The sequence below is a fragment of the Snodgrassella sp. B3837 genome (assembly GCF_026535955.1).
GTDB classification, from domain to species: domain Bacteria; phylum Pseudomonadota; class Gammaproteobacteria; order Burkholderiales; family Neisseriaceae; genus Snodgrassella; species Snodgrassella alvi_E.
Genome location: NZ_JAFNPI010000019.1, coordinates 64393 through 121625, shown reverse-complemented (window position 1 = coordinate 121625; position 57233 = coordinate 64393). Strand labels below are relative to the sequence as shown.

Annotated in this window: 56 protein-coding genes and 1 riboswitch (2 of these 57 only partly in view); of the genes, 29 read left to right on the top strand and 27 right to left on the bottom strand. The window is 45.1% G+C overall.

What is annotated here, in order from left to right; all coding sequences use genetic code 11:
- From J3U67_RS07480 to J3U67_RS07470, 3 genes are all read right to left on the bottom strand, one after another.
- Window positions 1-125 carry the 5' portion of a 7-carboxy-7-deazaguanine synthase QueE gene (locus J3U67_RS07480; protein WP_267404584.1) on the bottom strand. Its footprint begins 490 nt before the window's first position, so the window shows 125 of its 615 coding nt (coding positions 1-125); it begins with the start codon at window positions 123-125; its stop codon lies off the left edge, out of view.
- A 2-nt stretch (window positions 126-127) separates the two neighbouring features.
- Window positions 128-550: a 6-carboxytetrahydropterin synthase QueD gene (queD, locus tag J3U67_RS07475; RefSeq protein WP_267391279.1), complete on the bottom strand. Its 423-nt coding sequence runs from the start codon at window positions 548-550 to the stop codon at window positions 128-130.
- Window positions 551-636: 86 nt separating this feature from the next.
- Window positions 637-682, bottom strand: a riboswitch (PreQ1 riboswitch).
- Between the two features lie 115 nt (window positions 683-797).
- The gene (locus J3U67_RS07470; protein ID WP_267391278.1) at window positions 798-2462 is read right to left on the bottom strand and encodes an ABC1 kinase family protein; all 1665 of its coding nucleotides are present in this window, start codon (window positions 2460-2462) and stop codon (window positions 798-800) included.
- A gap of 94 nt (window positions 2463-2556) precedes the next feature.
- On the opposite strand from J3U67_RS07470, the gene J3U67_RS07465 reads away from it, so the two are divergent.
- Together J3U67_RS07465 and J3U67_RS07460 are read left to right on the top strand one after the other, a co-directional pair.
- Window positions 2557-3075, top strand: coding sequence for a C40 family peptidase (locus J3U67_RS07465; RefSeq protein ID WP_367577800.1), 519 nt, complete (start codon window positions 2557-2559; stop codon window positions 3073-3075).
- A complete protein-coding gene (locus tag J3U67_RS07460; protein WP_100139765.1) occupies window positions 3075-3293 on the top strand; it encodes a hypothetical protein in 219 nt (72 codons plus the stop codon). The genes J3U67_RS07465 and J3U67_RS07460 overlap by 1 nt, the downstream gene beginning before the upstream one ends.
- Before the next feature lie 260 nt (window positions 3294-3553).
- On the opposite strand, the gene J3U67_RS07455 is transcribed toward J3U67_RS07460, so the two are convergent.
- The 3 genes from J3U67_RS07455 to J3U67_RS07445 form a co-directional block, all read right to left on the bottom strand.
- Entirely contained in the window at window positions 3554-4078 is a 525-nt protein-coding gene (locus J3U67_RS07455; protein ID WP_267391277.1) for a hypothetical protein, read from the bottom strand.
- A gap of 143 nt (window positions 4079-4221) precedes the next feature.
- The gene (locus J3U67_RS07450; RefSeq protein ID WP_267391276.1) at window positions 4222-4848 is read right to left on the bottom strand and encodes a BON domain-containing protein; all 627 of its coding nucleotides are present in this window, start codon (window positions 4846-4848) and stop codon (window positions 4222-4224) included.
- Between the two features lie 31 nt (window positions 4849-4879).
- A complete protein-coding gene (locus tag J3U67_RS07445; RefSeq protein WP_267391275.1) occupies window positions 4880-5467 on the bottom strand; it encodes a D-sedoheptulose-7-phosphate isomerase in 588 nt (195 codons plus the stop codon).
- A gap of 239 nt (window positions 5468-5706) precedes the next feature.
- Here J3U67_RS07445 and rsmI point away from each other — a divergent pair, with 239 nt between their 5' ends.
- Both rsmI and J3U67_RS07435 read left to right on the top strand, forming a co-directional pair.
- Window positions 5707-6591: a 16S rRNA (cytidine(1402)-2'-O)-methyltransferase gene (gene rsmI, locus J3U67_RS07440; RefSeq protein WP_267391274.1), complete on the top strand. Its 885-nt coding sequence runs from the start codon at window positions 5707-5709 to the stop codon at window positions 6589-6591.
- A 144-nt stretch (window positions 6592-6735) separates the two neighbouring features.
- On the top strand, window positions 6736-7665 hold the full coding sequence (locus tag J3U67_RS07435) for a peptidoglycan DD-metalloendopeptidase family protein (protein ID WP_100139770.1): 930 nt from the start codon (window positions 6736-6738) through the stop codon (window positions 7663-7665).
- 329 nt (window positions 7666-7994) lie between these two features.
- Here J3U67_RS07435 and J3U67_RS07430 read toward each other — a convergent pair whose 3' ends face one another.
- Window positions 7995-8552 (bottom strand): cysteine hydrolase family protein, encoded by a 558-nt coding sequence (locus J3U67_RS07430; protein ID WP_267404581.1) that lies wholly within the window; start codon window positions 8550-8552, stop codon window positions 7995-7997.
- 105 nt (window positions 8553-8657) lie between these two features.
- Between J3U67_RS07430 and J3U67_RS07425 the strand changes: the two genes are divergently transcribed.
- Window positions 8658-9050, top strand: a complete 393-nt coding sequence (locus J3U67_RS07425) for an Lrp/AsnC family transcriptional regulator (protein ID WP_180295864.1) — start codon at window positions 8658-8660, stop codon at window positions 9048-9050.
- A gap of 9 nt (window positions 9051-9059) precedes the next feature.
- Here the strand turns inward: J3U67_RS07425 and J3U67_RS07420 are convergent, their stop codons facing one another.
- On the bottom strand, window positions 9060-9635 hold the full coding sequence (locus tag J3U67_RS07420; RefSeq protein ID WP_267391271.1) for a hypothetical protein: 576 nt from the start codon (window positions 9633-9635) through the stop codon (window positions 9060-9062).
- A 199-nt stretch (window positions 9636-9834) separates the two neighbouring features.
- On the bottom strand, window positions 9835-10470 hold the full coding sequence (locus tag J3U67_RS07415; protein ID WP_267391270.1) for a flavin prenyltransferase UbiX: 636 nt from the start codon (window positions 10468-10470) through the stop codon (window positions 9835-9837).
- Window positions 10471-10708: 238 nt separating this feature from the next.
- On the opposite strand from J3U67_RS07415, the gene J3U67_RS07410 reads away from it, so the two are divergent.
- On the top strand, window positions 10709-11206 hold the full coding sequence (locus J3U67_RS07410) for a hypothetical protein (protein WP_267391269.1): 498 nt from the start codon (window positions 10709-10711) through the stop codon (window positions 11204-11206).
- An 87-nt stretch (window positions 11207-11293) separates the two neighbouring features.
- On the opposite strand, the gene J3U67_RS07405 is transcribed toward J3U67_RS07410, so the two are convergent.
- Both J3U67_RS07405 and J3U67_RS07400 read right to left on the bottom strand, forming a co-directional pair.
- Entirely contained in the window at window positions 11294-12457 is a 1164-nt protein-coding gene (locus J3U67_RS07405) for a polyamine ABC transporter substrate-binding protein (RefSeq protein ID WP_267391268.1), read from the bottom strand.
- Window positions 12458-12512: 55 nt separating this feature from the next.
- Complete coding sequence (locus J3U67_RS07400; RefSeq protein ID WP_100152267.1) at window positions 12513-12782, bottom strand: hypothetical protein; 270 nt, start codon at window positions 12780-12782, stop codon at window positions 12513-12515.
- Between J3U67_RS07400 and alaS the strand changes: the two genes are divergently transcribed.
- On the top strand, window positions 12781-15408 hold the full coding sequence (alaS, locus tag J3U67_RS07395) for an alanine--tRNA ligase (RefSeq protein ID WP_267391267.1): 2628 nt from the start codon (window positions 12781-12783) through the stop codon (window positions 15406-15408). The genes J3U67_RS07400 and alaS overlap by 2 nt on opposite strands.
- An 86-nt stretch (window positions 15409-15494) precedes the next feature.
- Window positions 15495-16112, top strand: coding sequence for an MlaC/ttg2D family ABC transporter substrate-binding protein (locus tag J3U67_RS07390; RefSeq protein ID WP_100139778.1), 618 nt, complete (start codon window positions 15495-15497; stop codon window positions 16110-16112).
- Window positions 16113-16169: 57 nt separating this feature from the next.
- On the opposite strand, the gene J3U67_RS07385 is transcribed toward J3U67_RS07390, so the two are convergent.
- The 5 genes from J3U67_RS07385 to miaA all read right to left on the bottom strand — a co-directional run bounded on the left by J3U67_RS07385 (window position 16170) and on the right by miaA (window position 21596).
- The gene (locus J3U67_RS07385; protein WP_100139779.1) at window positions 16170-16421 is read right to left on the bottom strand and encodes a GlsB/YeaQ/YmgE family stress response membrane protein; all 252 of its coding nucleotides are present in this window, start codon (window positions 16419-16421) and stop codon (window positions 16170-16172) included.
- A 292-nt stretch (window positions 16422-16713) separates the two neighbouring features.
- Complete coding sequence (locus tag J3U67_RS07380; RefSeq protein WP_100139780.1) at window positions 16714-16920, bottom strand: hypothetical protein; 207 nt, start codon at window positions 16918-16920, stop codon at window positions 16714-16716.
- Window positions 16921-17200: 280 nt separating this feature from the next.
- Complete coding sequence (gene glyA / locus J3U67_RS07375) at window positions 17201-18451, bottom strand: serine hydroxymethyltransferase (RefSeq protein ID WP_267404578.1); 1251 nt, start codon at window positions 18449-18451, stop codon at window positions 17201-17203.
- Window positions 18452-18779: 328 nt separating this feature from the next.
- The gene (locus J3U67_RS07370; protein ID WP_267391265.1) at window positions 18780-20297 is read right to left on the bottom strand and encodes an acetyl-CoA hydrolase/transferase family protein; all 1518 of its coding nucleotides are present in this window, start codon (window positions 20295-20297) and stop codon (window positions 18780-18782) included.
- Window positions 20298-20651: 354 nt separating this feature from the next.
- Window positions 20652-21596 (bottom strand): tRNA (adenosine(37)-N6)-dimethylallyltransferase MiaA, encoded by a 945-nt coding sequence (miaA, locus tag J3U67_RS07365; RefSeq protein ID WP_267391264.1) that lies wholly within the window; start codon window positions 21594-21596, stop codon window positions 20652-20654.
- A 495-nt stretch (window positions 21597-22091) separates the two neighbouring features.
- Here miaA and J3U67_RS07360 point away from each other — a divergent pair, with 495 nt between their 5' ends.
- The 5 genes from J3U67_RS07360 (at window position 22092) to J3U67_RS07340 (ending at window position 27575) form a co-directional block, all read left to right on the top strand.
- Entirely contained in the window at window positions 22092-22982 is an 891-nt protein-coding gene (locus tag J3U67_RS07360) for an NAD(+) kinase (RefSeq protein WP_267391263.1), read from the top strand.
- Window positions 22983-23222: 240 nt separating this feature from the next.
- Window positions 23223-24884, top strand: a complete 1662-nt coding sequence (recN, locus tag J3U67_RS07355) for a DNA repair protein RecN (protein WP_267391262.1) — start codon at window positions 23223-23225, stop codon at window positions 24882-24884.
- A gap of 810 nt (window positions 24885-25694) precedes the next feature.
- A complete protein-coding gene (locus J3U67_RS07350; RefSeq protein ID WP_370388612.1) occupies window positions 25695-25934 on the top strand; it encodes a sulfurtransferase TusA family protein in 240 nt (79 codons plus the stop codon).
- 138 nt (window positions 25935-26072) lie between these two features.
- Window positions 26073-27107, top strand: coding sequence for a dihydroorotase (gene pyrC, locus J3U67_RS07345; RefSeq protein WP_267404574.1), 1035 nt, complete (start codon window positions 26073-26075; stop codon window positions 27105-27107).
- Between the two features lie 6 nt (window positions 27108-27113).
- The gene (locus J3U67_RS07340; protein ID WP_267404573.1) at window positions 27114-27575 is read left to right on the top strand and encodes an acyl-CoA thioesterase; all 462 of its coding nucleotides are present in this window, start codon (window positions 27114-27116) and stop codon (window positions 27573-27575) included.
- A 26-nt stretch (window positions 27576-27601) separates the two neighbouring features.
- On the opposite strand, the gene J3U67_RS07335 is transcribed toward J3U67_RS07340, so the two are convergent.
- Window positions 27602-27823, bottom strand: coding sequence for a YdcH family protein (locus tag J3U67_RS07335; RefSeq protein ID WP_100139789.1), 222 nt, complete (start codon window positions 27821-27823; stop codon window positions 27602-27604).
- A 144-nt stretch (window positions 27824-27967) separates the two neighbouring features.
- Here J3U67_RS07335 and J3U67_RS07330 point away from each other — a divergent pair, with 144 nt between their 5' ends.
- Window positions 27968-28558: a LemA family protein gene (locus J3U67_RS07330; RefSeq protein WP_180295865.1), complete on the top strand. Its 591-nt coding sequence runs from the start codon at window positions 27968-27970 to the stop codon at window positions 28556-28558.
- Window positions 28559-29393: 835 nt separating this feature from the next.
- Here J3U67_RS07330 and J3U67_RS07325 read toward each other — a convergent pair.
- Window positions 29394-29987 (bottom strand): glutathione S-transferase family protein, encoded by a 594-nt coding sequence (locus tag J3U67_RS07325; protein ID WP_267404571.1) that lies wholly within the window; start codon window positions 29985-29987, stop codon window positions 29394-29396.
- Window positions 29988-30587: 600 nt separating this feature from the next.
- Between J3U67_RS07325 and J3U67_RS07320 the strand changes: the two genes are divergently transcribed.
- The 3 genes from J3U67_RS07320 (at window position 30588) to J3U67_RS07310 (ending at window position 33471) form a co-directional block, all read left to right on the top strand.
- The gene (locus J3U67_RS07320) at window positions 30588-31457 is read left to right on the top strand and encodes a TPM domain-containing protein (protein ID WP_267404569.1); all 870 of its coding nucleotides are present in this window, start codon (window positions 30588-30590) and stop codon (window positions 31455-31457) included.
- A 123-nt stretch (window positions 31458-31580) separates the two neighbouring features.
- On the top strand, window positions 31581-32510 hold the full coding sequence (locus J3U67_RS09175) for a DnaJ domain-containing protein (protein ID WP_323811359.1): 930 nt from the start codon (window positions 31581-31583) through the stop codon (window positions 32508-32510).
- Between the two features lie 460 nt (window positions 32511-32970).
- Complete coding sequence (locus J3U67_RS07310; RefSeq protein ID WP_267404567.1) at window positions 32971-33471, top strand: TPM domain-containing protein; 501 nt, start codon at window positions 32971-32973, stop codon at window positions 33469-33471.
- 437 nt (window positions 33472-33908) lie between these two features.
- On the opposite strand, the gene J3U67_RS07305 is transcribed toward J3U67_RS07310, so the two are convergent.
- From J3U67_RS07305 to modA, 4 genes are read right to left on the bottom strand one after another with little or no spacing between them, the layout of a single operon-like run.
- Window positions 33909-34739 carry a TOBE domain-containing protein gene (locus tag J3U67_RS07305; protein WP_267404564.1) on the bottom strand — a complete coding sequence of 277 codons (831 nt, stop codon included), beginning with the start codon at window positions 34737-34739 and terminating at the stop codon, window positions 33909-33911.
- Entirely contained in the window at window positions 34696-35385 is a 690-nt protein-coding gene (locus tag J3U67_RS07300) for an ATP-binding cassette domain-containing protein (RefSeq protein ID WP_267404562.1), read from the bottom strand. Before J3U67_RS07300 ends, J3U67_RS07305 begins: the two co-directional genes overlap by 44 nt.
- A 56-nt stretch (window positions 35386-35441) precedes the next feature.
- Entirely contained in the window at window positions 35442-36122 is a 681-nt protein-coding gene (modB, locus tag J3U67_RS07295) for a molybdate ABC transporter permease subunit (RefSeq protein WP_100152280.1), read from the bottom strand.
- Between the two features lie 51 nt (window positions 36123-36173).
- Window positions 36174-36941 (bottom strand): molybdate ABC transporter substrate-binding protein, encoded by a 768-nt coding sequence (gene modA, locus J3U67_RS07290; protein ID WP_267404559.1) that lies wholly within the window; start codon window positions 36939-36941, stop codon window positions 36174-36176.
- Between the two features lie 473 nt (window positions 36942-37414).
- Between modA and fdnG the strand changes: the two genes are divergently transcribed.
- The 7 genes from fdnG (at window position 37415) to J3U67_RS07255 (ending at window position 46357) form a co-directional block, all read left to right on the top strand.
- A complete protein-coding gene (gene fdnG, locus J3U67_RS07285; protein WP_267404557.1) occupies window positions 37415-40522 on the top strand; it encodes a formate dehydrogenase-N subunit alpha in 3108 nt (1035 codons plus the stop codon).
- 12 nt (window positions 40523-40534) lie between these two features.
- A complete protein-coding gene (gene fdxH / locus J3U67_RS07280) occupies window positions 40535-41449 on the top strand; it encodes a formate dehydrogenase subunit beta (RefSeq protein ID WP_100139798.1) in 915 nt (304 codons plus the stop codon).
- Complete coding sequence (locus J3U67_RS07275; protein ID WP_100139799.1) at window positions 41449-42111, top strand: formate dehydrogenase subunit gamma; 663 nt, start codon at window positions 41449-41451, stop codon at window positions 42109-42111. The genes fdxH and J3U67_RS07275 overlap by 1 nt, the downstream gene beginning before the upstream one ends.
- A 133-nt stretch (window positions 42112-42244) precedes the next feature.
- The gene (gene fdhD / locus J3U67_RS07270) at window positions 42245-43057 is read left to right on the top strand and encodes a formate dehydrogenase accessory sulfurtransferase FdhD (RefSeq protein ID WP_267391250.1); all 813 of its coding nucleotides are present in this window, start codon (window positions 42245-42247) and stop codon (window positions 43055-43057) included.
- Between the two features lie 89 nt (window positions 43058-43146).
- Window positions 43147-44472, top strand: coding sequence for a cation:dicarboxylate symporter family transporter (locus J3U67_RS07265; protein ID WP_100139801.1), 1326 nt, complete (start codon window positions 43147-43149; stop codon window positions 44470-44472).
- 253 nt (window positions 44473-44725) lie between these two features.
- Entirely contained in the window at window positions 44726-45655 is a 930-nt protein-coding gene (locus J3U67_RS07260; protein ID WP_267391249.1) for a formate dehydrogenase accessory protein FdhE, read from the top strand.
- Between the two features lie 141 nt (window positions 45656-45796).
- A complete protein-coding gene (locus J3U67_RS07255) occupies window positions 45797-46357 on the top strand; it encodes a hypothetical protein (RefSeq protein ID WP_267404555.1) in 561 nt (186 codons plus the stop codon).
- A 489-nt stretch (window positions 46358-46846) separates the two neighbouring features.
- Here J3U67_RS07255 and glp read toward each other — a convergent pair whose 3' ends face one another.
- Genes glp through J3U67_RS07235 form a run of 4 tightly spaced genes read right to left on the bottom strand, consistent with a single transcriptional unit; the run spans window position 46847 to window position 49347 of the window.
- Window positions 46847-48037 carry a gephyrin-like molybdotransferase Glp gene (gene glp, locus J3U67_RS07250; protein WP_267391247.1) on the bottom strand — a complete coding sequence of 397 codons (1191 nt, stop codon included), beginning with the start codon at window positions 48035-48037 and terminating at the stop codon, window positions 46847-46849.
- Window positions 48038-48060: 23 nt separating this feature from the next.
- Window positions 48061-48645: a molybdenum cofactor guanylyltransferase gene (gene mobA / locus J3U67_RS07245; protein ID WP_267404553.1), complete on the bottom strand. Its 585-nt coding sequence runs from the start codon at window positions 48643-48645 to the stop codon at window positions 48061-48063.
- A complete protein-coding gene (locus J3U67_RS07240) occupies window positions 48636-49097 on the bottom strand; it encodes a molybdenum cofactor biosynthesis protein MoaE (RefSeq protein ID WP_267391245.1) in 462 nt (153 codons plus the stop codon). The genes mobA and J3U67_RS07240 overlap by 10 nt, the downstream gene beginning before the upstream one ends.
- Before the next feature lies 1 nt (window position 49098).
- The gene (locus J3U67_RS07235) at window positions 49099-49347 is read right to left on the bottom strand and encodes a MoaD/ThiS family protein (protein ID WP_100152289.1); all 249 of its coding nucleotides are present in this window, start codon (window positions 49345-49347) and stop codon (window positions 49099-49101) included.
- A 185-nt stretch (window positions 49348-49532) separates the two neighbouring features.
- Between J3U67_RS07235 and moaA the strand changes: the two genes are divergently transcribed.
- Entirely contained in the window at window positions 49533-50507 is a 975-nt protein-coding gene (gene moaA, locus J3U67_RS07230; RefSeq protein ID WP_267404550.1) for a GTP 3',8-cyclase MoaA, read from the top strand.
- 56 nt (window positions 50508-50563) lie between these two features.
- On the opposite strand, the gene J3U67_RS07225 is transcribed toward moaA, so the two are convergent.
- Window positions 50564-52207 carry a lactate permease LctP family transporter gene (locus tag J3U67_RS07225; protein ID WP_267404548.1) on the bottom strand — a complete coding sequence of 548 codons (1644 nt, stop codon included), beginning with the start codon at window positions 52205-52207 and terminating at the stop codon, window positions 50564-50566.
- Between the two features lie 650 nt (window positions 52208-52857).
- Here J3U67_RS07225 and J3U67_RS07220 point away from each other — a divergent pair.
- The 4 genes from J3U67_RS07220 to J3U67_RS07205 form a co-directional block, all read left to right on the top strand.
- On the top strand, window positions 52858-54435 hold the full coding sequence (locus J3U67_RS07220) for an inorganic phosphate transporter (protein WP_267404546.1): 1578 nt from the start codon (window positions 52858-52860) through the stop codon (window positions 54433-54435).
- Between the two features lie 176 nt (window positions 54436-54611).
- Entirely contained in the window at window positions 54612-55748 is a 1137-nt protein-coding gene (locus tag J3U67_RS07215; RefSeq protein ID WP_267404544.1) for a polyamine ABC transporter substrate-binding protein, read from the top strand.
- Window positions 55749-56164: 416 nt separating this feature from the next.
- The gene (surE, locus tag J3U67_RS07210) at window positions 56165-56917 is read left to right on the top strand and encodes a 5'/3'-nucleotidase SurE (protein WP_267404542.1); all 753 of its coding nucleotides are present in this window, start codon (window positions 56165-56167) and stop codon (window positions 56915-56917) included.
- On the top strand, window positions 56911-57233 hold the 5' portion of the coding sequence (locus tag J3U67_RS07205) for a protein-L-isoaspartate(D-aspartate) O-methyltransferase (protein ID WP_323811382.1). It continues 355 nt past the right edge of the window; the window shows 323 of its 678 coding nt (coding positions 1-323); it begins with the start codon at window positions 56911-56913; the stop codon falls past the right edge of the window. Before surE ends, J3U67_RS07205 begins: the two co-directional genes overlap by 7 nt.

Below are 57233 nucleotides of genomic sequence, written 5' to 3'. Positions count from 1 at the left end.
TCGGTATCGCACCATGGGCATCTGAGATTGCAGGCTGCCAGACGGATGAAAATGGCGGGCATGCCAGTGTTGTAGCCTTCGCCTTGTAGTGATTTGAAAATTTCGACAATGTTGAATTGAGTCATGTCTAGTTTTGCTGATACTCGCAATAGGATGTGGGCGTTTCCCACAGGGTGATTTTGGATACGGGTAGTTTGTCGCAGAGCTGATTGAAGATGAAGCGGCTCATGCCTTCGGCAGTGGTGCGGCAGGGAAAGGCGAATACTTTGCGTTGCATCTGTTGTAGCAGGGCGGCTATTTTGCATTCGTTGCTATTGCTGGCGTCATACAGGTAGGCGTGATCAAGCTGGCTGATGATGCTTTGGTTGATGATGGTTTTAATGTCGGCAAAGTCCATTACCATTTCTTTGCTGGAGCCGTGTGGCCGGAGCTGGTCACTGATTTCGACTATCAGCCGGTAGGTGTGGCCATGGAGATTATGACATTTGCCTTTATGTCCATCTAGCATATGACAGGCATCGAATTGGAATTCTTTGGCGATTTTGTACATATTGCTTCTGCTTCAGCGGCTGTTTGAAAGACTAAAACCGTAATGAGCAGAAAATATGGCTGGATTCAGCTGAGACATGTGAATTGACGCTCCTAGTTTTTTTGCGTGGGATGGATTGCGAACCACGTGGTTATTCTGTTGTTAATAACACTATATGCAGATTGATGATGCTTTGCTTCTATATGAATATATATTTTAATGGAAACGGGTGGGGTTTAACAAGGGTAACTTTGGGGTGAGATGGGTGTCAGTGCCGGCCTGAGCGCCATATAGACCAGATGACCCACAGGCTGTTACTGAATGCGAGCAGATAGCCAATCAGGCCGAAAAAAGACAAGCCGAAGATTTTTGGACCGGCGTTGATGTTCATTACGATGGAAGAACCGATAATCAGTGCCGCGGTAACGATCCCCATGGTTAGCCGGTTGGCTACTTTGTCTAGCTGATTGTTGAATTTGTCGATATGCTGAATATTGATGCTGACGGGAAGTTGGCCATGCTGAATGCGCTTATTTAGTTGCAACAGGTTTTGAGGCAGGCTGTTTATGAGTTGTGAGAGTAGGTGCAGCTGCATTTTGCTGTGACGCCAGAATGTGCGGGTGTTGAAACGCTGGCGTAATACGTTGTGAATGGAGTTCTGGGCATGGCTAAGAAGTTCGAAATCACCGTCTATCTGTTTGATGACGCCATCAAGCGTAATTAAGCATTTGAATAAAATTACTAGGTCGGCCGGCAATGTGAGGCCGTGTTCGCGGATGATGTAGGTGATATCATTGATAATCTGGCTAATGCTGATATCGCCGCTGCTGAGCTGTTCATAGTTGAGCAGCATTTCGAATACGTCGCTGCCGAGCTGATTTTCGTTAAGTGGTTCGCCCTGTGCCCAGTTGGAGAGAATATATTGTAAAGCAAACTGGTCGCGTTCCAGCAGAGCTTGAATAAGGGAGATGATTTCCTGATGGCGCTGCTGGCTTAGGCGGCCGATAAGGCCAAAGTCTATTAGGGTGATACGGCCATCGTTTCGCACTAAGATGTTACCGGGGTGGGGGTCTGCATGAAACAGGCCGTGCTGTAATATCATGTCGAGTAAAATATCAACCAGTGCTGCAGCAAGCTTGCGTCGCTGTTCTTTGCTCCAGCTGCTGAGAGCAAGATTTTTAAGTAAAGTATCGTCAATATATTCTTGTACCAGTATTTGACGGTTAGAATACGCCGCATAAGTTTGCGGTATATGGATTTGCTGTTGGTGGTTGTAAAGACGGGCAAAATGTTGCATATTGCGACGTTCAGCAGTGAGATCTGTTTCTTTTTCAAGTGAGCGGGCAAAGTATTGCACCATTTGTACCGGATAGTAGCGTCTGGATTCAGGTATTTCTGATTCCAGTAGCTGAGCTATGTGGTTAAGAATACGCAGATCGGCTGCTACGGTGGATTCTATTCCCGGTCGTTTCACTTTGATGGCGACCTGCTCGCCGCTGCTGAGTGTGGCTCGGTGAACCTGTGCGATGGATGCGCTGCCGATGGGCTGAGCTGATATGTGGCTGAAGATGCTTTCCAGTGGCTGGTTGAGCTGAGCCTGAATGATGTTTTTGATTTCTATGATGGGAAGAGGATGGGTATTGTTTTGGAGTTGAGCAAATTCCTCCGTCCATTCTTCTCCGAAAACATCTGTACGGGTGGCGAGTATTTGTCCGAGTTTGATGAATGTGGGTCCCAGCTCTTCAAAGGCAAGGCGCACGCGCCGCGGTGTACTGAGATAGCCCTGCTGAGCCGATGGGTCGGTATGTTTGTACCGGCGTATCGGCAGTTTGATACGAACAAGAAATTCACCCAGACCGTGTTTGGCCAAAATGGTAAGAATTTCACGCATACGGGTCCAGTCGCTAATGCGGGATGAGCTGGGTGAAAACATATGATTATGTCCCGAACAAAGTCTGCTTACAGGATAGCAGAATTGTTTGATGAACAGATGGAATAATGTTGGCATGAAGTGGATAAAAAAATTAATGAAAACGGCAACTGTATGCCTATGCGCCGGTTTCATTTTGGTGCCGCCGGTGATGGCGGCGCCTGACGAGGGACTGGATAATGCTGCACTGGAGCGTCTGATTCGTGACAGAACAGCAGCACCAGCCGTGCGTACGGGTGATGATGCCAGTGACCTGATTATGAATGCGATGGGGTTGCTTGGAGTAGCCTATCACTTTGGTGGTAATTCACCTACCAGTGGGCTGGATTGCAGTGGATTTATGCAATATATTTTCCGCCGCAGTATGGGGGTGACGCTGCCGCGTAGCTCGCGCCAGATGGCTACGGTTGGTGAAGTGGTAAGCCGTGCTGCACTGCAACCGGGTGATCTGGTTTTTTTCAGCCCCGGCGGTGGTGGGATTTCGCACGTGGGTATGTATATTGGTAATGGTAGAATGATTCACGCGCCTCGTACGGGCAAGAATATCGAAATTACCAGTATTGAGCAGGGGTACTGGTCTAAAGCTTTTGTCACGGCGCGCAGGGTGAAACATTGATGAAACCTTTACCTCCGATGCCCAGATGGGTGGATGATGCCGGTAATGTGGTCTCTTGCACGGAAAAAATTAAAGTAATGCAGCAGAATATGCAAGAAATCTATGAGCTGGCACAGGAAGCCTTTGAAGATGGATTGCTGATGGGTTGTCAGGAAAAGCAGCTGCGTGCTTATCTGGCTGAATTGATGGCTACATTGGATAATCCCTATCAGAAATAAGTTTAGCTGTATCTGAACTTTGCTGGCAGCTAAATACAGGATTACGATTTATTCCGTTGTAGCGGCGTGTTTTGTGCAGCTTCAGTGTGCGGTAATTACATGGTAATGGGCGATGTAATGTATCATTACATATGTATGCTCTTGCCGATATTTTGCAGTAGCTGCTCAGGCAGGTGTCTGGATTGCATGTTTTCAATGTAAGCTGACAAACAACAATGCCCGTCTTAAGGACGGGCATTGTTGTTTATACCGGATTGTTATCAGAACAGGTTGTCTAATGGTTTGCCATTGGCACTGTTGTTGGATGATTTGGGTTTAGGTGCAGGAGCTGGTGCGGCTGGAGTTTCCGGATTGTTGTCTCTGTTGGTAGCAGCAGGTGCATTGGTGGGTACCAGTGGCTGTAATTCTTCGTTGTCCGCATTGGCTTTTGGCTTAGTGCTATTTTTTATAGGTGTGGCCGGAGTCTGCGGAGCTGAGGCGCTGTCATTGTTATCACTGTCAGAAGCAGTGGTGACAGTAGCATTGGGAATAAATACCGGTGATTGCGTGGTATTGTTGTTTCCGGGAGCACCATTGGGTGTAAGAATTTCAAAACTAGCCTGTGAGGCATAGCCGGCTGTATCTGGTGCATTGTTCAGCACCTGCCAAGCGTGAAAAACAAACCAGACAACAAAAATAGCCAGAATCAGAAACAGGCTGAGAAGGATTTTAGTGAAGGTGCTTAGGCCAGCTTTAACCGCGTTTTTTTTGTTTTTGCTTTCGGGTGCGGTGGGTTTTGTGCTCATGATGTGGTAATCCTTTAAGGGATATCGTCGGGTGTAAGGCAGTTATTATACGCAAAATTGTGTTTACGCTAATCAGATACTTTACTTTTTAGTTGCTGCAACCGGCCGTTTGTGAGCATTTGATTGCAGCAGCTGGGCGCTTATCAGGAACTGGCTGCTGTGGTAGTGGGGGTGTTTTCAAAGGTCTGATATAGGGTAACCACTTTTTGCACGCCAGAGGTGGTGCTGATGGCTGCGGTGACAGCCTGCTGTTCTGCTGGTGTCAGAATACCCATGACGTAGGTAACACCGTTAAAGGTAACAACCTTGACGTGATTTGGTGAAACGCCTTTGGTATTGAGCAGGTTGGAACGGACTTTTGATGTAATCCATGTGTCGTCCGTCACATGGCTCAATTTACGGTTCTGACTGGCGATGTCTATGTAGTTGTAAACTTTCTGTGCAGCAGGCTGAGCACGGGCTACGCGTTCCACAAGATTTTTGTCATTTTCGTTGGCTACTAGTCCGAGTAGCAGGATTTGCCGATTGTAGCTGATAACGGATAAGGTTGGCTGGAATTTGCTTTCCTGTGCTTGGCTGTTGAGATAGGAAATGGCGCCATCGTGAATGCGTACTTCCATTATTTTGTCATCGGTCTGAGCGCCGGTAGTGCGCCGATCGGTGACAGACAGGGTGCCAACGGCAGCTCCGCCTACCAGAACAGCCGGACATCCGGTGAGGGTGGTGGTCAGACACAGCCCCAATGCCAGGGCAGACAAGTATTTTTTCATGAGATACACCTGTAATTTGTATTGATGCTGTTTATAAACCACCGAGCAATAATTGGTCAATCTGTGCGCACAGGGCATGAATGGTAACCTGATGTGCTTCAAGTACGCGCAGGGGATGGTCTCCAGGGACGTTTAGCCACAGGTCATCATCGTGTAGCAAGGCGGCTACTTCGCCACCACTGCCGCCGGTAATGGCCAGTACACGCATATCGCGCTCATGGGCAGTTTTGATTGCACTGACGAGATTTAGGCTCTGGCCATCGGCTGAGAGTACGCATAGCATATCGTGCTGTTTGCCGAGCGCATGAATCTGTTTAGCAAAGACATCTTTGGGTTCGCTATCTGTCAGCGTGCTGATTACGGAAGGATTGGTACAGAGAGATAAGGCAGCCAGAGCCATGCGATCCTGTTGCAGGCGGGTAACCATATAAGCGGCCAGTGTGTTGGCCAGAGAAGCATAGGCGCCATTGCCGGCTATCAGCAGTTTGCCATCGCTCATCAGAGCCATGAGAATGCCCTGAGCCACTTCGGCAATGGGTTCTGCCAATAAATCAGCGCATTCGTTTAGTAGCTGGGCGCTATCGACAAAGTGTTGATGGGCGGAAATGGGTTCTGTCATATAAGTTTATGTGTCAATTAATATGAATTTGCGCTTTGTGTTTTGAGCCGATAAGGCAGCCGGATAATGTGCCCGTTGTTCGGTTAAATAGTATTTCTGGTGGTGGTAAGGTATTTCCGGTTGGTGCTTGAATACGAATGCAATGTGACATCGTGGTATAGTATTCATTTAAGGCTGAGTGCTGCCGGTATTCTGCCTTGACACTTAAATGATCACTTAACCAGATTACGGATTGATAAATGCAAGTCCATTACCAGAAAGCTGTTGCCAGCATTGTACCGCAAACCCTTTATGTAGTGGCTACTCCAATTGGTAATCTGGCTGATCTGAGCTTTCATGCTCTGGCTGTGTTGTCGCGAGCTGATTTGATTTGTGCCGAAGATACGCGGGTAACTCAGCAATTGCTGCGGGCTTATGGTATTTCGGGCAGGCTGATTAGTGTGCGTGAGCAGAATGAGCAAAGTATGGCGCAGCGGGTGATTGATGCACTGGCAGCAGGAGAAGTTGTGGCACAGGTTTCGGATGCCGGTACACCGGCGATTTGTGACCCCGGTGCCCGTTTAGTTACGCGGGTGCGAGAAGCTGGATTTACGGTATCACCTGTGACTGGTCCCAGTGCGGTGATGGCTGCTTTAAGCGTGGCTGGAGTGACGGAATCTGATTTTTATTTTGCAGGTTTTCTGCCGCCCAAAAGTGGCGAACGTCAGCAGCGTTTAAAGGAGTGGCAAAAAGCAGTTTGTCCGGTGGTGATGTTTGAAACTCCGCACCGGATTATGGATACGCTGGCACAGATGGCTGTGTTGTATCCTCTGCGTAGTATGCTTTTGGCGCGAGAAATTAGTAAAACTCATGAAACTTATATAACGGGTACGGTGGCGCATATCCAGACGGTTTTACAGACGGATGCTAATCAGAAACGTGGCGAGATGGTATTGGTGCTGCATCCGGCCGAAGTTGAAAAGCAGGCTGATTTGTCTGCTGAGGCAATCCGTGTGATGCAGATTTTGGTGCAGGAACTGCCTACCAAGCAAGCCGCCGCTTTGGCTGCGGAAATCAGTGGTGAGAGTAAAAAAGCACTGTATGACTGGGCAATTGCTGAGAAAAACAGCCTGAATAATACATAATTATTAGGACATGTTAAAATAGTTTAACCTTGATGCTATTTTACACAATGCTGGGCATTGTTTATGATAATGTCTGAATTGGCTGTTGCCGCCGCTATCGCGCTGGCACCCCCTGAACATTGCAATGATTTAAGGTAAACCGTTATGTTGAAAAAAAACGTAATTCGTTCCAGCTGGTGTTTGCTGGTGCTGGCATTAGGTGCCTGTACTATTTTCAAACAACCGGCAGCACCGACAGAAACGGGCAGCAGTAACGCCGGTACTGCTGCTACCACTGCCGACAATCCTTATGGTGCCCCGCCGTATACACCACCGACAGACACGCCTCCGGCTTATACGCCCAATGCTGGCGCCACAGCCACAGGTTATGTAGGCAATTATTCACCAGTTGATATCAATGCTGCTACGCATACGGTACAGCGCGGTGACACGGTATACAATATTTCAAAACGTTATCAGATTACGCAGGATAATTTACGTGCCTGGAATAATCTGGCTGATAATAATATTCGTCTGGGGCAGGTGCTGCGGGTGAAGCCGGCTGGGTATGTTGCACCGGCCGGAAGCAAAAATACCACCACTACGGTAACGACGCCGGTAAGCACAGCGAATGTGACAACGACCACAAGTACGACCACGACGACTACACCATCTAGCTCTACTACTGTCTCAACAAGTAAAACCGTAAGCACTGGTGGTGTGCGCAGTGTAAGCGGTATTGAATGGCAGCGTCCGACTGCCGGTAATATTCTGCAAAGCTTCGGCGGCAGCAGTAAGGGAATCGATTACGGTGGCAATGCTGGCCAGCCAATTATGGCCGCCGCTTCCGGTAAGGTGGTGTATGCCGGTAATGGTTTGCGCGGCTATGGTAATCTGATTATTGTGCAGCATAATCAAACCTATCTGACTGCTTATGGCAATAACCAGAGTATTATGGTGAAAGAAGGCCAGCAGGTGAAACGTGGTCAGCAGATTGCCACGATGGGTAGCACCGATGCTAAGCGTACCCAGCTGCATTTTGAATTACGTGAGAATGGTCAGCCGCAGGACCCGAGCCGCTATATCCCAATGTAAGCAGTTAAGTCCAATCAGCAGATTGGCACTGAAGAGCATCTGTTTTCTGAATTTGGTAAACAGATGCTTTTTTATCTTTGTTAATTTGAAATTTTACATCTACTTTTTTGCGAATAACTAATGGTATCCGTGGCTATTTGTGTATATTACAGTACCGGTATATTTGTTTTTAAAATTTCAGAATAATCACAATATATATTGACAGTTTTAATATAAAAACAATAGGTTGAAGGCTGATAACTGCCTTGTTGTCTGACAATTATGTGTCAAACAGACGGGCAGTTCTTTCTTTTTATTTGTGATGGCTGATAAAAAGCAACAGAAATGATTTAGGCATTGGATGGATTTAAGAACTGGCTGGCGAACTGGATGTCAGCAAAAAAACTTAAAGCCGCGATATAGCTATGCTGTACATTTTTTGCCGGTATAGTCTCGCCATTCAGTTCGAGATCACGTGTGGCACAGCCGTCGGCAATTAGAATAGGTTGAAAATTAAGTTCTGCTGCCTGGCGGGTAGTGGAATCTATGCACATATGGGTCATCATTCCGCAGATAACTAATTGTTCTACTGCCTGTTTTTGTAGCTGCGTTAGTAGATCGGTTTGTACAAAGCTATTGGGGAAATTTTTGCGGATAATCCATTCTGTCTGGGTGGCGATGGGCAGTAGCTGTGGATGAAGCTCTACTCCATGGCTATCCGGCAGGAAAAAAGTTGCATTATTACGAATATTGATATGTTGAATATAGAATATTGGTAGCTGCAGCCGGCGAAACTGTTGGCGCAATCTGAGTATATTTTCCAATGCCATTTGTGGCTGATGCAATGCCATTTTTCCTTGGGGGAAATAATCATTTTGCACATCGATGATAAGGAGTGCTTGTTTCATATATGTTTTCATGTTTGTTGTGAGGCTTCTATTATCTGTAATTAGCATGCAATACTGAACGGGTATATGAAAGCAGTAGGCAGGATTTATTTTCAGGATGAAAATATGGATAAAAAAGACCGGGCAATTGTGGATTTGTTGAAAATCAATAGCCGGATGTCATGGAAAGAAGTTGGGGAAAAAGTATTTCTGAGTGGTCAGGCAGTGGGGCTAAGGGTACAGAGCCTGCTTGATAGAGGCGTGATTGAGCGGTTCACGGTGTCAGAATATTATGAGTCAGAACAGTTTATTACGATTTATATGAACGGCAGCCGGTTTGAGGAATTTGAAAATATGGTCAGTCGCTTTGCTGCGGTAGAGGCTCTGCACAAAATTACAGGGGACGGCTGTTATTTTATCCATACTCGTTTTGCTGCTGCAGAACTGGAGCAGTTTTTGCAGCAGGTGGCGTTGTATGCCCGATATAAAGTTAGTCACAATCTACGCAGAATTAAATGAGTGCAGGTTTTAAATCTGGTGGCAGGCAGCCAGTATGCTGTTTTCGCTCAGACAATGCATACGGGCAAAATCGATGCTGTTTTGTAGCAGTCCTTTATCTTCTTCACATTGTGCTTCTGTTTCGATAATCAACATCTGTTGCGGCCGGCCGGCATGCAAACTCATACGCATTTGTGCCTGAGTAAAGGGAAGGTTGTGCTTTTGTGCAAACATACGGGCGCGGCTATTGGCCGTTTTCAGCATGGGGATTAAGGTGATATCCAAGTGAAAAATGCGCACGCCCATTACCAGGATACGGGCAGCAAACCAGTCTGCTTCTTCACTGATAATGTCTGGTGTAGGTTGATCAGAACTGAGCCGCTGTGCGGCTATTAACATGGCTACCATCCGCAGTTGTGGAATCAGTGCTTCACTAAGCATATACGGGCTTTGAAATTGTGGCTGAAGCTGTAACAGGTCGCTTCGGTGCTGATTGCCATCTACAATCATATACCAGCGCTGAAGTTGTGGTACAGGTGCTTCAGTGTGCTGCATTCGTTTCTGCGGTAATACCGGCATTTTATTCTCCAATAGTTGTTGATTCATTGTTATTGCCTTAGTGTACGAGGCGTTTATGGTATAAAAAAACCGCCTCGGATTGGCCGGGCGGTTCACTTTGTTTTTGCTTATGTTTTTTTAAATAAACGCAAAAAGGCACCGCACCGAGGTGTGGTACCAATAATAAGCAAAAGAGAAAGTGTGTTTAGTTTTCATTTTTATACAGTAAAACATTCAATGAGTGGTGTCAATAATTATTTTCTTCGCCCCAACGCGCTATCAGCCGGTGCGGAATCTGCAACTGATCCAGAATTCGTGCTACTACAAAATCTACCATATCTGCTACGCTTTGCGGATGCTGATAGAAAGCCGATACCGGTGGTAGGATACAGACGCCTAGACGTGCGAGTTTAAGCATATTTTCCAGATGAATGGCTGAAAGCGGGGTTTCTCGCGGTACGATAATCAGTGGTCGCTGTTCTTTGATGCAAACATCGGCTGCGCGTTCGAGCAAATGATCTGAGGTACCGGCAGCAATGGCGGCAACACAGCCCATGCTTGCCGGACAGATGATCATGGCATCTGCGGGATTAGAACCGGAGGCGGGTGGAGCAAACCATTCATCACGGCCAAATGCGGTGAGTTGAGATGGGTCGACCCCGAATTCACTACATAAAGCTGCGGTACATTGCTTGGCGTTGGTAGGTAGATGCCAATTGATTTCCTGCTGTGCCACTATCTGTGCAGCTTGTGAGTACAATAACCAGACTTTGATATTTGCTTGCAAAAGGCACCCCAGTAGTCTTTTGGCATAAGGCATGCCTGAAGCGCCGGTTAAGGCGAGGGTGACGGTTTTTATGGATCGGGCTGCTGAAAAAATCATGATAAGACTGGTGTGTGGCAAGATATGGCTGTTATTATAGCCACTTTGCTTTCGATATTACATTTGTTATGCAGGTGTTTTATGCATTGGCAAAGATTAATCAATTAATCATTATGTTATGCCCATGAAGTTAATAAAACTGGGCAGATTCAGTAAACCTGCTGCCTGTTGGCGGGGAAAAATTATGTCTGGGTTCAGTTTGGCATAGAACCTCTAGGCATCCAGTGGAAAATCAAACATGTTGTGGAAGAATTTATTATGGTGGCCTTGTCTATGTGCCAGCATGTTGGTGGGGTGTGCTCAGGTCACACCTTATGCGCAAGAAGAGCGCGAATGTGATTCAGAGGCTATGGCCAAAGCTTTATTGCAGGCTGACCAGCCCATAGGCAGTAAAGGTTTTCGTTGTGCGGTAGTCACAAAAGATGTCACGGTGCTGAAACCGGAACGTAGTACTCCGCCGGAAGTGAGCCTAAATATCGACCGGCCGGCTATTGAAGTCAGCAAGTGTTTGCACGATAAGTTGCAGTCTCGCTTTAATCTTCCACGTGAATTTTATCGAATAAGCAGTTATCCGAATGGTAGCCAGACGCTGGCGCTGGTTAATCCATTTACCGGTAAAGAAGGATTGCAGATAGATGTGGTTAAAGCGGGTATGGCGCAGAGTACGGTTAATTTATATGCAAATGGTATGACGTTGTCGCAGGCATGGCGGAAATTCCCTGAGCTTTGTCGTTAGCCGTGGAAAATTTCTGCCTCGGCGGCCGGCAATACAAAACCCCTCAGAAATGAGGGGTTTTGTATTGAGCAAATAGTGGCTAATGGTTTATTTGCCTGCTTTGAGATTTTGCCATAAGCGCAATTCGTATTTCAGAGTATCGGATTTGGCCGGTAAAACGAGATAGCTGTTGGCCAGCACTTCATCTGATGGGAAGATGCTGCTGTCTTCGCGATATTCTTTTTTCATCAGTTGTTTTGCTGGCAGGCTGGCGGGTGCATAGGTGACATGGTTGCCATTGCGGGCAGCAATCTGGGGTTCGAGAACCCAGTTTAGATAGCGGTAAGCATTTTTCAAGTTGGCGGCATCTTTGGGAATGGCCAGAGTATCCACCCATAGAGATACGCCTTGTTCAGGAACTAAAACCTGAATATCTTTTTTACCGGTGGCTTCTAGCCGACGACGTTTGGCGATATTTAAATCGCCACCAAAGCCGATGGCCACGCAGACATCTCCTCGAGCTAGATCGTCGATGTAGCCTGAAGAAGAGTAGCGCAGCACGTTGCTGCGGTTGGCTTTGATGAGATTGGCAGCCATGTCTATATCGTCTTTGCTTTGGCTGTTGGGATCTTTACCTGCATAGTGCAGTGCCAGCGGAATCATTTCTACAGGGCTGTCCATGTAGCTGATGCCGCAGCTTTTCAGTTTGTCTGTATATTTCGGATTGAAAACCAGATCCCAGCTATTTTCTGGCATTGGGGTGTCACCCAGTGCGGCATTGACTTTCTCAATGTTGATGGCGATGGTATTCATACCCCAGTAATTGGGGACAGCATATTGGTTGCCCGGATCGACATCTTTTAATAAATCAAGTAATTTCGGGTTAATGTTTTTCCAGTTGGGTATCAGACTCTTGTCTAGCGGCTGATAAGCGCCAGCTTTAATCTGTCGGCCGACAAAGGAGTTGGACGGACCAACGATGTCGTAGCCAGACTGTCCGGTTAGGATTTTGCTTTCTAGTGTTTCGTCGCTGTCATAATAGTTGTAGGTAACTTTTATGCCGTATTTCTTTTCAAATTCACTGATGGTTTTTGGGTCCACATAATCAGACCAATTGTAGATTTTCAGTGTTTTAGTTTCGTTCAATGTGCCGGTGCTGCTGGCCGCTACGGCAGAAGCCGGCTTGGTGCCGCTATTTTCATGAGAACCGCTGCAGGCGGCCAGTATGCATAAAATCAAACTGGATAAACTCAGGCTGGCTGTGTTTTTCATGTTTGTCCTTTTCAAAGATGCGCCTGTTTTAGGCTGGCATGGTGATGGGGTATGATCACCTTGTAACTTCATATTCTGTGTGCTTAGGGCTAACTATACCGTAATCGGGTAGGGGTGTTGTCGGATTTGTCATTTTGGCATGGTTTTTAGCCAGTTCTGGTATGCTTATGCGTAAAACTGCGGTAAGATAAGCACATGATTTTAACAAGGGCGGTAGTTGGGATAGTTTATCCAGTGTCCTGTTTTTAATATCCATATTCAGGCAGTCTGTGTGTATACAGACTGCCTGAATACGATTAATCGCCCGTTCAACTGAAACTACCATGAAAACAGCAGATTTACGTTCTAATTTTCTTAAATTTTTTGCCAGTAAGGGGCATCAGGTGGTGCCGTCTTCTTCGCTGGTTCCACCTCAGGATGATAAAACCCTGTTGTTTACCAACGCAGGCATGAATCAGTTTAAAGATGTGTTTCTGGGTTTTGACAAGCGTCCGTACAGCCGCGCAACCACGGCACAGAAATGTGTACGCGCCGGAGGTAAGCACAACGATCTGGAAAATGTAGGCTACACTGCGCGTCATCATACGTTTTTTGAAATGCTAGGCAATTTCAGCTTTGGTGATTATTTCAAACATGATGCGCTACATTTTGCTTGGGAATTCCTGACGAGTAAGGATTGGCTTAATCTGCCAAAGGAAAAGCTGCTGGCTACCGTTTATGCAGATGATGATGAAGCCTATAATATTTGGTTGAATGAAATCGGCCTACCGGCAGAAAAAATTATTCGCATTGGCGACAATAAAGGTGCGCGCTATGCTTCGGATAATTTCTGGCAGATGGGTGATACTGGCCCTTGCGGTCCATGCTCAGAAATTTTTTACGACCATGGTGAACATATTTGGGGAGGCCCTCCGGGTAGCCCTGAGGAAGATGGTGACCGTTTTATCGAAATCTGGAACTGTGTGTTTATGCAGTATAACCGCGATGAAAACGGCAATATGAATCCGCTGCCAAAACCTTCGGTCGATACCGGTATGGGACTAGAGCGCGTGTCTGCGGTATTGCAGCAGGTGCACAGTAATTATGAAATCGATTTGTTTGTGCATTTACTGCATGCTGTAGCTCGTGTGGTTGGCGTGCCTTACAGTCAGGAAGTACCCAGCCTGAAGGTGATTGCCGACCATATCCGCTCTTGTGCCTTTTTGATTGCTGATGGTGTACTGCCGAGCAATGAAGGACGTGGCTATGTATTGCGGCGCATTATTCGCCGCGCGGTACGCCATGGCTACAAACTGGGCTGTAAACAGGCGTTTTTTCATTTGCTGGTAGCTGATCTGGTGCAGGAAATGGGTGCGTCTTATCCAGAACTGGTAGAAAAACAGGTACAAATCAGCGAGGTGCTGAAACAAGAAGAAAGCCGTTTTGCGCAGACGCTAGAAACGGGTATGGCCTTATTGGAAAATGCTTTGCAGGATGGTGGTAATACGCTTGCCGGTGAAGTGATTTTCAAGCTGTATGATACTTATGGATTCCCTTATGATTTAACTGCTGATATTGCCCGTGAACGCAATATTAGTCTGGACGAAGCAGGGTTTGAGCGCGAAATGGCTGCTCAGCGTGCGCGTGCGCGTGCGGCGCAGAATTTCAAAGCCAATACCCAGTTGGCTTATGATGGAGCAGATACTGAATTCACTGGTTATCATGAGCGTCAGAATGAAAGCACGATTTTGGCTTTGTATAAAGACGGTGAGGCAGTTGAACAGTTGCACGCAGGTGAAACTGGTGCCGTGGTGATTGATTTCACGCCATTTTATGCCGAATCTGGTGGTCAGACAGGTGATATGGGCTATATTTTTGCTGGTGAAAACCGTTTTCAAGTAGATGACACGCAGAAAATTAAGGCAAAAGTGTTTAGTCAGTTTGGAGAAATGGTTTCTGGCAGCCTGAAAGTCGGCGATGCGGTTACTGCTCAGGTAGATAGTGCTTTGCGTGAAGCAAGTATGCGTAACCACAGTGCGACTCATCTGATGCATCGTGCCCTGCGTGAAGTGCTGGGTATGCATGTTGAGCAGAAAGGCTCGCTAGTGAATGCAGAGCGTACACGCTTTGATTTCTCACATACGCAGCCGGTAACCAGCGCCCAATTGGCAGAAGTGGAACGCCGTGTAAATCAGGCTATTGTGGCCAATGTGCCGGTTTGTGCTCAGAATATGAGTTTTGATGATGCCATTGCCGCTGGTGCCATGGCGCTATTTGGTGAGAAATACGGCGATGAAGTGCGTGTATTGAGCATGGGTGAATTTTCCACCGAGCTGTGTGGTGGTACTCATGTGGCACGTACCGGTGATATCGGCCTGTTCAAGATAGTATCTGAGAGTGGTATTGCCGCCGGTGTACGTCGCATTGAGGCGGTAACCGGCTTGAATGCGCTACAGTATGTACAACAGCAGGAAGATTTGCTGAAAGCCGCAGTAGTGGAGGTGAAGGCTCAGACTGCTGAAGACCTAGTGCCTAAACTGCAAAGCATGCACAGCCAAATGAAACAGCTGGAAAAAGCACTGAGCGAAGCCAGAACAGAGCTAGCCAAACATGCGGGCAGTGCGCTGCTGGCACAGGCTCAGGCTGTGGGCACTGCGCGGCTAATACTGAACCAGATCGATGCTGACAGTAGTGCGTTGCGCGATATCGCTGCTGATTTGGTTTCACAAGGTGAGAATATTGTGGTGGTTTTGGCTGCTGTAAATGATGGTAAAATTGCCGTTACTGCAGGTGTATCGAAAGCCCTGAGTAAAACAGTTAAAGCAGGAGAGCTGGTTAATTATGTGGCTGCGCAGGTTGGTGGAAAAGGCGGTGGCCGTCCTGATTTGGCACAGGCAGGCGGCCATGATGTGGCAGCGTTGCCGAAGGCACTGGCCAGTGTAACTGACTGGTTAGCTGCTAAAGCAGTGTAGAGATATTTCGCAGATGAAAACAGCAAACGGTTTATGGAAGATAATTACATAAGCCGTTTTTTTGCTTACCAATAGGAGAATGAAAAATGCAGAGGTATGTTAAAGCTTGTCTGGCTGCGTGGATGCTGATGGTATCGGTGTGTACGTTTGCCGCAACGCAAGAACAGCTGGCGCAACAGCAATTGCAGCAGAATGTGGATGCGGTGTTGTCGGTAGCACGTGACAAAAGTCTGAATGAGCAGCAGCGAATCAGTCAGATTGAGCGCTATGCGGATCAGTATTTGGATTACGAGCGTATATCAGCTTTGGCAGTAGGGTTGCCGTGGCGGCAATTTACTGCGCAGCAGCGGCAGGATTTCAGCGCGGCTTTCAAGAATATGATTGTACGAATTTACGCACATTCTGCTTTGATGGGTGCCAGCAATGCAACGGTAAAAGTCCTGCCCAAAGTGGTGAATCAGGGTAATAACAAACTGGAAACCTTCACTGAGATTGTCAGTGCCAGTGATAAACATTATACCGTGGGTTATCAGATGTATTATTCCAATGGGGTATTTAAAATTTATAATTTTCGTGTGAACGGCACTAGCTTAGTGACGGTCTACCGTAATCAGTTTGATCAGTTAATTCAGCAGCAGGGTATTGATGCAACGATTGCTCAACTTCGGGAAAAGGGGCTGGGTAAGGTCCAGATGAAGAAGTAAAGATATATTTGTTGAAAAAACGGTGGCGAATATGTATTCGTCACCGTTTTTTTTATTCTATAATGGCCGGTTTTTAATTTTGCCGTAAATAAACAAAATAATACAGGCGAAGATAATCGAAGCGATTAAACCGGCTTTTTCTCCTGCATGATACCAGCCAAAAGCCTGACCAACATATCCAGCGAGTAAGGAACCACCAATACCCAGTAGTGTGGTAACAATCCAGCCAATTTGTTGTTTGCCTGGATAAATCAATTTGGCAATCACGCCAATGATGAAACCTACTACAATTGTCCAGATTAAGCCCATGTTGTACTCCCTGAAAATAAGGAAACTTTATCTTAATCCTTGAAACTTATGAGATGTTCGTTACTGATGTAAAATCACTAATTGAAATGCTTATTTTAAATAAATATGTGTTATCAGTATGTTATGTTTTGGGTAGTAAGGCGGTTTTTTGGTATGAGAATGAAATTTTAGTTTATGTTTGATGATGCATCGAAACAAGAAACGTGAGTGAATATCAAATGGCAAATATTGATGAGATGGACGAAAAAAAAGCATAACTGAAAAGTTATGCTTTTTGATTATTACTCACTATTTAGTGATTACCAGCATAGGTATTAACAGTGCGGTATGGAGTGTTTTCAGGAGTTGAATCAGAAACATGAGTATTCTGGCCATTTTGAGCAGTAGATTCTGCAAAATTGCGCACATCGGTAGTGTCATTCTGAGAATTAGCCAAAGCAAAACCAGCAGTCATTGTTAAAGATGCAGCCAATAAAGCAGTAGAAACTAATTTTTTCATTTTGTTTCCTTTCAAATTTTATTATCAAGATACCTTAAATCTTAAAAGCAAAGTGTAAACTTTGCTTTTGCAATGAGGCTATATTAATACTTTATTGGTATTTTGATAATATCTGATTAGTTAAAGCTGGTTTTCCTGTAAGGAAATCCATGTTGATGTTTATATCAATTAGAAAACAGATTAAAACATCATTTTATCAATATTAAAGTAGCCTTATTTGAGTATAAATATTCTATAGTATCTAAGCAATAACTAGATATTAAGAATTTAATAATGTTGTTTATTTTCCATAAACGGGTAATCTATTGCAAATTTTCTGTACTTTTTCAGCCACCTCTAAAATTACCTGCTGATTATCTGCGTTGTCCAGTACGTCGGCAATCAAATGACCTAGCTCGCGGGTATCGGCTTCAGTAAAGCCGCGGGTGGTAATGGCGGCGGTACCTAGACGAATACCTGAGGTGACAAACGGTTTTTCTGGGTCGTTGGGAATGGCATTTTTGTTCACAGTGATGTGAGCCTGTCCCAACACTGCTTCGGCAGTTTTTCCGGTCAGTTTTTTCGGCTGTAAGTCCACCAGAAATACATGGCTTTCTGTGCGGCCGGATACGATGCGCAAACCACGTTCAATCAGGGTTTCTGCCAGTACCTTGGCATTGGCTTTAATCTGACGGGCATACTGTTTGAATTCTGGCTGCAAAGCTTCTTTAAATGCCACGGCTTTGGCGGCAATCACATGCATCAGTGGGCCGCCTTGCAGGCATGGGAAAATAGCAGAATTAAGCGCTTTGGCATGTTCTTCGCTGCGGCACATAATCACACCACCGCGTGGGCCGCGCAGGGTTTTATGGGTAGTGGTAGTGACAAAATCGGCAAACGGTACTGGATTTGGGTATTCTCCGCCGGCTACCAGACCAGCGTAGTGTGCCATATCCACAAACAGATAGGCGCCAACTTTATCGGCAATGGCACGGAAACGTGCCCAGTCGATTTCCAGTGCATAGGCAGAAGCGCCAGCGACAATCATTTTCGGTTTGTGCTCAAGAGCCAGTTGTTCTACTTGTGCGTAATTGAGGATTTCGTTTTCATCCAGGCCATAGGTAATGGCATTATATAAGCGTCCGGAAATGTTGACGCTGGCGCCATGAGTGAGGTGGCCGCCATGAGCCAGTGACATGCCCAGAATGGTGTCACCTGGTTGCAGCACACTGGCGTACACTGCCTGATTGGCTTGTGAACCGGAGTGTGGTTGCACATTAACATAGGTAGCGCCAAATAGTTGTTTGAGGCGGTCTATGGCCAGTTGTTCCACTTCGTCTACGTATTCACAACCGCCATAGTAGCGTTTGCCTGGATAGCCTTCGGCATATTTGTTGGTTAGCTGGCTGCCCTGAGCTTCCATTACAGCGCAGCTAACATAGTTTTCTGAGGCAATTAATTCCACATGATCTTGCTGGCGCTGGTCTTCGCGGGCAATGGCTGCGGCTAGCTGTGGGTCGAATTTTTCGATGGTTAACGCTTTGGAAAACATGGCGGTCTTTCCTTTTATGAAAGTAGAGAAATAAAGAGAGTGCTGTATGCAGCGAATGAGATTGAGTCGCGCTTATTTTAACTGATAGTGATGGCTGTGTGGCTGAATTTGATGCCTTGCCATGATGAAGGGAATTCATACAATGCGAATGTTTTGCAGTCAGGGTCAGACTGTGGGAAAAATTATTGTACAAAATGCTGTGCAGATGTAGTACTTAATACTGCCGAGTATAGGATACGAAACTATTAGTTGGCTGATGGTGCGTGTTGATTAAATAAACAAACAGCCCTGAATGATTCAGGGCTGTTTGGATACGGTATATGATGAATTACATTTTCATAGAACCGGTTTTTAGGAAATGTTCGTGCCAGCTTAAGGCTTCCGTCAGGATGTGTGGCGTATGAATACCTTTTGCGGTCTGCAATGCACGATCATAATAATCTTGCAACTGGTCGCGATAATCAGGATGTGCACATTTTTCGATAACCACTTTTGCACGCTGCCGTGGAGCCAGTCCACGTAGGTCGGCCAGACCTTGTTCGGTAACAATAATCTGTGTATCGTGCTCGGTGTGGTCAACATGCGATACCATCGGCACGATGCAGGAGATTTTGTCATCCTTAGCAGTAGATGGGGTAACGAAGAAGTTTAGGAAGCTGTTGCGAGCAAAGTCGCCGGAGCCGCCGATACCATTCATCATGCTGGTACCCATTACGTGCGTAGAGTTGATATTGCCGTAAATGTCCGCTTCAATCATGGAATTCATGGCAATAATGCCTAAGCGGCGTACCAGTTCAGGATGATTGGAAATTTCCTGCGGACGCAGAATAATGCGTTCACGGTAAAAATCAATATTGTCGGCAAAGTCTTTGAATGCTTTGGCAGACAGAGAGATGGCTGTAGCGGAGGCGGTGGCCATTTTACCTGCGCGCAGCAAGTCTAGCATGCCATCCTGTAATACTTCAGTATAGCCGAAAAGATTTTCAAACGGACCGGTTAACAGACCAGCCAATACAGCATTGGCCACATTACCTACGCCGGACTGAATTGGCAGCATTTCTTTCGGTAAGCGTCCCATTTTGATTTCCTGAGACAGGAAGTCTACGATGTATGCGGCAATCTGTTTGGATTTGTCATCGGGTTCGCTGAATACATTGTCGCGGTCTGGAGCATTGGATTCTACAATGGCTACCACTTTGTTTAGATCGACTTTCATGTATTTTTCACCGATGCGGTCGTCTGCACGGGTCATGTTGATTGGAGTGCGATGAGGCGGAATGGCATTGCTCACCGGGATGTCGTGCATGCCTTCCATCTGTACCGGCAGACCAGTATTCACTTCCAGAATCACTTTATCGGCCATATCCAGCCAAGTCTGGTTGTTACCAATGGCAGTAGACGGAATCAACAAACCATCTTCGGTGATGCCCAGCACTTCGATAATAGCCACGTGCATGTGACCCAGAAAGCCAAACCAAGCTTGCTGCGCAACATGTGATAAATGCATGTCGATGAAGTTGACATCACCGTTATTGATTTCCTGCCGCATGTGGCGGTCGGTATTAAAGGGCAGGCGCTGATTAATAGCATGTGCATCAGCCAGAACGCCATCACACTCAGGTGCTGTAGACGCACCAGTCCAGACATTGATTTTGTACGGCCGGCCGGCAGCGTGTTCTGCACGAGCAAAATCGGCAATTGCCTGCGGTAATACTTTAGGGTAGCTGGCTCCGGTAAATCCGCTCATGCCAACATTGGCATCATTTTGAATCAGGGTTGCAGCCTGAGCAGCAGACATCAGACGGGAATGAAGTGAGGTATAACGGATGCGATCCTGTACGGACATCGTGTTTTCTCCTTATTAAATCAAAAATGCCTGACCCTTGCCTGGCTAGAGTGAGGCGTGAAGGATAAATGTTGTCTTTGCCGTTTATCTCTTTCGGAATGAATGAGAAGACGTAATGACGCTATCAACGGTGTGCATTTTACTGTAAATAATTGTCTTATGCTGTTTTGTCTGTGCATGGGTAAGGGGCTGTGCTGTACACATAGATAAATAATTATAGATTAATAATCAGTAAGATTAATTAATTCAGCATGTTGTGAATATGTCTATTGAGGAAGCATGCAGATGTTTACATAAATTTTTACTATTATTGCTTAAATATTCATAGCTAGAATTTTTCTGAAATGGATGATTTCAGGAAAAGAATTGCTGCATCAGATGAGCTGTCTGCTCAAAGAGTCCGGCCGGATTAAATGGGTCAAGCATATGCTGCGGATTGAGCTTGCGTAGCCATGTGAGCTGGCGTTTGGCTAGCTGGCGAGTAGCCACGATACTGCGTTCTACGAAGGTGTCGTAATCAATGATACCATTCAGATAATCAAATGCTTGCCGGTAGCCGACACAACGCATGGAGGGTAGGTCTGAGTGCAGGTCTGGGTATTGCAGACGCAATGCTTGCACTTCTTCTACAAAACCCTGTGCCAGCATGGTATGGAAGCGGGTGCCAATCTGAACGCGAAGGTGAGCACGGTCGGCTGGCAGCAGTGCCAGTGTGCATACGTCTACAGATGGTTGCTGGTTTTGCTGATTGGCCAGATGGCTACTCATCGGGATACCGGTAATATGATAGATTTCCAGTGCCCGTTCTATGCGCTGGCTATCGCCGGCAGGCAGGCGTGCAGCCGTAATTGGGTCTACTTTCTGCAATAAAGTATATAAATAATCCATGCCATGCTGTTGTTTTAGTTTTTCCAGCTCGGCACGGATATGTGGATTGGCTTCAGGCAGGCTGCTGAGCCCCTGAGTAAGGGCGTGGTAATACATCATTGTGCCACCCACCAGTAAGGGAAGGTGGCCGCGGCTGTGTATCTCTTTAGCTAAGCGTACACAGTCACTCACAAATTGGGCAGCGCTATAGCATTCCAATGGGGAAATGATATCAATCAAATGATGCGGTACTGCCTGCTGTTCTGCGGGTGTGGGTTTGGCGGTGCCGATGTTCATGTCCCGATAAATCAAAGCTGAATCCAGACTGATGATTTCTACCGGAAATTGAGCAGCCAGATTCAGAGCTAAACTGGTTTTACCGGAAGCTGTGGGTCCCAGAAGCGCAAATACTTTAGGCAAAGATGTAACCATCGCAGTAACTCTGTTTTTAAACGATTATTGTAGCTTGAACTAGCTAAATCAGCGAATGATAGTTAAATGGCAGCAGATAACTGCTATTTATGTGGCGATATCTGAAGTTGGTGGGTATTCGAAGAAAATTGTTTGTTTTTAGTCCAAAGCTATGCTGTAAATTAGGCTATATTTGCAAAATCAATGCTAATTTTTCAACAGTTTGCAAATAAAAGTGAGCATTTTATAGTTTGTATTTGAAGACAAATGCTAGTCAGCACTTAGATCAGATTTGTGTACACGCTGTTGCCAAGGTAATAATCATTTATTTTAAAATTATCAGGATTTACAGCTGATTAGCCCTTGAGTGTGATGTTGCGCCTGATTCATAATAATTTTGCTGAAATTGGAGGATTACAATATGGAAGTATATTAATGTATTACCCTTTATAATAAGCCATAAAAACCAAGGCAGTTGAATTCTGGGTGAGCTACTTTGTTAGGAATATGCGATTCATGAATAGCCAGTTTAACCATATCGGGATTGTGACCCGGCCGCAAACACCGATGATGAGTGAAGTACTGAATGAACTTATTGCTTTTTTATGTGAAGCAGGGTTATCGGTGTATCTGGACGGCGAGGCACAAGCTGATAATCATATCAGTGCGGCTAATTTGCATTGCTATCAGATCATTACCAAATGTGAAATGGGAAGACGCTGTGATTTGGTAATGGTGTTGGGCGGTGATGGCACACTGCTCTCAGTGGCTCGCAAACTGGCTCCCTATCGTGTGCCACTGATTGGTATTCATCAGGGGCACTTAGGGTTTCTAACACAGGTACCGCGTGCTCAAATGGTTAGCGAACTAACCGGCATGCTGACGGGCAAATATCTGCCAGAAGAGCGTATTCTTCTGGAAACGACGGTAGTTCGAGAAGGCAGAGACGTTTACCATTCACTGGCACTAAACGATGTGGTACTTAGCCGTGGTGCGCTGGGGCAGATGATTGAATTTGAAGTATTCATTAATAAAGAATTTGTTTACACCCAGCGTTCGGATGGTCTGATTGTGTCCACACCAACGGGTTCTACAGCGTATGCACTTGCGGCCGGCGGACCAATTCTACAGCCCACGTTGCGTGCATTCAGTTTGGTGCCTATCTGCCCGCAATCGATGTCAAACCGCCCGATTGCTGTAAGTGATACCAGTGAAATCGAAGTGTTGATTACCAAAGGCGGGGATGCGCGTGCGCATTTTGATGGCCAGGCATTTTTTGATTTGCAGACAATGGATAAAATCCGTATTAGTCGCTACCGCAATTCACTACGTATCTTACATCCAGTGAATTATCAGTATTACCGTACTCTACGCCAGAAACTGCACTGGGGTGATCAGCTGGTATGAAATGTGGCTGATAGTTTCTAATACATCTACATCCTTATTTAATTACGTTAATTTTTGGCTTTAGCTAACGTGGCATGACAGATGGTAATGCTTTAAAAGTGTAAGGCATGTAGTAAAAATTAATAAAATCGAAATTTTTATAATTAATTTTAGTTTTTTCTAAAAAATACCTTGCACTTTTTTTAAAAAATACTAAAATCAGCCCTGAATCATGGATGCTTTCTTGAAGAAAGGCTGTTTATGCTGCTGGCGTTGTCTTTACGTGACTTTGTGATTGTGGATGAACTGAACCTGAGTTTTCAGAGTGGATTTACCGTTCTGACTGGGGAAACTGGTGCCGGCAAATCAATCACACTGGATGCGCTGGGGTTGTTACTGGGTGATAAAGCAGATTACGGCCAAATACGGCATGGTGCTAAAGAAGCGCAGTTATCAGCCCTGTTTGATGTAAGTGATGTCCCGCAGGCGCAGTCCTTACTACAGGAACAGGGCTTATTGGATGCACAGGAAACGCAGCTGAGTATCCGCCGTACCATTGATGTGAAAGGCAAAAGCCGCAGTTTTATCAATAATCAGGCTGTGACACTGGGACAACTGCGCCAAATTGGTGAATTACTGATCGATATCCATGGCCAGAATGCTCATCATTCGTTAAATAGTGAAGCTGCGCAGCGCGTTTTACTGGATGCCTTTGCTGGGGCGGATAAGGAAGTTGCACGTGTGCGAGAAGCCTACCAGCGCTGGCAGGAAGCCGAACGCGAGCTGGAAAAAGCTCAGACTCAAGCTGACAGCCTGAATATCGAACGCGAACGCCTACAATGGCGCCTGGATGAGCTCAGTGCTTTAAATGTGCAGGAAAATGAATGGGAAACGCTGAGTCAGAGCCATGATGCGCTGGTACATGCAGCCGATATTCTGCACACAGCTGCCAGCGTAGAAGAGATTCTCAATGGTGATGATGGCTTGCAAAGCCGTTTGTTTCACTGCCGCCAGCAACTGGCTGCATTGATTAAGGCTGCACCGGCTTTTGCCGATAGTGTGACTCTGCTGGAATCGGTAGAAGCCGAGCTGGGTGAAGTCAGTGCTTATCTGCGCGAAGCCAGTGCCAGTGTAGAAACTGACGAAAATCTGCTGGTACAGCAGGGACAGCGGATGCAGGAATTAATGAGCATGGCACGCAAATATCGGCTGGAGCCACCGCAATTGCCGGAAGAATTGGCCAGAGTGGAATCTGCATTAAATGAGCTGGAAGCAGCGGCTGATATTGAGGCTTTGCGGGCGAGAGTAGCAGAGCGTGAAAACGAATATATGCAGGTAGCCCAGCAATTATCTGCCCGCAGGCATCAGGCAGCAGCGAAATTGGCTAAACAAACTACAGCTCATATGCAGAATCTGGCCATGCAGGGTGCACGTTTTCATATTGAACTACTCAGTGCTTCTCCCTCTCTGCATGGTTTAGAACAGGTGCAATATCAGGTAGCCGCCAATCAGGGCACACCTTTACGTGCCATGAGTAAAGTGGCCTCTGGTGGTGAGCTGGCGCGCATCAGCCTGGCACTGCAAATGGTAACCAGCCAGTACAATGAAGTTCCTACACTGATTTTTGATGAAGTGGACACTGGTATCGGCGGTGCAGTGGCGGACGTTGTTGGCCATGCTTTGCGCAGTCTCGGGCAAAACCGTCAGATTCTGGCAGTTACCCATTTACCTCAAGTAGCTGCTTGTGGCCAGCAGCACTGGCAGGTGCGCAAGCACAGCAGTAAAGGTCAGACTATAAGTGAAATAAAGGTTCTGACTGCCGATAGCCGGATAGATGAGATTGCCAGAATGCTAGGCGGTGAAACCATTACTGATACCACGCGCAATCATGCTCGCGAGATGTTGGCGCTAGCACAAAAGTAATTTGGTTTGACTATATACAGCATCTGGCACCAAGAAGGTGGTGGCTATCGTACTTTGGTTTGGGAAGTTTTTTTGCTGATTTTGCCTACAGTAAACTACTATATTTTTATCATATAGTTTGAAATACCTTAACGAAAAATTTGCCGCCCGTATAAACAATTTTATCTATTGAGAAGTATTTGCAACTGTATATGACTTACTGAATCAACAATTAACGATGTGAATCAGCTAACATGCGAAAGAATTACGGATCTATTTGTTCGCAAACCCCAATCAGTCAGCTTGATTGTACAGATACAATGCTAGAAAAGAGTTTGTATTACCCACGGTGGTAGGAGGTACAGCACCGTAAAACACCTATAAGCAGGGATGGTTTAGGCAGAGGTATTGTATAAGAAAGTATGTTTGCTAACGGCACAATATAAAATCATAGAATCACTCAGTAGGTTGATTTTTTATCTTTAGTAATTTTCAGCTTAATCCAGCAATCCGATACTGTAGAAAACTGAAAAATATCATTTATCAGATAACAGCCAAAATATGATAATGAGCTTCAGATATGATTCAACGAAATAGTGCTGTATTTAGGTATTAGATCTGATTTAATAAATAAAAAATATTTTTTAAATTAAGTAGTTATTTGTTCTCAGCCTGTACATGTCAGGCCGAGGAGGCCATGGAAAATAATATCCAGATGATAATAGCTGTACTTTGTTCTAATTAATATGTTGGGCTTCTGCCCAGAGACTATTGGGCAAATGCATGCACGTTGTATAATCATATTTTTCAATTATCTGTGATGAGCTGATGATGAGCGAACCACATAGTGATGAGACATTGGATGTTATCGGCCTGAATTGCCCGATGCCGATTCTGCGAGCCAAAAAAGCCTTGGCCGCGATGGATGCTGGAAAGATATTAAAAGTGTTGGCAACCGATAAAAATGCGCCAGACGATTTTGCCGCTTTTTGCCGCCAGACAGGCCATCAGCTTCTGCAAGTGCATAATGGCGAAGATGGTGTGATGCAGATGTGGGTGAAACACCGTTAGTTTTCGCGCTGCTGCGGATAAATGGCGGCATGAATACGATGTTTAGCCGTTCCATGCTGGCTACGGTGGTTCTACAATCTAAATAAGCCTAACTGTATTATTGAGCTGTAAAACAGTTTGTTAACGAAACGGATGCAGATGCAGACTCTTACTCTAACCAGACCAGACGATTGGCACCTTCATGTGCGTGATGGTGCAGCCTTAAACGCAGTGGTGCCTTTTAGTGCACGTCAAATGGGGCGAGCGGTGATTATGCCTAATCTGAAGCCGCCGGTAACTACTGTTGCTGCTGCGCTGGCTTACCGTGAACGAATACTTGCCGCTGTACCGGCCGGCAACGGTTTTCAGCCACTGATGACTTTATATCTGACCGACCAGAGCACACCAGCGCTGATTCGTGAGGCCAAAGCCGCCGGTATCATAGCGTGTAAATTATATCCAGCTGGTGCTACGACCAATTCGGCTGCCGGTGTCAGTGATTTATGGGCTCTGCTGCCTGTACTGGAAACCATGGCCGAAGTAGGCATGCCTTTACTGGTGCACGGCGAGGTAACCGATAGTGAAGTTGATATTTTTGATCGTGAAGCGGTGTTTATTGATGAGTTGTTGCAGCCATTACTACAACGTCTGCCTGAACTGAAACTAGTATTTGAGCATATCACCACCGCCCAAGCTGCTCAGCTGGTGGCGGCAGCAGGTAAGAATGTGGCTGCTACGGTAACGCCACAGCATCTGTTGTATAACCGTAATGCTCTGCTGGTAGGAGGCATGCAGCCGCATCATTATTGTTTACCAGTACTGAAGCGTGAAAGCCATAGACGGGCATTGATACAGGCAGTATGTGGTTCACAATCTCATAAATTTTTTCTTGGCACTGACAGTGCGCCGCATGCGCAGACGCACAAAGAATGTGCCTGTGGCTGTGCCGGAATATTTAGTGCTTTTGCCGCTATTGAGTTGTACGCTGAAGCATTTGAGCAGGCCGGCGCACTGGATAAATTACAAGCCTTTGCATCGGAAAACGGACCAGCATTTTATGATCTGCCACGCAATACGGATACCATTACACTGGTAAAAACCAATCGTTTGGTACCGGCATACTACCCGTATGGCCATGAGCGTTTGGTGCCGCTACGGGCAAATAGTACGATTAGCTGGACACTGGTGGAATAGGCGCTTATGCAGAAATTAGAGCAGACACAGTCCGCTTCAGTGCATCAGACTGAAATACGAGTACGCGGTTTTCATGTAGATGTATACCGGCATGTCAATAATGCACGATATCTGGAATTTTTAGAGGAAGCGCGCTGGGAATATTTTGATACGGCTGGGCTGACACCATTATTGGCTGAAGCGGGCTGCGGGATGGCAGTGATTAATATCAATATCAGCTATCGACATAGTGCTGTGTTTGGCGATGATTTGCTGATTGAAACTGTTTTCAGTAGGGTACATTCCCGCAAGGTCGAAATAAGCCAGTCTATCTTTCTGAAAGATACTGGACAGACTGTTGTTCATGCACTGGTAACGTTTGTAGCATTCGATCAGCAAAATAATAAGGCAGTTTCTTTTCCTGCTGCTATTTTGCAACGTTTCAAAACGCTAATGCTACATGATTGCATCCAAAAAAACCCTGCTTAAAGCAGGGTTTTTTCTGGACTGAATTATCAGGCTTTGCCGTCTGCTTCGCGCAGCATGGCATAAATTTCATCTTTAAGACGTAATTTTTCCCGTTTTAGTTCATCCAGATTTTCCAGCCCGCTGGTTACCGGATTGTTGGTCAGGCCGGTGATTTTATCATCAAGACGGTTGTGTTCTTCAAATACATTAGCAAAATGAGTGTTTTCCGCCTTTAATTTGCTAATTAGGTCACGATATTCAGGAAACATATAACATCCTTTACAGTTTGGTAAAAATGATTTTTATTATTTTGCATTCATTATAGCTTAAGGTATATAAGATTTCGCTAGTAATGGCAAAAAAAGTAACGATGGCATGTTAAACTGACACAATAACACATACGGGAGTTTACAATGTATAAACGCTTAATGGGATGTTTAAGCGCATTTATTCTGGCTCTGAGCCTGAGTGGCTGTGGTTATAATACCATGCAGTCTCAGGATGAGGCCGCCAATGCTGCATGGTCTGAAGTGCTGAACCAATATCAGCGGCGTGCCGATCTGGTGCCTAATTTGGTGAATACAGTTAAAGGCTATGCTAAGCATGAGCAGCAGGTGTTAACTGAGGTAACCAATGCGCGGTCGCGGGTGGGCAGTTTAAATATGACGAGCAGCGACGCCGATGATCCTGCAAAAATGCAGCAGTTTTCGCAAGCACAGGGTAATCTGAGTAATGCGCTTAGCCGCTTACTGGTTGTGACTGAAAACTATCCAAACCTGAAAGCAGATCAGAGCTTCCGTGATTTGCAGGCACAGCTGGAAGGTACTGAAAACCGCATCGCTCTGGCTCGAAACCGTTATATCCAAACGGTGCAGGTGTATAACACGACCTTGCGTTCTTTCCCGAATAATGTGACGGCGAAAATTTTCGGAATGCATGTGCGGCCAAATTTTGTGCCGGAAAACGAAGCCGCTGTAAAACAGGCGCCTCAGGTAGAGTTTTAAAGCTCGAATAGAGGTACAAATTGTTTTACAAAGTGACAGCCGGTTCATGAGAACTGGCTGTTTGCTTTTGCTGAGAACATATAGAGTAGGACTTTTATGTGTAACAATAGTAAGTATTAATTTTTTTTCTAATACTATTGGTTACTTCTCGCCGTATAGCCATTATCTGCCCTTCACCATAAGCTTTGGGACTATCAAGCGGAACACTATATATTAAATTATTTAAACTATTAAGCTAGAATATTTATTATTGTCTTCTTCCGTATTGATGCCTAATTTAAAAATATAACTCTCTTTTTAATTCATTTATTATGGTTTTCAACATTAGAATCGTTATTTTTAACAATAATCTTTTTTAATGTAGATGATGCCTTTCACATGTCACTTTATATCTTTTGCTCAACTGCCTGAATAATGAGATAGTCGGACGTCTCAAACGGTGAATTATCTCTGGCATAATTACTAATAATGGAAGTATTGAAATATATATACTCAATATTTCGTTCAAAACTTGAGGATTTTATTAAAGGACTTAATGATAAAAATGCGATTTTAGAAATATTCAAATGGCATATAATGGTTTTCTAAAGTGATTATAATGGTTGCTTATTCATAAGAGCAGTAGAGGAAATGCGTGAAACCTTGCCTTGCGCATCAGACATACTTAGGGCGCATAAAGAATTTGTTAGAAGCCTAATTTATTTAAAACTTGAAGAGTATTCCGATAAAGCGTCTTTTAACTTGCTCACGGCTTAACAAATCCAATTCAGTAAAGAGGGTTCAGTCAAAAAAACCGCCATGAAGCGGTTAATCAAAAACGTAAAATAAATGAGAATTAATTATCATTTATTTTATGAGCTTTCAAAAACGCCGGTCTACTCGTCGCTCTTTGAAGATAGTTTTCAAGTTTTTTGTCCAACGTAATGCCAAATGCTTTTGCAAACATTAATCGATGAGATAAAAAGATATCTGCTAACGTAAAGGTATCACCAATGAGCCATGCATTTGTTTCTTTTAGTTCTATCCTAGACAAAACATCAATGGTTTGTTTTTTAAAGTAATTGATAAATTCTGGCCATTGCTGATCTTCAGGAGTAAACAGTATCTGTTTAGCAAGGCAAGAAAGTGGCGTTTCTAAGTCAGTAATCGAAAAACTGATTAAAGAATTGATGATAGCTTTTTCTTGTAAATTCGCAGGGTATAACGTATTTTGTTTTTTTTCACAAATATAAAGGCATATGGCCAACGTTTCACTTAATGAAAAGCTCCCTTCCGTTAAAAATGGCACTTTACCAAAAGGATGAGGTGATTTGACAACCGCATTATCTGTGTGTATTTCAACCCGGATTGCTTCATAAGGAAGACCTATTTCTTCCAAGGCCCAGATAACAGCCAAAGATCGTGCTCCAGGTGCAGTGTATATTTTCAAGCTTAGTCTCCTTTTAATAAATCAAATAATCGGTATTGCGTAAAAGTAAGTATTCATTTTTGGTTTAAGTGATCATTTCCTATTGCAACTCTAGATGATCACCTTATGTGATGACAGATTGTAAAGTAGTTGCTGGATAAAACAAAATCTTTATCTTCTAAGATTTCTTGCAATTTGAATTTACTAATTTAATGCTGATAAATAAAAGGTAATATTCGGGTGGCAAGATATTAATATAATTCATTTAGGTTTTATCCCTCCCCTAGACGATGCCTCGCAGTAGTGCTAAAAGAATGATTTTGGTGGTTTAGCGATTTGTCGAAATGTAGTTGTATAGATGCGATATTAGCCGGCTATTTTATCTGCCCTCAGTTTGTGCTTGCTGCTAAGTGTTAAATCTGTACCGATTTTAATTAAATCGTGCTAGCAGAGCCGAATTGATCTTTTGTCTAAAGCCTCTTAGCAAAGTGCTGCCGTGATGGCGGAAACGGCTGACTATCGGTTATGATTCAGATACATGGTCTAAATACAATTAGATTCTGATTCCGGTTTTACAGTCAGCGGAGACACTCTGCAGTACTGTTTCTAGGTAATAATGATATGAACACTATCCGCTTATCCATCCATAAACTGTTGGTATTTTTTCTAAGCTGCGTGCTTTATATTATGGCTGCGCAAGCGGAAAATTTGGCGCCGATACCTGCTTTAACTGCGCCGGTGATGGACACTGCGAATATGTTGCAGCAGGATACGCGAGAGGATTTAAATGGACAGTTGCTGGATTTCAGTCGCCAGCATGGCAGTCAAATTGTGATTTTAACTGTCCCTACTATTGCACCGGAAACACCGTTTGATTATGCCACCAGAGTGATGAATAACTGGCGGCCGGGGCGCATGGGTGTTGATGATGGTGTATTACTGTTGCTGGTGCGTGATGAACATAAAACCTTTTTAGCCACTGGCCGTGGACTGGAAGGTGCTATTCCAGATGTGTATGCCAAGCGTATTCTGGATGATGTGCTGCGTCCGCAACTGCGTGCAAATAATACCGATGGTGGGGTACGACAAACGGTAGACATTCTGGAAAAACTGATTGATGGTGAGAAACTGCCGGCGGTATCACAGCAGCCTCCGCAAAAGCAAAGTTTCTCTGCCATGTTTATAGAAGCAATGATGTTGGTCTTTTTTGGGGGGGCATTTTTAAAGAATATTTTCGGCACTCGGCTAGGCAGTTTCATTTTAGCTTTACTGGTGCTGGCTCTGGGCTGGTATATTGGCTGGAACCTGATTCTGGCCGTTATTATTGCGCTTTTTTCCTATATCGTAACTTATGTTTTTGCCGGAAATGTATTTGTCAGTGACCATTACAATCCACATGATGATAATTTTTGGGGCGGTGGCGGATCAGGCGGAGGCTTCAGCGGTGGAGGCGGTGGATATGGTGGAGGCGGTGCTTCTGGTAGCTGGTGAAAGCGGCACAGGGTGGTGCTGAGCAGAATAAAATTCTGAAAAATTATCAGACTCCGCGTAAATTCATGTATAGTTATTTGTCTTACCTTACTATTTACTGATTTTATCTATCGGCTGGTCTACATGTCTAATCTCGGTGCAGGTATCTGTTTATTGCTGTTGTGGTTTTTACCTTTGCTCTTCGGTGCTGGTGGTGTGTTGCTGGATATTATACTGATTATCCTGATTTTGTTTTATTTATTTGCTGCCCACATTGTAGATGATGGTACTGAAGATTCCATTGCAACCGATAAAAATCTCTATGTAGCGGTAATGTTTGAAGTGGCCGGCCAGATATGTGCGTCTAAGGGACATGTCACGGATGAAGACCGTTCATCTGTTTATGCCTTGATTAAAAAGTTGCAGCTTAATGATGAATTGGCCGTTCTGGCGCGCTATGGCTTTAACATGGGGCAACTGAAAAACTATCCGCTTAGAGCTCGACTGGGGCAGTTGTACCGTATCTACCGAAATGAAAAACGCGCGTTGATGTTGTTTTGTAAACACATGCTTGAGCTGGCGCTGATTGATGGCAGGCTGCACAATAATGAACGGCGTATTTTAAATATCATTGCTGATGAGTTTCATATCCCTTACTCGCAGATGCTGATTTTTGCCAGCCAAACTGTACATGGGCAAGAAAGTGAATATAAGCATTACTGGCAAACTAATGAGCAATGGAAGCAGCAGCGTCAGAGTAAGCGCCAGAAGGAACGACAGCAGCAATCGCGGCAGCAACAACAGCAGTACCGGCAACAGCAGCAGAGCAGTCGTCAACAGCATCAGACTGTTGAAGAACCGCTGGGCGGCGATCCGTATCAGGTGCTGGGTATCAATCCCCAAGCCAGTGTGCATGAAATCAAACAGGCTTACCGCCGCCTGATGAATAAATATCATCCGGATAAACTAGTAAAACAAAAATTGTCTGCAAAAGAAATGCAGCGGGCTACCGAGCATACTCAACGTATACAAGCTGCTTATGCTTACGTGAAACAGTTGCGTGGTTTTGTTTAGCTTAAATAGAGCTTTGCTTTTGTGTATTGATGTTGAATAGCTAATCTATTACTTGAAATCCGAGATAAAGTGTCAGATAGGTTGTTGGAAGCAAGAAATTTCTGATTCTGAAGTGGTTTTTTTCTAAGGTGGCAACACATATGAAAATCCATTTCTCAGCAGTGTAGTCCTGCCTGATCTTTACTTTGAAGATACTGTGGATATTTTTTAAAAATATTTTGTATGGGCTGGTACCTGATTTTTAACGTGCTGAAAGAGGTAATAAGCTTGATTATATAAAAGCATTCAGCCGGTTCAGGGTAGACAGTTGAGCGTATTTCTCTGTCTTCGGTGTAGAAATAAATATTTCTCAGAATTTGATTTTCCCTATCTCTGCGTCCACGAAATCAGTTTGAAGTGCTACCATACTGATTCTGAAACTGCGAAAAGAGCGGACAGGATGCGCACGGATAAACTGAGTATGCGAATGTTGCCCCGATTATGGCGTCACTGGACCCATCCGCGCCAGCGGGTGAGTAAGTATTTTCCCGAAGAAGTGCTGCAACAATTGACCACACACATTGCCAATTCTGAACAGCGCCATACCGGACAATTACGTTTTGTGATTGAATCGCGTATCAATACGGCCAGTTTGTGTCACCATACAGCGCCTCGACAGCGCGCGCAGTATTGGTTCAACAATTTGGGTATTTGGGATACATCTGCACGTTGTGGCGTTCTGGTGTATGTCCTGTTTGCAGACCGCGCTGTAGAAATTATCGCCGATCGTGGAATAGATGCCTGTGTTAGTGCTGCGCAATGGCAGGAAATATGCACGCACATACTTACGGCTTTTCATCAGCAGAATTATGTGGATGGTTTAAGCCGCGGACTGGAAGAACTAACAGATTTGCTGGTGCAGTATTTCCCGCGTACTCAGGCTGGAAGAAACGAACTGGCCGATGATGTGATTTTGCGTTGATACTTGCAGAATAACATGGGGGTTGAGTATCTGTAAGTATCCGCAGATTATATGCTATCAGGCTGGTTAGTTCTGTGCGAAAAGTAATTTCATCTCCGGAAGTGATCAGCGGCATTAGAAACGATATTTTTATCCAATATTGCCACAATAGAAAAAACGCAATAATGGTAATTATTGATATTTATTATCAATAAACTTCTCTGAATTGATATAAATAATTTTTTTTGAATAAAATTTCAATGAAAATATAATTTACAGATAGGTTGGGTTTACAATAAGTTGCGGCTTTAAATGACAGATTGAAACAAAGAGCGCATGTATGGCCGCTGATAGCCTGTCTATCAGGCGTCACAACAGCCAGAATAAACTCATTGCTAAATGGTTATTCTGGCTTCATTTTATTCATGATTACTTTGTGGTTTGTACCTAAAAAATGTTTAGCGTAAGCGCCCGAGAATAATGCTTGGCGCTTTAATTAGCAGCATGATTTCATCGCCGCTATCCAATTGCATCGTTTCAGCACTGTGCCGAGTAATACTGGCAGACAAGCTCAGCTCAGCACCTAAATCTACGGTCACAACACTATTCACGGCACCGGTGTCTATACGGCGTATGCGACCGCGAATTTGATTGCGAGCAGAAAGATTAAAATTGGGAGTAGGGCGAGCCAGTATGATGGCAGAGGCTTGAATCAGTGCCAGCGCATCTACACCCTCTGTGAGCTCCATTTGTTCACAGCTGTGGCGTGTGAGTATGGCCACTAGTTCCTGTCCGCTGCTCAAGCGTAAATGAACTTCATGATTCACTTTGCCTTCTATAACTCGGCTCACTGTTCCAGCTAGCTGATTGTCGGCACTTAAGTCCAAGTTCATTTTTTGCCACAGGCCATAATGGCTATGGTCAGACTCGTTGTGCAGTTGCTGCATCAACTGTTGATGGCGTTGCTGCATGGTGTGGTAATACTGAAGGAAAGCCGCACCATAGGTAGTTAAAGCGCTTTTACCGCCGCCCTGTCCACCAGTTTGGCGTACCACCAACGGCTGCGGTGCCAGATTATTTAGCGCGTCAATCGCATCCCAAGCAGCCTTATAACTCATTGGTACTGCTTTGGCTGCCTGAGTAATGGAACCGAAACGCTGAATGTTTTCGAGCAAGATTATACGTTTGCTGTTTCCCATTCGTTGGCCGTTTATAGTGGGAATCAGCTCGGTATCCAGATTGAATTCATGCATGTCTATGGTCATTGGGAGCAGAATGTAGGCGACCATTATCCATGTGCCAAATAGCAGCGTCAAAAGCAGCGGCATCTGCCGGATCATGGGTAATCAGGAGCATGGGTAAATTTAGCTTCTGCTGCCATGCCGCCAGTTCAGTGCGCATTTGTGCGCGCAATTGGGTATCCAAGGCAGAAAATGGTTCATCCAGCAAAATAGCATGCGGCCGCGCAATCAGTGCACGTGCCAGCGCAACACGCTGACGCTGGCCGCCTGATAAATGTGCCGGATACTGTTCTGCAACCATATCAAGCTGCATGGCGTTGAGCCAGTGTTCAACTTCTGCCTGCCGGCTGCGTTTGCGCGGATTGAACAAACCATGCCGGATGCCGCAGGCGATGTTTTGGCGCACATTCAGATGAGGAAAAAGCGCATAATCCTGAAAAACATAAGCCAATCTGCGTTCTTGCGGACTCAGATTGAGTTGCTGCTCACTTTGATAAAGCGTTTTTCCGTTAACAATAATATACCCCTGCTCAGGCGTCAGCAAGCCGGCAATGGCTTTGAGCATCAGGCTTTTGCCACTACCAGAAGCACCCATTATTATGGTATGTGGTGCCTGAGTGTGTAAGTTGATATTTAAAGTAAACTTGCTGCCATCGGCACGGTGAATGCTTTTCTGGAAATTGATATCTAACATAGTGTCATTGGAGTGAATCATAAATGACCAAGGCGACTTCTTATAGGAACATAGCTTTATCTGAGATTTGCTACTGGCACTTTGCCAGACAGCAGTCTGCTGGTTAACAACAATATCAGAATACATACCACCGATATAATCAGCACCAGCGTATTAGCGAGTTGATCATCACCAGCCTGTACTGCTTCATAAACCGCAATCGACAATGTTTGCGTCTGTCCAGGAATGCTGCCTGCTACCATCAGCGTAGCGCCAAATTCTCCCATGCTGCGCGCAAAAGCGAGTAATACGCCGGCCAGAATACCGCGCCAAGCCAGCGGGAGAGTAATGCGCAGAAAAACGCCGACATTACTGATGCCTAATACACGACCCGCTTGCTCCAGCTGCGGGTCCAGACTATCGAAGGCAGCACGTGCCGGTTTAAAAACCAGCGGAAACGAAACCACCGTAGCAGCTACTACTGCGCCTTGCCACGTAAAAATCAGATTGATGTTTAAATATTGCTGTAAGAATTGGCCGATAAAACCATTTTTACCCAGTACGACCAATAAATAATAGCCGAGCACCGTTGGCGGCATCACCATTGGCAGAGTGAGAAGGGTATCCAGCAATTCCCGTCCCCACACCGCTTTGCGCGCAAACAGATAGCCGATACCTACACCAAGAATCAGATTGAAAACTGTAGCCCACAGAGCAATTTTAAGCGACAGGGCAAGAGCAATCCACGCCGCAGCCATTCTCTCTCCTTGCAGGAAAATTTATCCATTTATGATAAAAGCATTATTTATTTAGCGCACACTCTGGAAACCATAGCGTTTTAGGATCTGTTGCCCTTTGGCCGAGCGAACGAATCCAATAAAACGGTTGGCTGCAGCCGGCTCTTTAGTATTTATTGTACGGGCAATCGGATAGCTGATTGCTTTAGTGGTGGGAATAGTAGCTGCTACTTGTACTTTATCCGGCATGATAGCCGCATCCGTGCCGAAAACAAAACCGGCCTCTGTTGACTGATTGGCTACATAGTCCAGTGCCTGCCGCACATTATTCACATTAACAATTTTCGGCTGTACCTTACTCCAGACTTTTGCCTGCTCCATCGCAGCCTGTGCATAACGGCCAGCTGGCGTATAAGCCGGATTGCCCAGTGCAATATGGTGGATACTAGCCTGTTGCAAGTCTTTCATATTGCGTATGTTTAAATTGCTGTTTTTAGGAGTAATCAGTACCAGAGTATTATTTACAAAATTAACTCGGTCTGCTGCCCGCACCAGATTTTTGGCCTGTGCCTGATCCATAGTCTGCTGATCTGCCGATGCAAATACATCTACCGGTGCACCATTCTGAATCTGTTGCAGCAATGAACCCGACGCGCCAAAATTTAGTCGCACCTTATCTTGTGGATATTGTTGTTGGTACGCTTTGGCAATGTCATTAAATGCATTGGTCAGACTGGCGGCAGCGGAAACGGTGAGGTCGGCAGCCAGCGAAGTGGTGCTCAGTACGCACATACCAGCAGTAGTTATCAAAATGCTAAGACGGGCAGAAAGAGAGCGCATAAATTATCCTTAATCAAAGAGAACTAATATTCCAGCAGGTTTAAAAATTATCTGATTATAAAGTAAAACTGTTTCGGAATATACCTGACTATATAACGAATGCTAAATTGCAGGCTGGCTATGCTTAAAAGCTGGAATACGAAAAAAATTAGATGATTAATGAGTTCAAAGACAAAATATTAATAATTAAGAGAAATAATTAATTAGCGTAATAATCTTGCAATATTTTTTCAATTAATAATTGTATTGTTTAAATTAAAACAATCTTAGCAATACGTAAATAAATAATTTAAATGAAAATTATAATTATTTATTCAAATTAAAAAAAACAGATAAAACCACATAATAGTTTAAATAAGGTATTATAATGGCGTTAAATGTTAGAAATTATAAATTTCTCTATTATCAGCAAGCAGGACAGCATTCAGTTTCACTGCAAGATATAAAAAAAATTTAATTAGGAACCAACACACATGAACCTGACAAGACGCCAGTTTTTCAAGGTTACCGCAGCTGGTGCCGGCGCGACAGGATTAGCGGTAATGGGCATGGCACCGGCCACAGCCTTTGCCGAAGTCCGTCAATATAAACTTTTACGCGCAACCGAAACACGCAATAACTGTACTTATTGCTCCGTAGGCTGTGGTACGCTGTTGTACAGTCTGGGGGACGGAGCAAAAAACGCTAAAAAGAAAATATTTCATATAGAGGGGGATCCGGATCATCCAGTCAGCCGCGGTAGTCTTTGTCCTAAAGGCGCTTCCCTGATAGATTTTGTTAACAGTCCCAATCGGGTTTTGCATCCGCAAGTGCGTGAAGCAGGAACCAACGAATGGAAAGACATTAGCTGGGATGAAGCACTGGACCGCATCGCCCGCCTGATTAAAGACGAGCGTGATGCCAACCTGATTGCAAAAAATGCTGACGGCGTCACTGTAAACCGGCTAGAAACAATTGGTATGCTGTGTGCTTCAGCCAGCTCCAATGAAACCGGTATTCTGACCCAGAAATTCATGCGCTCGCTCGGGCTGGTAGGCACAGATTCTCAGGCACGTGTTTGTCATGGTCCTACTGTATCCGCACTGGCTGCTACATTTGGCCGCGGTGCGATGACCAATACTTGGACCGATATCCAGAATGCAGATTTTATTCTGGTAATGGGTGGCAATGCTGCCGAAGCGCATCCTGTTGGTTTCAAATGGGTAATCGAAGCTAAAAAACAAAAAGGCACCAAGCTTATCGTTTGTGACCCGCGTTTCAACCGTACCGCATCCGTAGCCGACCATTATCTGCCGATACGCTCCGGTACGGATATTGCTTTCTTGGGCGCAGTAATCAACTGGCTGATTAAGAATGATAAAGTGCAATGGGAATACGTTAAAAACTATACCAATGCTGCTTTTATTCTTGCTGATGATTATGGTTTTAACGAAGGACTATTTTCCGGTCATGCTGATTACACCAGTGCAGATGGACGTCCGACACCCGAAGCAGCGCCGAAAGGAGCCAAGGGCGGCGCTGTCTACAATAATGCTAGCTGGACTTATGAGCTGGACGAAAACGGCTTTGCCAAAACCGACCCAACCTTAGAAAACCCGCGTTGTGTGTGGCAGGTCATGAAACGCCATTACGCCCAATACACACCGGAAATGATGCACAAAATTACTGGCACACCAATAGAAGACTTTTTGCTGGTTTGTCAGGCTCTGGGTGCCACTTCAGCTAAAAATAAAGCCGGTACGATTTTATATGCATTAGGCTGGACGCAGCATACCTATGGTTCGCAGAATATCCGTACCATGGCCATGATTCAGCTCATTCTTGGCAATATCGGCATGCCCGGCGGTGGAGTGAATGCTTTGCGCGGCCACTCCAATATTCAAGGATTGTCAGACCTTGGCTTGCTTTCCACCAGCTTGCCGGGCTATCTTAGTCTGCCAAATGAAAAGAAAAATCCTACTTTTGAAGATTACCTGAGCGTACAGACACCGAAAGCAATGCGCCCGGGGCAGCTCAATTACTGGAGCAATACGCCCAAATTCATGGTCAGCCTGCTCAAATGGTTTTTCGGTGACAAAGCCACCAAAGAAAACAATTGGGGCTACGATTGGCTACCAAAGTGGGACAAAATGTACGATGTCCTCCAAATGGCGGAAATGATGTACCAGGGGCAGATGCATGGTTTGCTGGTGCAAGGATTCAACGCTATGGGTTCTTTCCCAGATTCCAATCGTATCGTCAAAGCATTCTCCCGCCTCAAATGGATGGTGGTGATGGATCCACTGAACACGGAAACAGCCACATTCTGGGAAAATCACGGCGATGCGCATAATGTAGATTCCAGCTCCATTCTCACCACAGTATTCCGTCTGCCGGTACCGTGTTTTGCCGAAGAAAACGGCTCTATTGTTAATTCTTCACGCTGGTTGCAATGGCACTATGCCGGCGCAGAAGCACCGGAAGATGCTAGAGCTGATTTGGAAATTTTGGCCGAGTTACATCTGCGTATCAAAGCTTTGTATGAAAAAGAAGGCGGAAAAGTTCCCGAGCCGATTATCAATCTGAGCTGGCCGTACAAAGTAGCGCATTCGCCCACACCGGAAGAAATGGCACAGGAATCCAATGGCTGGGCGTTGGCCGATATCAAAGACGAACAAGGCAATATTATTGTGCCCAAAGGTGGGCAGCTAGATAGTTTTGCTCAATTACGCGATGATGGCAGCACCGCCTGTGCCTGCTGGATTTTTGCCGGCTCATGGACCAAAAATGGAAACCAGATGGCTCGGCGAGACAATAGTAATGCCGGTTTGGGCAATACCCCCGGCTGGGCATGGGCGTGGCCGGCCAACCGCCGCATCCTGTATAACCGTGCTTCCTGCGACCCATCTGGCCAAGCGTGGGATCCCGAACGTAAACTGATTCACTGGGATGGCAGCAAATGGGTTGGTGCTGATGTAGCTGATTACAAAGCTGATCAGGCGCCGGATACGGATATGAATCCGTTTATCATGAATGAAGAAGGTGTAGGCCGTCTGTTTTGTACTAAAAAATTGGTGGATGGTCCATTCCCGACATTCTACGAACCCACGGAATCGCCAGTAGGTAAAAATTTACTGTATCCGAAAGTTCTCAATACTCCCGCTGTACGCCTGTTTGACAGCGTAAAAGAACGCATCGGAAACAAAGACGAGTTCCCATGTGTCGGTACCACCTATCGCCTTACTGAGCATTTCCAGTTTTGGACCAAGTCTGTGAAATTGCTGATGATTGCTCAGCCAGAACAGTTTGTGGAAATCAGCGAAGAGCTGGCAGCACAAAAGAAAATTACCAAAGGTGATACCGTTAAAATCAGTACTAAACGCGGCTGGGTAGAAGCCAAAGCCGTGGTAACCAAACGTTTGCGCCCTCTGGACATTAACGGCCAGACCGTGCATCAGATTGGTATTCCCCTGCATGGTGGCTGGGTGAATGTTGGTGAGAAAAAACAATTTCTCATCAATACACTCACACCATTTGTCGGTGACTGCAACACTCAGACACCGGAATACAAAACCTTTTTGTGCAATATCGAAAAAGTGTGAGGGGAATAAATCATGGCTTTACAATCATTAGATATTAAACGGCGTTCGGCCACTAATCAGCTCACGCCGCTACCGCAGGCTCGTAAGCCCATAGAAATTGCCAAACTTATAGATGTTTCTACTTGCATCGGCTGCAAGGCTTGTCAGGCAGCTTGTTCCGAATGGAATGACATTCGCGACGAAATTGGTACTAATCATGGCGTTTACGATAATCCAATCGACCTAAGCGCTGATAGTTGGACCGTTATGCGCTTTTCAGAAACCGAAGAAAACGGCAAGCTGGAATGGTTAATTCGTAAAGATGGTTGCATGCACTGTGCCGATCCTGGCTGTCTGAAAGCCTGTCCTTCTCCAGGTGCCATCATTCAATATGAGAATGGTATTGTGGATTTTCATCAGGAAAACTGTATTGGCTGTGGCTACTGTATTTCCGGCTGTCCTTTCAATATCCCGCGTATCTCTAAAAAAGACAACCGTGCCTACAAATGTACATTGTGCTCCGACCGTGTGGCCGTGGGGCAGGAACCGGCTTGTGTGAAAACTTGTCCTACTGGTGCCATACATTTTGGTAGCAAGGAAGACATGAAGTTTTTGGCTAGTGAACGCATCAAGGATTTAAAACAGCGTGGCTTTGAAAAGGCCGGACTTTACGACCCGCAGGGAGTAGGCGGTACCCATGTAATGTATGTTTTGCATCATGCCGATAAACCCAGCCTGTATCACGGTCTGCCGGATAATCCGCATATCAGTACCACAGTTAAGCTATGGAAAAGTATGCTTAAACCAATAGCCGCCTTTGGTATTGCCGCCGCCGCTTTTGCTGGCTGGCTACACTACATTACCATTGGTCCCAATCGTCCTGATGATGATGAACAGGAAGTTCTGAATCGTGATGGTGAAATCCTCGAAGACAAAGGCGACGCATAATGACCAAAAAATTATTAATTCAGCGCTATAAAAAATCCGAGCGTTTTAACCACTGGGTTGTAGCCGGCTGTTTCGTACTGCTGGCCGTATCCGGTCTTGGCTTTTTCTATCCCTCTTTTTTCTGGCTCACAGAAGTATTTGGCTCTCCGCAGCTGGCGCGCATCTTGCACCCGTTTATCGGCGTCATTATGTTTTTAGGATTTTTTATCCAGTTTTTCCGCTATGTGAAACATAATTTTTTCGAGCGCGACGATATCAAATGGATGCTGGGTATCAAGCACATCCTGCTGGGTAAGGAAATCGGTGATACCGGTAAATACAACGCCGGACAGAAATGCATGTTTTGGCTGATGACAATCAGCATGGCGCTGCTGTTTATCAGTGGTCTAATTGCGTGGCGGCAGTTTTTCTCCGGCTATTTTCCTATTTGGGTGGTGCGGATTGCCTTGCTGGTGCATTCGGCTTCTGCCATTTTGTTGATAGTTGGTATCATTATCCATGTGTATGCGGCTCTGTGGATAAAAGGCACCATTCCAGCTATGGTTGAAGGTGTAGTGACGCAGGAATGGGCGAAAAAACATCATCCGCGCTGGTATCGTGAAATGATGGCCAAAAAAGCCGCCAAAGCGCAGCAAACATCTACCACGCAAAGTAGCGAATAAAACGCGTGCCTTTATCAGCTAGCCTGTCTGGTGACATTATAAAGACAGGTAAATATTGATTCTCTAATCTGTCCTGAAGAATATTCAGGACAGTTTCTTAGCACTACTCCCTGCATATAGGGACCTAAATCCTATGATTCACACTCCCGCCGAAAGCCGTACTGTCTGGGTAGCTCAGGACGGAAAATGCAGCAGCATCTGTGACAATATCAGTGCTGAAATCCCAGTAGCACTGGTTTATAACGGTATATCCCACGTGGTACTGATGGCTACGCCGGATAACATTGCCGAGCTAGCTCTCGGATTCAGCTTTAGTGAAGGTATCATTGAAAGCAAGGAACAGATTTACGCCATTGAAATTAGCGAACATCAGCATGGTTTGGTAGCAGACATTGAGCTGGCCAGTGCAGCTTTTGCCCGCCTGAAAAACCGGCGCCGGCAAATGAGTGGACGTAGCGGCTGTGGCTTATGTGGTCTCGATAGCCTCGCAGCCATACAGCCGGCAATTACCCCTATAATGCGTTCAGTGAATCTCGAATTTAGCAAAATAGGCGCTGCTTTGACCGATTTTAACCATCACCAACGCCTGCGCGCGCAAACTGGTTCCGTTCATGGTGTGGCGTGGGCTGATGGTGATGGCACAATTGTAACCGCGCGTGAAGACATTGGCCGACACAATGCTTTGGACAAACTAATTGGCTGGGGGTTGCAAGCAAAAGTGGATTGGAAGCAGGGTTTTGTGGTATTGTCCAGTCGCGCTAGTTTTGAAATGGTAATGAAATCAGCAATTACCGGTATCGGGTGTATCGTGGCTGTATCTGCGCCCACCACCTATGCCATTGATTTAGCTCACAAGGCTAATATCACGCTGGTGGGTTTTGCGCGTCATCATCGCCAAGTAATTTATACCCACCCTCAATTTTTTTCATCCTTAACGCATACATAAAACTAAAAATAATAGGGTATACTCTATTGTTTTTGTTTCGCTTGTAAGACTGAATAAGAACTATATTACCAATTACTGTAAGGACGACTATGTTATCGATTATTAAACGATATAGCCGTAATTTGGCCTGGCAAATTCTCTTTGCCCTGATTATGGGGGTAGCAGTGGGATTGTATCTGCATACCTTTTCAGATCCGTCTCATCCATACTACAAAACCTATCAATCTTGGGTAGTCAACGTATTACAGCCCATGGGCGATATTTTTATCCGCCTAATTAAAATGATTGTTTTGCCGATTATCCTTAGTACCCTCACACTTGGTATTGCCGGACTGGGTAATTCCAAAAGTCTGGGTAGACTAGGTGGCAAAACCATTCTCTATTTCGAAATCATTACCACCATTGCCATTGGCGTGGGTCTGCTGTTTGGTAATTTGTTTCATCCTGGCAGTGGTATCGATATATCTAATCTGCAGCACAGCAACGTTACCCAGTATGTGCAGAAAAGTGAAGCCTTGGCTGAAAAGCCGCATGGCCTTGTTGTCATGATTCTGGACATGATTCCGCATAATATCTTTGATTCACTTAGCACCGGCGAAATCTTACCTGTAATCTTTTTCTGTGTATTCTTTGGTTTGGGATTGACCAAACTGCCGGATAATCAGCGTTTGTTTTTCTCTGATTTTCTGAAAGTCATTTCAGACGTGATGTTTAAAATCACCAATATGATTATGCGCTATGCGCCAATTGGTGTGTTTGGTCTCATGACAGTAACCATCAGCAAATTCGGTTTCGGCTCCCTGATACCGCTGATGAAGCTGATTCTGATTGTATATTTGGCCATGATTGTGTTTACGCTGGTGATACTGGGTGGTGTAGCCTATTTCTGCCGCTTTAATATTTTCACCATCATCAAAATTCTTAAAGATGAATTGATTGTGGCGTTCTCAACCTCCAGCTCTGAAACAGCGCTGCCCAAAATGATTGAGAAAATGGAAGCCTATGGTGCGCCGAAATCCATTACCAGCTTTGTTATCCCTACCGGCTATTCCTTTAACTTGGATGGTTCTACTCTGTATCAGAGTATTGCCGTAATTTTTCTGGCTCAGCTATACGGCATTTCCCTGTCTGTGACAGACCAGATTATGATTGTCATTACCCTGATGGTGGCCTCTAAAGGTATTGCTGGTGTACCGGGCGTATCCTTTCTGGTATTGTCTGCCACGCTGGCCACTACTTCCATACCATTGGAAGGTTTAGGCTTTATCCTTGGTATCGACCGTATTCTGGACATGGGTCGCACCGTTGTAAACGTAATCGGTAATGCACTGGCTTCACTGGTTATTTCGCGCTGGGAGCATGATTTCGATGATGAAAAAGCGCGTGCCTATGAAAAAACATTGGGCATCAAATAATTCACTTTGAGGCACTAAAAAGGTTCAGAGACATCTGAACCTTTTTTTATGTACCTTAGTGATTCAGACGAAACAGGTATATGCTGTACTGCAATATTTCTACTGGCGTTGTTTGGCCAATTAGATTCTAGACACAGTGGTAAAACCAGACAAAAAGCATGTTTTTAGTTAAACTTGGTTATTTTTATTCCTAATACTAGCTGTTTAACGTTAGCAATGGTTACGCAGCTATCATTCACATAAACAAAGATATATGAAAACACAAGCAACACCGGAAGCCATACAGGCTCAGCCATTCTTCCATATCCCGTTTTGGCAGCAACCCGCTGCTGATATTTTTAGCCAGCGTGCCTTGCGCCTAAACGAACTGGCCGCTGAAGACAGTAGCGATTGGCAGCCATATTTGCTGTTACTGGCAGAGATATGTACAGCTCAGCAGAGTTTACTAGAGCGTTATACAGAGGCAGACTGGGTATTGCCTGCCACTAATGAGGGAGATTTACCATTCACACCGGCTTTGCTGAGTGAGAATCGTGGCTTAGCCGACCAGCTGTTTACTGATTTATATGCTTTGCTCCACGAGCAGTTGTCACCTACGGCGGTACAAGTATGGCAGGAAATATTGCATCTTAGCAGCGAGGAGCGTATCCGGTTGTGCCAGCTGGCAATCAATCAGCAGCTAGGTCTAGCACAGCAGGATTATCAAATATGGTTGAACGCTGTTGTACAGGTTATCTATACATTGGTAGCAAGAAGCTTAGCAGCAGACACAGTAAAACCATACCCAGAACCTGGATTTTGTCCTTGCTGTGGTACCGATGCCGTTGGTGCTGTGATAATCGGTCATGGTGAACTTGAAGGTTTGCGCTATCTCTGTTGTGGCCTGTGTAATAGCCGCTGGCACAGTGTGCGCGCTCGCTGTAGCTTCTGTGATAATAGTCGTGATTTAGGTATACAGCGTATAGAGCAGGCTACAGAAGGTGTTCTGGCTGCAACTGAAGCAGAATGTTGCCCCAGCTGTAATGCTTACCGTAAACGTTATCGTCTGGCTAAACAGCAGTATGCTGATCCAATAGCAGATGATCTGGCTTCTTTGATATTGGATATGCTTCTGAGTGATGAAGGCTGGCAACGTGGCGGAGCCAATCCATTTTTACTGATGGGAAAGATACCTAAACATTAAAATTAATGATAAGCTATTTAATTATTTACCTTTATTGAAAATAATAGATTTAAACAGTCAATTTGGACGATCAATTTCAATAAGACATTTATTAGCCGGAACCGTACGTGAACATTTATCTGTATATAGAAATTAGATTAAATGACCAAATTTGAGAAATTTTTTTTTATGACCATCGGGCCATTTATCATCATGCTGGGGATGTCTTGTTTAGTACATTCCATAGTTGATAAACAAAAATTTTATATTTCACTACAAAATAAAGCTAAATATCTATTGAGTCTGAATTGTAAGCTTAAGAAATGTGTCACTGAAGGACAAATAATATATAGTTATTCAGAATATTCAACAAATAATAATAGTAAATCTCTTAGGGCACCTATTTATCATTATCGTTATTACTTTGAAGTTAATGGTAAAACTTATAATAATGATAATCTACGGGTATTTAGCGAGGGCTATGCGCTCACTAGAGGCAGAATGCGATATATCCCTTCTAGTGAATGGGATTCGAATCAATATTCTACAGAAAAAATCATTTATGATCCTTATAATCCGAACATAAATTTACCTTTGGAGTATGCGAAAGTATTGCCGGATATACCTAATCCTTATGTTATATATGAAGATTTATTGTGTATTTTGCTTGGAATATATTTTACCGTAATTTGTTATAAGGATATAGGAATATTAAAACGATAGTGAAATTTAATCAGTGTTTTAATTGATTAAGTAACCATATTTTATTATTTTTTAAAGTATTTTAATAATATATAATCTGATATATTAGATCTTTATTTTATTGGATACATTAATACAAATATATATAGATGTGCTATGTTTTCAGCAAACGATAAGAAGTATTTTTAAAACTCTGCTACAAATGTAAAAATTGGACTAAAAGACTTTTAATTTTAGTAGTGCCAAATTCTAATTGTTTAGAAAGCTTTAATGCTTTTCATAACTTATGTATTGTTTGCTTTTAAAAAAGGGTCTGATAAACCTATAGATAAAGAATTTTTTTTATCATTCATAGGTCAGGCAAGAATAAAATTTCAAGTTATAAAAGTAAATGTTTGAATTTTGGTAGGCTAAATTCAATTTCAATCTGAATATAATTCAATTGTTTCGAAATTAAATTAAAAGCCTGTTTTTCTACAGGCTTTTGAAGTTTTCAGTAGAGTAAATAATTTATATGGGATGTACTGTCAGCCATTGCCCTTGATGAATATCAGTTTGCGGTGGAATATCGATTAAAACTTGAGCATTTACGCAACTAGATAGCATATGTGAGCCTTGTTTATCCAGAAGCTGAACTTCAGGACCATTTTGGGTAAAGCATAGGGTACCACGTAGAAACTCTCGTCTTTTCTGATGATTTGGAGCGATGCTGAAGGCTGCTTTAGCCTGATAGCATGCGGGTAGGGATTGCTGAATAGGGCGGCCGGCGGCGGTTTGTAGTGCTGGCAGTCCCATTAGTTTGTAGGTAACGAAGCTGGCCACCGGATTGCCAGGCAGGAGCATGACACGGCATAGGTCGATTGTGCCCCATCCAAAAGGTTTACCGGGTTTTATTGCCAGTTTCCAGTGCTCGATGGTGCCCAGCTGCTGTAAAGCTGGTTTAACCAGATCGCGGTCGCCAACTGAGGCGCCTCCGGAAATAATAATACTGTCGCTGTCGGCTGCTGCGCGGGCGAGAGTATCGGTAATGATGTCGAGCTTATCCGGCAAAATGCCGCCATCAATAACCTCGATAAATGCATACTGGCGCAAACAGGCTAGCAGCATTGGCCGGTTGCTGTCGTATATCTGATGCTGCTCGAGCTTGTAATTGCCGCTTACCAGTTCATCGCCGGTGGTGAATACGCTGACGCGTAGTTTGCGGTACACTGGCAGTTCACTGGCACCTTGTGAAGCTGCTAGCCCGATGGCCTGAGGGGTAAGCAAAGCACCTTCCGGTAGTAAAACAGTGCCCTGCTTTAGTTCTTCGCCTTGACGGCGTATGTTTTCACCAGTATTAACTGTATGGGTGCTGGTAAGAATGTTTCCATTGACGCTGGTTTTTTCTTGCATGATAACGGCGTCAGTTTGAAGCGGAATGCCGGCGCCGGTGTAGATGCGCATAGCCTGTCCGTGTTGCAAGGTCTGTTGCCGGCTGTCTCCAGCCGCAGCTGTGCCAATAAGCTGCCATTCTGTGCAGTCCAGTCCGCACACGGCGTAGCCGTCCATGGCACTGTTGTCGAAAGCTGGCGCATCGGCCGTGGCGATGAGCGTCTGTGCCAAAATGCGACCGGCAGCCTGATTCAGTGTTACAGTCTCGCTATCTACTACGCGGACGGTCTGTTGTAGCAGGGTTTCCTGTCCCTGATAAAAATCCATCATGATGTTGTTACTCCGCAGCGTAGTCAGGTAAACATGGCGCTGCTGTTGTAGTTGGTAAAAGGGTGGCTGTTGGCAAAGGTAACGATAGCATGGCGGTATGGTTGAATAATAGAGCGCATGCTGTGTGAGCCGTTGCTGTGCAGTTGTTGTTGAATAGCTGCTAAATGATGCCGGCGCATCTGGCAGACAATGGGATGCAGATTGCTATTGTCTGCGGCACAAACGATATCCAGCTCTGGCTGTTGATACAGTGTCTGAAACAGACCGTTAATAATCTCGGCGCTTAGAAAGGGCAGGTCGCAAGGTACTATCTGCACATATTCGATGTGTGATGGTAAGGTTTGTGCAGCGCTGACTATTCCGGCCAGTGGTCCCATTTGCTGATAGTCAGGTAGATCGGTACAGACGGGATATCCGTAGCGGCTCAACTTGTCGATATCGCGATTGGCACTAATAATGATGTGCTCGCTACAATGGTGCAGCTGTTGTAGAACAAGCGTGAGCAGAGGTTGTCCGTTAAGTGGCAGTAGGGCTTTGTTGACTCCGCCAACACGAGTACCGAGTCCGCCGGCCAGTATAATCAGGCCAAGCTGTGCATTTATTGCCATGATTGCTTACGCTGTTGGTCGCTGTGTTTCATTTCTACCCAATGCTGTTTACCATTGGCAAAACATTCTTTTTTCCAGAATGGTGCTTCGGTTTTAAGATAATCCATGATGAAGTGATTGGCCTGATAAGCATGTTCGCGATGGCCACTGGCGGTAAGGACAAGTACGATCTGAGCGCCTACGGGCAAGTTGCCGATGCGATGAATCACGCAAACATAAGGTAATGTCCAGCGTTGTGCCGCCTGAGTGATGATATTGCTGATTTCATTCTCTGTAGCTTCGGGCATGTGGGTGAGAAAAAGGTGGCTGAGAGGCTGCTGCGGATTGTCATTACCTCGCACTTTGCCAATGAAGCTGACGACAGCTCCGCAATCTGGTGCACTGGCTTCTGCCAGTGCCAGTTCGTGGCTGAGATTGAAATCTTCCGTCTGTATTAGAATCCTTGTCTGCATATCAGCCTCCGGTTACTGGTGGCAGCAGTGCGATGCTGTCTCCGTCCTGTAGGCTGGTATTGCCATGCCGGATAACGTTATTGACGGCAATTTTGTAGACATTCCCCTCAGCCAGTACCTGTTGCCAAGGTTTGCCGCGCTGACGTAGGTGGGAGAGAAGGGTATTAGTGTCGGTAAAGTTTAGAGGAAGCTGTTCCTGTGCCAGACCAAGCTCTTCGGCAAAGCGTGCCAGATAAATCACGGTAATCATGAAGTAAACATATAGCAATCAATAATGGTTTATTATGCCGTTTTTTTTCCTGCTGTGGCAGATGGCTGCTGTTGATGCAATTGTATTTATGCAGAAAAATAATATAAAATAGCTGTTTTTTCTCAAGTTTTCTAGAAATTTGCCTTTGCGGGAATAATATTCTGTATCAGGCACTTACTTTACTCATGCTGATTGACCGCTTCAACAGACGTATTGATTATCTGCGCATTTCGGTAACGGATAAATGCGATTTACGCTGTACTTATTGTATTCCGCAAGGATTTACAGAATTTGAAAAGCCAGCAAACTGGTTGTCGTTTGCGGAGATTGAGCGGGTGGCCGGAGCTTTTGCGCGCATGGGGGTGTCGCGGTTTCGGTTAACCGGCGGTGAGCCGTTGCTGCGAAAAAATTTGCCTGAACTGGTGGCGCGGCTGGCAGCATTGCCAGGGGTAGAGGATTTGTCTTTAACCACCAATGGTACGCAGCTAAAGAAATATGCTTCTGATTTGCGCCAGGCAGGGCTCAATCGGCTGAATGTTAGTCTTGATTCCTTGCGACGAGAATGTGTGCAGGAGATATCCGGCAAGGATAGTTTTGATAAAGTAATAGACAGTTTGCAGGCGGCACGCGATGCTGGTTTTGAACGGATTAAAATCAATATGGTGCCGCTGCCCGGCGTTAATACTGCTGATATTGACGATATGGTGGCGTTCTGTATTGAAAACGGCTTTATTTTGCGCCTGATTGAGGTTATGCCAATGGGTATGAGCGGACGTAAACTGGAGTATTTCAATCTGCTCGAACTAATTGAAAATCTGCGGCCAAAATATCAGTTGCATGAGAGCCAGCATGTTTATGGTGGCGGGCCAGCTAAATATTGGGAAAGTGTTGATGGTCGTTTTACGCTGGGGTTAATTACACCGCGCTCGCAGCATTTCTGTGCTACCTGCAATCGGGTGCGGATGTCGGTTGATGGTACGTTATATCTGTGTCTGGGTCAGGATCAAAGTATGGCTCTGAAGCCTTTGCTGGCTGCAAGCTGTAGCGATGAGCAATTAGAAGCAGCCATCCGGCATGCAGTGGATTTAAAACCGGAAAAGCATGAATTTAATGAGCAGCCGGATAAGATTGTGCGCATTATGGCTAAAACAGGTGGCTGATACTGAAGTTACACCCTAAAAAAAGCCCGCTGGTTTAGCGGGCTTTTTTGTGTCAATCAAAACAGAGTCAGTGTCCATGGAAGTAGATAGGTTTGCACCAATGTAAATATACCGGCAATCAGACAGAAAAACAGACTGTGACGCACAGTAAAGCGGAACAAGTCGGATTCCTTGCCCGCCAGTCCTACTGCGGCACAGGCAATGGCAATAGATTGTGGGGATATCATTTTGCCAGTTACCCCACCAACAGAATTGGCTGCCACAGCCAATACAGGATCCATGCCTACCTGCAAGGCTGTATTAGCCTGTAGTGCACCAAACAGGGCATTTGCAGAAGTGTCGGAGCCGGTTAGGAATACGCCTATCCAGCCGAGAAATGGTGAGAAAAAAGGGAATGCTTTGCCGGTATCAGCCAGTGCCAGAGCCAGTGTTGAGGATAGGCCTGAGTAGTTAACCACATAGGCAAAGGCCAATACCAGCCCGATAGAAAGCACTGGAAAACGCAGGTCGTACAGAGTGCTTTTGAATGTATCAATGGCAAGACGTGGTTTAATTTTCAGGATAAGCACGGAAATGATGGCTGCCAGCAGAATGGAGGTACCAACAGCGCCAAGAATATTCAGCTTGAATTCAGCCGCTATCGGAGCGTTTTCAGCAACGATAGGAGCTGTTTTGATAACCAAATTATCCAGCATTGGCCAGTGAATCTTAATCTGACTGAATGAATTCAACCATGATTGCAGCGGTTTGATTGTCCATACGGCCACACACACAGTTAGGATAACAAACGGTGACCATGCCAGCATAATTTGTTTTTTACTATATTCTGTGGTTTTGCGCTGAGTGCTGGACTGCTGCATGCCGTTAAAGGTGAATATTTGTTTGGGCTGCCATTTCTGTAAAAACAGAGTCAGGCACACCATACTAACGAGGGCTGAAGTTACATCAGGTAATTCGGGGCCAATGAAATTGGCGGTAATAAACTGTGTACCGGCAAAGGATACGCCAGACACCAGCAGTGCCGGCCAGGTTTGGCGGATACCCCGCATGCCATCCATGATAAATATCAGATAAAACGGTATAACAACAGACATCATTGGCAGTTGGCGACCGGCCAGCTGGCCAATATGAAAGGGATCGATACCAGAAACCTGTCCACCGACCAGAATCGGAATACCCAGTGCCCCAAAGGCTACCGGAGCAGTATCTGCAATCAGGCATAAGCCAGCTGCAAACAAGGGTCTGAAACCCAACCCTACCAGCAGTGCCGCACTAATAGCAACCGGTGCTCCGAATCCAGCTGCACCTTCTAGAAAGGAGCCGAAGCAAAAACCGATGAGCAGCAGTTGTAGACGCTGATCTTCGGTGATAGAGAGAATCGAAGCGCGGATGATGTCAAAATGGCCGGTTTTAACGGTCAGGTTATACAGAAATACGGCTGTAATGATAATCCAAGCTATTGGCCACAGGCCATAGAAAAAACCATATAATGCGGACGATAATGCAAGTACCGGCGGCATTTTATAGGCTGCTACGGCCACGATAATTGCAAGAACCAAGGTGATGGCTCCGGCAATATGGCCTTTCATGCGCAAGACAGTAAGTGCCACGAAGAAAAATATTATGGGTAACAGGGCAGCCAGTAGGGTCAGGTAGACACTGTTGCCTAATGCCGAGTAGTTTTGTACCCATGTTTGCATGTGGTTTCTCCTCAATGTGTGAGTATGTTGGCTTAAAATTGATTGGTATATGCGGAATATTTGTGATTAGTGTTGATTTTTATGAATCAAATTAATGGTATTGTGGCCGTAATGCTGCTGTGACTGTTACTTTAAGAAATAAAAATGTTATCGTCAATGTTTGTGGTTTTATTTCAATAAATGTAATGATAAACGACTGACTGAATGTGGCTGTTGCGGCTAATAAATGTTTATCTGCATGAGCTAAATGTGTGATTGAGAAAGCCGGCTAGATAAGCTTGCGGCAGTAGCACAAGTATGTACGTCACTGAGAATTGGCTGACACTGTATCTGGTAGTAAACAGATTGACTCCGGTAAATCGTGGCAGATTATATAGACTGTCTGTATACTCAATGTAACAAAATAGCGAATGAATTCCATATGGTTGAGGCTAAGCAAAGCTGTGTCTTGCTGAGATTAGTATGTGATAAGTCGCTGCTTGAACAGCGAAAAAAAATAGGCTTTTAAGGAGAAAAACAAACAGCCGGCAAAATTATTGTGTCTGTCACAAAGTTGTCATGTTGGTCTTTTACAATAAGTCAGGATAGCACCTGCTAATAGGGAGAAAACTGTGTCTGCTTCGTCTACGACCTCGTCGTCTGGGGCAATTATGTCTGTATCTGGGAAAACGGGTAAAGTAAGTATTGTTTTGTTTCTGCTGATATTGCTTAGCGGATTAGCTTATGCTGCGGTGTGTATCTATCATGATCTGCAGGGTATTCCCCGGTCTTCATTGCTGGTCTATGCCTTATTAACAGTTGCTTTGCTGATTGCACTGGCATTTGAGTTTGTGAATGGGTTTCATGATACGGCCAATGCCGTAGCCAGCGTGATTTACACGCGCTCGCTCAGTCCTAATACTGCTGTAATCTGGTCTGGTGTGTTTAATTTTCTTGGGGTAATGCTATCTACCGGTGCTGTTGCTTATGGTGTGATTTCACTGCTGCCGGTTGAACTGATTCTACATATGGGCAGTGGCGTCGGATATGCAATGATATTTGCATTATTGTCCGCAGCAATTATCTGGAACCTTAGTACCTGGTGGCTGGGTTTGCCTGCATCCAGTTCGCATACGTTGATTGGTTCGATTATCGGTGTCGGAGTGGCCAATCAGCTAATGTCTGCTCATCTGGGTACCAGTGGCGTGAGCTGGAAACAGGTGATCAATGTGGGCGAATCCCTGCTTTTTTCTCCGCTGCTTGGTTTTGTGCTGGCTGGTCTGCTGCTGATTTTATCGAAAAAATTGCTGCGAATACCAGCCTTGTACCGTGCACCGGAAAATGACGCTCCGCCACCGTGGCCGATACGCCTATTGCTGATTTTTACCTGTACCACGGTAAGCTTTGCACATGGTTCGAACGATGGTCAGAAAGGCATGGGACTAATTATGCTGATTTTGATAGGAACCGTCCCAATGGCCTATGCATTGAATCATGCTGTGCCCAGAGAAGAATGGGTGAAGTTTTCGGCTAATTCGCTTTCTGCCCAGCAAACTATAGAAGGATTGCTGCCAGCGGGCTTGGTACTGCCGCAAAATGCAGATGCACGTGCTGAGGTCACTGCTTTGGTAGAAGACAAGCAGGGTACGCCGCAGCAGCTGGCAGCGCTCGCGCAGCTGGTGCATATTGTGGCGCATGATGTCAGTAAAAGCGACAGCCTGCGTAATCTGCCGCCGGAGCAGGTAGGCAATATTCGCAATGATATGTATTTGGTGTCAGAATCGCTAACCTTGCTGCAAAAAAATAGCTTGCATCGCCAATATAATCTTAATTCGGCACAAATAGCGAGTTTGAAGGCTTATCATACGTCTATAGACCATGCTACCAAGTATATTCCGGTGTGGGTGAAGGTACTGGTGGCACTAGCGCTGGGACTAGGTACACTAGTGGGTTGGAAGAGAATTGTGGTAACAGTGGGCGAAAAAATCGGTAAAACTCATTTATCGTATGCACAGGGTGCTTCTGCCGAGCTGGTGACTGCTTCGCTGATTTTTGCTGCCGACCGTTTTGGCTTACCGGTCAGCACCACACATGTACTGACTTCGGGTATTGCCGGTACCATGGCTGCCAATAAAAGTGGATTGCAAAAGTCTACCATCCGCAATCTGGTTATGGCGTGGGTATTGACCCTACCTGTTTCCATACTGCTGGCCGGTGTATTATTTTGGTTTTTCCGTACGATTTTTTAGCATATCGGGCAAGTTTGTGTCCTTGCTGGGTGCATACACTGTAATAATTTGCCAAATACTCTTGCGTGGTGCTGTATTTCACAGTTTAATGTCGGTTTAGAGGTGGCTGTGCTGGTGCACGTCATATAGATACTTGCTTCCCTCATTACTGTGGGCATACAAATTGGAAATCGTGTATGAAAAAATCACTGGTATTGTCAGCCATCGTCAGTGTGCTGATTGCTGCATGCTCGGATGCCGGTACAGCAAACAAAAATGCGGCCTCCACTAACGGAGTCATGAATCCCACAGATCAGCTCAATATCTACAACTGGTCGGATTACGTAGACCCTGATACCGTAAAAACTTTTGAAAAAGAAAATAAAATCAAAGTTCGTTACGACTATTATGACAGTAACGAAACACTAGAAGCTAAAATCCTGATTGGCCGTTCCGGCTATGATTTGGTGGTGCCGTCTATAGCCAATGTCGGCCGCGAAATCAAGGCGGGCGCCTATCAGCCCGTTAACAAAAGCCAGCTGTCTTACTACAATAATATCGACCCTAATCTGCTAAAAATGATGGATAAGGTCGATCCAGGTAATAAATACGCAGTACCTTATTTCTGGGGTATGAATACCATTGGCATCAATAAGGTTCTGGTTGATAAAGCACTGGACGGCAAGCTGCCAGATAATCTGTGGGACTTGGTATTCAATCCTGCCTATACGCATAAACTCAAAAGCTGTGGCATTTCGCTGTTTGACAGCCCTACCGAGCTGTATCCTCTGGCTCTGCATTATCTGGGTAAAGACCCGAACAGTAGTGCGCCGGAGGATATCCGTGCGGCAACCAATTTGATTAAATCTGTGCGTAATGACATCAAGCGCTTTAGTTCTTCAGGCTATATAGATGATATGGCGCGCGGAGACCTGTGTGTAGCTACAGGCTATGGCGGCGACCTGAATATAGCCAAAAAACGAGCTGAGGATGCCAAAAGCGGCGTTCATTTAGAGGTACTGGCACCGAAAGAGGGAGTGGGTATTTGGATTGATTCATTTATGATTCCCAAAGATGCTCAGAATGTTGCCAATGCGCTTAAATACATCAATTACACTCTTAATCCTAAAGTGGCTGCCAAAAATGGTAATTATGTAACGTTTGCTCCGGCCAGCAAACCGGCACGGGCTCTGATGAATAGCGAAATCAGTAGTGATCCAAGTATATTCCCCACACAGGCAGTGCTGGATAAAAGTTTTGTGGTATCACCCAAATCTCAGGATGCAGTGCGTCTGGCGGTACGCCTGTTTCAGCAGGTAAAAGCAGGTCAATAGCGATTGATTGCTGAAATGCAAATGCTCAATTCTTTCATTGCCTACATCTTACTTAGTAGTCTAAAAAAACGAACCGTTTCGGTTCGTTTTTTATGTTATTACTTTTACACAGTTTCCATTGATAACAGTTAATCAATACATCCTGTCTGGTCGTTTTTACACAGAATATCTGCATTGCATGCTTGTTTGTTGGCACAAAATCAGCATATATAGCTGTCAGAACAGGTGTAAACCCTTATAATTAGTGGCTGAGCTTAAAGCAGATAGGTTTCAGCAGAGATTCTGGCAGTTGCCTGCAGATGGCTTTCAGGTGTCTCCAGCCTTTTATTTCAATAATTGAAACAGGCTACCAGCAATTTCTATGGGCTTAAAGTAGCCCAGTTGTAGCAAGACAAAGATTTTTAACTGGGATAGGTATGAGAATTTTAATTTGTAACGATGATGGATATTTATCCGCAGGATTAGCTCTACTAGCGAAGGTGGCGGCAGAGTTTGCCGAAGTAAGAGTCGTGGCACCGGAAAGCGACCAAAGTGGTGTAAGTAACTCATTTACCCTCAATCGTCCTCTGTCGATAAAAAATGCTGCTAATGGCTTTTTTTATGTCAACGGCACGCCCACTGACTGTATCCACGTTGCGCTGCATACCATGTCCGATTTCAAACCAGATTTAGTGCTTTCTGGCATCAATCATGGCGCCAATATGGGCGATGATGTCTTGTATTCCGGTACCGTAGCCGCTGCTACTGAGGCTTTTCTGATGGGTATACCAGCACTGGCCTTTTCGATTAATGACCGCAGTGGCCGCTACTGGGAGACAGCTGAAAAAGCGGTAGCTACTGTTTTATCCAAAATATGCACACAGCAGCCAGACCAACCGTTGTTATGGAATATCAATATTCCGGCTGTTACTCCAGAGAGTGTTCAGGGTTATCGTGTGGCCAGACTCGGCCGCCGGCATCACGAACAGTGTATTGTGCCGTTAGATAGTCCACGCGGCGAAACCATGTATTGGATTGGTGGTGTAGGGCCTGCCGATACCAGCTGGCAGGATACGGATTTTAGCGACAATGAAGCCGGTTTCGTGACTATTACACCGCTTACCCTTGATTTAACTGATTATCAGCAAATGGGTGCAGTCAGCACTTTTTTGCAAGATGTTCAGTGGTGACAGAAGTGGGACAAGGCGTGAGCTGGACAGGCTATGAATTCCGGCGGGCTCGGATGGTAGAAAGACTGCGCCAAATGGGAATTACCCGCACGGAAGTGTTATCCGCTATGACTGCTGTGCCGCGTCACGTTTTTGTTGAAGAAGCACTGCGTTCGCATGCGTATGATGATATGTCGCTGCCTTTAGGGTTGGGACAGACCATTTCCCAGCCGTATACCGTGGCAGTGATGACGCAGTTGTTGTTTGCCAGACGCGCTATCAACCCGAGTCTGCGTATTCTGGAAATCGGGACCGGCTGCGGATATCAGACGGCTAT

Bases quoted from the DNA above. Each gene is read 5' to 3' on its own strand.
- queD (WP_267391279.1), bottom strand. From the start codon at position 550: ATGTACAAAATCGCCAAAGAATTCCAATTCGATGCCTGTCATATGCTA.
- J3U67_RS07470 (WP_267391278.1), bottom strand. From the start codon at position 2,462: ATGTTTTCACCCAGCTCATCCCGCATTAGCGACTGGACCCGTATGCGT.
- J3U67_RS07465 (WP_367577800.1), top strand. From the start codon at position 2,557: ATGAAAACGGCAACTGTATGCCTATGCGCCGGTTTCATTTTGGTGCCG.
- J3U67_RS07460 (WP_100139765.1), top strand. From the start codon at position 3,075: ATGAAACCTTTACCTCCGATGCCCAGATGGGTGGATGATGCCGGTAAT.
- J3U67_RS07455 (WP_267391277.1), bottom strand. From the start codon at position 4,078: ATGAGCACAAAACCCACCGCACCCGAAAGCAAAAACAAAAAAAACGCG.
- J3U67_RS07450 (WP_267391276.1), bottom strand. From the start codon at position 4,848: ATGAAAAAATACTTGTCTGCCCTGGCATTGGGGCTGTGTCTGACCACC.
- J3U67_RS07445 (WP_267391275.1), bottom strand. From the start codon at position 5,467: ATGACAGAACCCATTTCCGCCCATCAACACTTTGTCGATAGCGCCCAG.
- rsmI (WP_267391274.1), top strand. From the start codon at position 5,707: ATGCAAGTCCATTACCAGAAAGCTGTTGCCAGCATTGTACCGCAAACC.
- J3U67_RS07435 (WP_100139770.1), top strand. From the start codon at position 6,736: ATGTTGAAAAAAAACGTAATTCGTTCCAGCTGGTGTTTGCTGGTGCTG.
- J3U67_RS07430 (WP_267404581.1), bottom strand. From the start codon at position 8,552: ATGAAACAAGCACTCCTTATCATCGATGTGCAAAATGATTATTTCCCC.
- J3U67_RS07425 (WP_180295864.1), top strand. From the start codon at position 8,658: ATGGATAAAAAAGACCGGGCAATTGTGGATTTGTTGAAAATCAATAGC.
- J3U67_RS07420 (WP_267391271.1), bottom strand. From the start codon at position 9,635: ATGAATCAACAACTATTGGAGAATAAAATGCCGGTATTACCGCAGAAA.
- J3U67_RS07415 (WP_267391270.1), bottom strand. From the start codon at position 10,470: ATGATTTTTTCAGCAGCCCGATCCATAAAAACCGTCACCCTCGCCTTA.
- J3U67_RS07410 (WP_267391269.1), top strand. From the start codon at position 10,709: ATGTTGTGGAAGAATTTATTATGGTGGCCTTGTCTATGTGCCAGCATG.
- J3U67_RS07405 (WP_267391268.1), bottom strand. From the start codon at position 12,457: ATGAAAAACACAGCCAGCCTGAGTTTATCCAGTTTGATTTTATGCATA.
- alaS (WP_267391267.1), top strand. From the start codon at position 12,781: ATGAAAACAGCAGATTTACGTTCTAATTTTCTTAAATTTTTTGCCAGT.
- J3U67_RS07400 (WP_100152267.1), bottom strand. From the start codon at position 12,782: ATGGTAGTTTCAGTTGAACGGGCGATTAATCGTATTCAGGCAGTCTGT.
- J3U67_RS07390 (WP_100139778.1), top strand. From the start codon at position 15,495: ATGCAGAGGTATGTTAAAGCTTGTCTGGCTGCGTGGATGCTGATGGTA.
- J3U67_RS07385 (WP_100139779.1), bottom strand. From the start codon at position 16,421: ATGGGCTTAATCTGGACAATTGTAGTAGGTTTCATCATTGGCGTGATT.
- J3U67_RS07380 (WP_100139780.1), bottom strand. From the start codon at position 16,920: ATGAAAAAATTAGTTTCTACTGCTTTATTGGCTGCATCTTTAACAATG.
- glyA (WP_267404578.1), bottom strand. From the start codon at position 18,451: ATGTTTTCCAAAGCGTTAACCATCGAAAAATTCGACCCACAGCTAGCC.
- J3U67_RS07370 (WP_267391265.1), bottom strand. From the start codon at position 20,297: ATGTCCGTACAGGATCGCATCCGTTATACCTCACTTCATTCCCGTCTG.
- miaA (WP_267391264.1), bottom strand. From the start codon at position 21,596: ATGGTTACATCTTTGCCTAAAGTATTTGCGCTTCTGGGACCCACAGCT.
- J3U67_RS07360 (WP_267391263.1), top strand. From the start codon at position 22,092: ATGAATAGCCAGTTTAACCATATCGGGATTGTGACCCGGCCGCAAACA.
- recN (WP_267391262.1), top strand. From the start codon at position 23,223: ATGCTGCTGGCGTTGTCTTTACGTGACTTTGTGATTGTGGATGAACTG.
- J3U67_RS07350 (WP_370388612.1), top strand. From the start codon at position 25,695: ATGAGCGAACCACATAGTGATGAGACATTGGATGTTATCGGCCTGAAT.
- pyrC (WP_267404574.1), top strand. From the start codon at position 26,073: ATGCAGACTCTTACTCTAACCAGACCAGACGATTGGCACCTTCATGTG.
- J3U67_RS07340 (WP_267404573.1), top strand. From the start codon at position 27,114: ATGCAGAAATTAGAGCAGACACAGTCCGCTTCAGTGCATCAGACTGAA.
- J3U67_RS07335 (WP_100139789.1), bottom strand. From the start codon at position 27,823: ATGTTTCCTGAATATCGTGACCTAATTAGCAAATTAAAGGCGGAAAAC.
- J3U67_RS07330 (WP_180295865.1), top strand. From the start codon at position 27,968: ATGTATAAACGCTTAATGGGATGTTTAAGCGCATTTATTCTGGCTCTG.
- J3U67_RS07320 (WP_267404569.1), top strand. From the start codon at position 30,588: ATGAACACTATCCGCTTATCCATCCATAAACTGTTGGTATTTTTTCTA.
- J3U67_RS09175 (WP_323811359.1), top strand. From the start codon at position 31,581: ATGTCTAATCTCGGTGCAGGTATCTGTTTATTGCTGTTGTGGTTTTTA.
- J3U67_RS07310 (WP_267404567.1), top strand. From the start codon at position 32,971: ATGCGAATGTTGCCCCGATTATGGCGTCACTGGACCCATCCGCGCCAG.
- J3U67_RS07305 (WP_267404564.1), bottom strand. From the start codon at position 34,739: ATGGTCGCCTACATTCTGCTCCCAATGACCATAGACATGCATGAATTC.
- J3U67_RS07300 (WP_267404562.1), bottom strand. From the start codon at position 35,385: ATGTTAGATATCAATTTCCAGAAAAGCATTCACCGTGCCGATGGCAGC.
- modB (WP_100152280.1), bottom strand. From the start codon at position 36,122: ATGGCTGCGGCGTGGATTGCTCTTGCCCTGTCGCTTAAAATTGCTCTG.
- modA (WP_267404559.1), bottom strand. From the start codon at position 36,941: ATGCGCTCTCTTTCTGCCCGTCTTAGCATTTTGATAACTACTGCTGGT.
- fdnG (WP_267404557.1), top strand. From the start codon at position 37,415: ATGAACCTGACAAGACGCCAGTTTTTCAAGGTTACCGCAGCTGGTGCC.
- fdxH (WP_100139798.1), top strand. From the start codon at position 40,535: ATGGCTTTACAATCATTAGATATTAAACGGCGTTCGGCCACTAATCAG.
- J3U67_RS07275 (WP_100139799.1), top strand. From the start codon at position 41,449: ATGACCAAAAAATTATTAATTCAGCGCTATAAAAAATCCGAGCGTTTT.
- fdhD (WP_267391250.1), top strand. From the start codon at position 42,245: ATGATTCACACTCCCGCCGAAAGCCGTACTGTCTGGGTAGCTCAGGAC.
- J3U67_RS07265 (WP_100139801.1), top strand. From the start codon at position 43,147: ATGTTATCGATTATTAAACGATATAGCCGTAATTTGGCCTGGCAAATT.
- J3U67_RS07260 (WP_267391249.1), top strand. From the start codon at position 44,726: ATGAAAACACAAGCAACACCGGAAGCCATACAGGCTCAGCCATTCTTC.
- J3U67_RS07255 (WP_267404555.1), top strand. From the start codon at position 45,797: ATGACCAAATTTGAGAAATTTTTTTTTATGACCATCGGGCCATTTATC.
- glp (WP_267391247.1), bottom strand. From the start codon at position 48,037: ATGATGGATTTTTATCAGGGACAGGAAACCCTGCTACAACAGACCGTC.
- mobA (WP_267404553.1), bottom strand. From the start codon at position 48,645: ATGGCAATAAATGCACAGCTTGGCCTGATTATACTGGCCGGCGGACTC.
- J3U67_RS07240 (WP_267391245.1), bottom strand. From the start codon at position 49,097: ATGCAGACAAGGATTCTAATACAGACGGAAGATTTCAATCTCAGCCAC.
- J3U67_RS07235 (WP_100152289.1), bottom strand. From the start codon at position 49,347: ATGATTACCGTGATTTATCTGGCACGCTTTGCCGAAGAGCTTGGTCTG.
- moaA (WP_267404550.1), top strand. From the start codon at position 49,533: ATGCTGATTGACCGCTTCAACAGACGTATTGATTATCTGCGCATTTCG.
- J3U67_RS07225 (WP_267404548.1), bottom strand. From the start codon at position 52,207: ATGCAAACATGGGTACAAAACTACTCGGCATTAGGCAACAGTGTCTAC.
- J3U67_RS07220 (WP_267404546.1), top strand. From the start codon at position 52,858: ATGTCTGTATCTGGGAAAACGGGTAAAGTAAGTATTGTTTTGTTTCTG.
- J3U67_RS07215 (WP_267404544.1), top strand. From the start codon at position 54,612: ATGAAAAAATCACTGGTATTGTCAGCCATCGTCAGTGTGCTGATTGCT.
- surE (WP_267404542.1), top strand. From the start codon at position 56,165: ATGAGAATTTTAATTTGTAACGATGATGGATATTTATCCGCAGGATTA.